The 57671-nt window shown below is 60.8% G+C and carries 54 protein-coding genes and 1 pseudogene (1 of these 55 running past the window's edge); 33 read left to right on the top strand and 22 right to left on the bottom strand.

Annotation, left to right across the window (positions count from 1 at the left end; all coding sequences use genetic code 11):
* From gcvP to gcvT, 3 genes are all read right to left on the bottom strand, one after another.
* Positions 1-631, bottom strand: the 5' portion of a protein-coding gene (gene gcvP, locus BV911_RS06085; protein WP_086052707.1) for an aminomethyl-transferring glycine dehydrogenase. 2216 nt of this gene lie to the left of the window's left edge; the window shows 631 of its 2847 coding nt (coding positions 1-631); the start codon lies at positions 629-631; its stop codon lies beyond the left edge, outside the window.
* A gap of 86 nt (positions 632-717) precedes the next feature.
* Positions 718-1077, bottom strand: a complete 360-nt coding sequence (gene gcvH / locus BV911_RS06080; protein WP_086052706.1) for a glycine cleavage system protein GcvH — start codon at positions 1075-1077, stop codon at positions 718-720.
* An 18-nt stretch (positions 1078-1095) separates the two neighbouring features.
* Positions 1096-2226 (bottom strand): glycine cleavage system aminomethyltransferase GcvT, encoded by a 1131-nt coding sequence (gene gcvT, locus BV911_RS06075; RefSeq protein ID WP_086052705.1) that lies wholly within the window; start codon positions 2224-2226, stop codon positions 1096-1098.
* A 403-nt stretch (positions 2227-2629) separates the two neighbouring features.
* Between gcvT and metH the strand changes: the two are divergent.
* Positions 2630-6351: pseudogene (gene metH / locus BV911_RS06065) on the top strand (methionine synthase).
* 64 nt (positions 6352-6415) lie between these two features.
* Positions 6416-7600, top strand: a complete 1185-nt coding sequence (metK, locus tag BV911_RS06060) for a methionine adenosyltransferase (protein ID WP_086052702.1) — start codon at positions 6416-6418, stop codon at positions 7598-7600.
* A 60-nt stretch (positions 7601-7660) separates the two neighbouring features.
* On the opposite strand, the gene BV911_RS06055 is transcribed toward metK, so the two are convergent.
* Positions 7661-8707 carry a glycosyltransferase gene (locus tag BV911_RS06055; RefSeq protein ID WP_168183995.1) on the bottom strand — a complete coding sequence of 349 codons (1047 nt, stop codon included), beginning with the start codon at positions 8705-8707 and terminating at the stop codon, positions 7661-7663.
* Between the two features lie 159 nt (positions 8708-8866).
* Here BV911_RS06055 and ahcY point away from each other — a divergent pair, with 159 nt between their 5' ends.
* Entirely contained in the window at positions 8867-10258 is a 1392-nt protein-coding gene (gene ahcY, locus BV911_RS06050; RefSeq protein WP_086052780.1) for an adenosylhomocysteinase, read from the top strand.
* 47 nt (positions 10259-10305) lie between these two features.
* Here the strand turns inward: ahcY and lysM are convergent, their stop codons facing one another.
* Entirely contained in the window at positions 10306-10728 is a 423-nt protein-coding gene (lysM, locus tag BV911_RS06045; protein ID WP_086052700.1) for a peptidoglycan-binding protein LysM, read from the bottom strand.
* A gap of 137 nt (positions 10729-10865) precedes the next feature.
* On the opposite strand from lysM, the gene BV911_RS06040 reads away from it, so the two are divergent.
* The gene (locus BV911_RS06040) at positions 10866-11834 is read left to right on the top strand and encodes an adenosine kinase (protein ID WP_086052699.1); all 969 of its coding nucleotides are present in this window, start codon (positions 10866-10868) and stop codon (positions 11832-11834) included.
* A gap of 43 nt (positions 11835-11877) precedes the next feature.
* Here the strand turns inward: BV911_RS06040 and plsY are convergent, their stop codons facing one another.
* From plsY to BV911_RS06020, 4 genes are read right to left on the bottom strand one after another with little or no spacing between them, the layout of a single operon-like run.
* A complete protein-coding gene (plsY, locus tag BV911_RS06035) occupies positions 11878-12489 on the bottom strand; it encodes a glycerol-3-phosphate 1-O-acyltransferase PlsY (protein WP_086052698.1) in 612 nt (203 codons plus the stop codon).
* Positions 12486-13775 carry a dihydroorotase gene (pyrC, locus tag BV911_RS06030; RefSeq protein ID WP_086052697.1) on the bottom strand — a complete coding sequence of 430 codons (1290 nt, stop codon included), beginning with the start codon at positions 13773-13775 and terminating at the stop codon, positions 12486-12488. Before pyrC ends, plsY begins: the two co-directional genes overlap by 4 nt.
* Positions 13772-14320, bottom strand: coding sequence for a hypothetical protein (locus BV911_RS06025; RefSeq protein ID WP_086052696.1), 549 nt, complete (start codon positions 14318-14320; stop codon positions 13772-13774). The genes pyrC and BV911_RS06025 overlap by 4 nt, the downstream gene beginning before the upstream one ends.
* The gene (locus BV911_RS06020; RefSeq protein ID WP_086052695.1) at positions 14317-15267 is read right to left on the bottom strand and encodes an aspartate carbamoyltransferase catalytic subunit; all 951 of its coding nucleotides are present in this window, start codon (positions 15265-15267) and stop codon (positions 14317-14319) included. The genes BV911_RS06025 and BV911_RS06020 overlap by 4 nt, the downstream gene beginning before the upstream one ends.
* Before the next feature lie 104 nt (positions 15268-15371).
* On the opposite strand from BV911_RS06020, the gene BV911_RS06015 reads away from it, so the two are divergent.
* Both BV911_RS06015 and moaB read left to right on the top strand, forming a co-directional pair.
* Positions 15372-16145 carry a uracil-DNA glycosylase family protein gene (locus BV911_RS06015; RefSeq protein ID WP_086052694.1) on the top strand — a complete coding sequence of 258 codons (774 nt, stop codon included), beginning with the start codon at positions 15372-15374 and terminating at the stop codon, positions 16143-16145.
* Between the two features lie 15 nt (positions 16146-16160).
* Positions 16161-16703: a molybdenum cofactor biosynthesis protein B gene (moaB, locus tag BV911_RS06010; protein ID WP_086052693.1), complete on the top strand. Its 543-nt coding sequence runs from the start codon at positions 16161-16163 to the stop codon at positions 16701-16703.
* Positions 16704-16769: 66 nt separating this feature from the next.
* On the opposite strand, the gene BV911_RS06005 is transcribed toward moaB, so the two are convergent.
* Entirely contained in the window at positions 16770-17594 is an 825-nt protein-coding gene (locus BV911_RS06005; RefSeq protein WP_086052692.1) for a protein-disulfide reductase DsbD domain-containing protein, read from the bottom strand.
* Positions 17595-17718: 124 nt separating this feature from the next.
* Here BV911_RS06005 and BV911_RS06000 point away from each other — a divergent pair, with 124 nt between their 5' ends.
* A complete protein-coding gene (locus BV911_RS06000) occupies positions 17719-18291 on the top strand; it encodes a YqgE/AlgH family protein (protein ID WP_086052779.1) in 573 nt (190 codons plus the stop codon).
* A 92-nt stretch (positions 18292-18383) separates the two neighbouring features.
* Here the strand turns inward: BV911_RS06000 and BV911_RS05995 are convergent, their stop codons facing one another.
* A complete protein-coding gene (locus BV911_RS05995) occupies positions 18384-19349 on the bottom strand; it encodes an L-threonylcarbamoyladenylate synthase (RefSeq protein ID WP_086052691.1) in 966 nt (321 codons plus the stop codon).
* A 114-nt stretch (positions 19350-19463) separates the two neighbouring features.
* On the opposite strand from BV911_RS05995, the gene BV911_RS05990 reads away from it, so the two are divergent.
* From BV911_RS05990 to BV911_RS05975, 4 genes are all read left to right on the top strand, one after another.
* Positions 19464-21176 (top strand): acyl-CoA dehydrogenase, encoded by a 1713-nt coding sequence (locus BV911_RS05990; protein WP_086052690.1) that lies wholly within the window; start codon positions 19464-19466, stop codon positions 21174-21176.
* On the top strand, positions 21173-22216 hold the full coding sequence (locus BV911_RS05985; protein WP_086052689.1) for an MBL fold metallo-hydrolase: 1044 nt from the start codon (positions 21173-21175) through the stop codon (positions 22214-22216). Before BV911_RS05990 ends, BV911_RS05985 begins: the two co-directional genes overlap by 4 nt.
* 84 nt (positions 22217-22300) lie before the next feature.
* Positions 22301-22435 carry an aa3-type cytochrome c oxidase subunit IV gene (locus BV911_RS05980; RefSeq protein ID WP_086052688.1) on the top strand — a complete coding sequence of 45 codons (135 nt, stop codon included), beginning with the start codon at positions 22301-22303 and terminating at the stop codon, positions 22433-22435.
* A gap of 21 nt (positions 22436-22456) precedes the next feature.
* Positions 22457-23077, top strand: a complete 621-nt coding sequence (locus BV911_RS05975) for a hypothetical protein (RefSeq protein WP_139840042.1) — start codon at positions 22457-22459, stop codon at positions 23075-23077.
* A gap of 96 nt (positions 23078-23173) precedes the next feature.
* On the opposite strand, the gene BV911_RS05970 is transcribed toward BV911_RS05975, so the two are convergent.
* Together BV911_RS05970 and greA are read right to left on the bottom strand one after the other, a co-directional pair.
* Positions 23174-24121: a hypothetical protein gene (locus tag BV911_RS05970; protein WP_086052686.1), complete on the bottom strand. Its 948-nt coding sequence runs from the start codon at positions 24119-24121 to the stop codon at positions 23174-23176.
* Between the two features lie 30 nt (positions 24122-24151).
* Positions 24152-24622 (bottom strand): transcription elongation factor GreA, encoded by a 471-nt coding sequence (greA, locus tag BV911_RS05965; protein WP_086052685.1) that lies wholly within the window; start codon positions 24620-24622, stop codon positions 24152-24154.
* A 287-nt stretch (positions 24623-24909) separates the two neighbouring features.
* On the opposite strand from greA, the gene BV911_RS05960 reads away from it, so the two are divergent.
* From BV911_RS05960 to BV911_RS05950, 3 genes are all read left to right on the top strand, one after another.
* The gene (locus BV911_RS05960; RefSeq protein WP_086052684.1) at positions 24910-26559 is read left to right on the top strand and encodes an electron transfer flavoprotein-ubiquinone oxidoreductase; all 1650 of its coding nucleotides are present in this window, start codon (positions 24910-24912) and stop codon (positions 26557-26559) included.
* Between the two features lie 110 nt (positions 26560-26669).
* A complete protein-coding gene (locus BV911_RS19965; protein ID WP_086052683.1) occupies positions 26670-28361 on the top strand; it encodes a tetratricopeptide repeat protein in 1692 nt (563 codons plus the stop codon).
* Complete coding sequence (locus tag BV911_RS05950; RefSeq protein ID WP_139840046.1) at positions 28339-29190, top strand: 4-(cytidine 5'-diphospho)-2-C-methyl-D-erythritol kinase; 852 nt, start codon at positions 28339-28341, stop codon at positions 29188-29190. The genes BV911_RS19965 and BV911_RS05950 overlap by 23 nt, the downstream gene beginning before the upstream one ends.
* Positions 29191-29197: 7 nt before the next feature.
* Here the strand turns inward: BV911_RS05950 and BV911_RS05945 are convergent, their stop codons facing one another.
* On the bottom strand, positions 29198-30199 hold the full coding sequence (locus BV911_RS05945; protein ID WP_086052681.1) for a polyprenyl synthetase family protein: 1002 nt from the start codon (positions 30197-30199) through the stop codon (positions 29198-29200).
* A 56-nt stretch (positions 30200-30255) separates the two neighbouring features.
* On the opposite strand from BV911_RS05945, the gene BV911_RS05940 reads away from it, so the two are divergent.
* From BV911_RS05940 to BV911_RS05930, 3 genes are all read left to right on the top strand, one after another.
* Positions 30256-30471 (top strand): DUF2007 domain-containing protein, encoded by a 216-nt coding sequence (locus tag BV911_RS05940; RefSeq protein WP_086052778.1) that lies wholly within the window; start codon positions 30256-30258, stop codon positions 30469-30471.
* A complete protein-coding gene (locus tag BV911_RS05935) occupies positions 30468-31235 on the top strand; it encodes a tRNA1(Val) (adenine(37)-N6)-methyltransferase (protein ID WP_086052680.1) in 768 nt (255 codons plus the stop codon). Before BV911_RS05940 ends, BV911_RS05935 begins: the two co-directional genes overlap by 4 nt.
* A 120-nt stretch (positions 31236-31355) precedes the next feature.
* Positions 31356-31541: a YdcH family protein gene (locus BV911_RS05930; protein WP_086052679.1), complete on the top strand. Its 186-nt coding sequence runs from the start codon at positions 31356-31358 to the stop codon at positions 31539-31541.
* Between the two features lie 145 nt (positions 31542-31686).
* Here BV911_RS05930 and phbB read toward each other — a convergent pair whose 3' ends face one another.
* From phbB to BV911_RS05915, 3 genes are all read right to left on the bottom strand, one after another.
* Complete coding sequence (phbB, locus tag BV911_RS05925; protein ID WP_086052678.1) at positions 31687-32412, bottom strand: acetoacetyl-CoA reductase; 726 nt, start codon at positions 32410-32412, stop codon at positions 31687-31689.
* Positions 32413-32515: 103 nt separating this feature from the next.
* Positions 32516-33691 (bottom strand): acetyl-CoA C-acetyltransferase, encoded by a 1176-nt coding sequence (locus BV911_RS05920; protein WP_086052677.1) that lies wholly within the window; start codon positions 33689-33691, stop codon positions 32516-32518.
* A 123-nt stretch (positions 33692-33814) separates the two neighbouring features.
* The gene (locus BV911_RS05915; RefSeq protein ID WP_240512161.1) at positions 33815-34660 is read right to left on the bottom strand and encodes an EAL domain-containing protein; all 846 of its coding nucleotides are present in this window, start codon (positions 34658-34660) and stop codon (positions 33815-33817) included.
* A gap of 152 nt (positions 34661-34812) precedes the next feature.
* On the opposite strand from BV911_RS05915, the gene BV911_RS05910 reads away from it, so the two are divergent.
* On the top strand, positions 34813-35388 hold the full coding sequence (locus tag BV911_RS05910) for a DNA-3-methyladenine glycosylase I (protein ID WP_086052676.1): 576 nt from the start codon (positions 34813-34815) through the stop codon (positions 35386-35388).
* Between the two features lie 14 nt (positions 35389-35402).
* Here BV911_RS05910 and BV911_RS05905 read toward each other — a convergent pair whose 3' ends face one another.
* Positions 35403-35960, bottom strand: a complete 558-nt coding sequence (locus BV911_RS05905; RefSeq protein WP_086052675.1) for a TlpA disulfide reductase family protein — start codon at positions 35958-35960, stop codon at positions 35403-35405.
* A gap of 185 nt (positions 35961-36145) precedes the next feature.
* Between BV911_RS05905 and argH the strand changes: the two genes are divergently transcribed.
* From argH to truA, 5 genes are all read left to right on the top strand, one after another.
* A complete protein-coding gene (argH, locus tag BV911_RS05900) occupies positions 36146-37534 on the top strand; it encodes an argininosuccinate lyase (protein ID WP_086052674.1) in 1389 nt (462 codons plus the stop codon).
* Between the two features lie 157 nt (positions 37535-37691).
* Positions 37692-37988, top strand: a complete 297-nt coding sequence (locus BV911_RS05895; protein WP_139840041.1) for a hypothetical protein — start codon at positions 37692-37694, stop codon at positions 37986-37988.
* A complete protein-coding gene (locus BV911_RS19135; protein ID WP_139840040.1) occupies positions 37985-38137 on the top strand; it encodes an argininosuccinate lyase in 153 nt (50 codons plus the stop codon). Before BV911_RS05895 ends, BV911_RS19135 begins: the two co-directional genes overlap by 4 nt.
* A 156-nt stretch (positions 38138-38293) precedes the next feature.
* Positions 38294-39586 (top strand): diaminopimelate decarboxylase, encoded by a 1293-nt coding sequence (gene lysA / locus BV911_RS05890; protein WP_086052672.1) that lies wholly within the window; start codon positions 38294-38296, stop codon positions 39584-39586.
* A gap of 88 nt (positions 39587-39674) precedes the next feature.
* Positions 39675-40451 carry a tRNA pseudouridine(38-40) synthase TruA gene (truA, locus tag BV911_RS05885; RefSeq protein ID WP_086052671.1) on the top strand — a complete coding sequence of 259 codons (777 nt, stop codon included), beginning with the start codon at positions 39675-39677 and terminating at the stop codon, positions 40449-40451.
* Positions 40452-40468: 17 nt separating this feature from the next.
* Here the strand turns inward: truA and dacB are convergent, their stop codons facing one another.
* Positions 40469-41986 (bottom strand): D-alanyl-D-alanine carboxypeptidase/D-alanyl-D-alanine-endopeptidase, encoded by a 1518-nt coding sequence (gene dacB / locus BV911_RS05880; RefSeq protein ID WP_139840039.1) that lies wholly within the window; start codon positions 41984-41986, stop codon positions 40469-40471.
* Positions 41987-42131: 145 nt separating this feature from the next.
* Positions 42132-42728, bottom strand: coding sequence for an N-acetyltransferase (locus tag BV911_RS05875; protein ID WP_086052669.1), 597 nt, complete (start codon positions 42726-42728; stop codon positions 42132-42134).
* A 204-nt stretch (positions 42729-42932) separates the two neighbouring features.
* On the opposite strand from BV911_RS05875, the gene BV911_RS05870 reads away from it, so the two are divergent.
* Positions 42933-44222 (top strand): zinc-ribbon domain-containing protein, encoded by a 1290-nt coding sequence (locus BV911_RS05870; RefSeq protein WP_086052668.1) that lies wholly within the window; start codon positions 42933-42935, stop codon positions 44220-44222.
* Between the two features lie 79 nt (positions 44223-44301).
* Here the strand turns inward: BV911_RS05870 and BV911_RS05865 are convergent, their stop codons facing one another.
* Entirely contained in the window at positions 44302-46812 is a 2511-nt protein-coding gene (locus BV911_RS05865; RefSeq protein WP_086052667.1) for a TIGR02302 family protein, read from the bottom strand.
* A gap of 281 nt (positions 46813-47093) precedes the next feature.
* Between BV911_RS05865 and BV911_RS05860 the strand changes: the two genes are divergently transcribed.
* The 9 genes from BV911_RS05860 to recO all read left to right on the top strand — a co-directional run bounded on the left by BV911_RS05860 (position 47094) and on the right by recO (position 56871).
* The gene (locus tag BV911_RS05860; protein WP_086052666.1) at positions 47094-48509 is read left to right on the top strand and encodes a YcjX family protein; all 1416 of its coding nucleotides are present in this window, start codon (positions 47094-47096) and stop codon (positions 48507-48509) included.
* Positions 48510-48540: 31 nt separating this feature from the next.
* On the top strand, positions 48541-49554 hold the full coding sequence (locus tag BV911_RS05855; protein ID WP_086052665.1) for a YcjF family protein: 1014 nt from the start codon (positions 48541-48543) through the stop codon (positions 49552-49554).
* Positions 49555-49844: 290 nt separating this feature from the next.
* Positions 49845-52817 (top strand): isoleucine--tRNA ligase, encoded by a 2973-nt coding sequence (gene ileS, locus BV911_RS05850; protein WP_086052664.1) that lies wholly within the window; start codon positions 49845-49847, stop codon positions 52815-52817.
* A 3-nt stretch (positions 52818-52820) separates the two neighbouring features.
* Positions 52821-53285 (top strand): holo-ACP synthase, encoded by a 465-nt coding sequence (acpS, locus tag BV911_RS05845; RefSeq protein WP_086052663.1) that lies wholly within the window; start codon positions 52821-52823, stop codon positions 53283-53285.
* Positions 53286-53304: 19 nt separating this feature from the next.
* Positions 53305-54093, top strand: coding sequence for a signal peptidase I (lepB, locus tag BV911_RS05840; protein ID WP_086052662.1), 789 nt, complete (start codon positions 53305-53307; stop codon positions 54091-54093).
* A 3-nt stretch (positions 54094-54096) separates the two neighbouring features.
* A complete protein-coding gene (gene rnc / locus BV911_RS05835) occupies positions 54097-54786 on the top strand; it encodes a ribonuclease III (RefSeq protein WP_086052661.1) in 690 nt (229 codons plus the stop codon).
* On the top strand, positions 54783-55733 hold the full coding sequence (gene era / locus BV911_RS05830; protein ID WP_086052660.1) for a GTPase Era: 951 nt from the start codon (positions 54783-54785) through the stop codon (positions 55731-55733). The genes rnc and era overlap by 4 nt, the downstream gene beginning before the upstream one ends.
* Complete coding sequence (locus BV911_RS05825) at positions 55730-56062, top strand: DUF1491 family protein (protein WP_086052659.1); 333 nt, start codon at positions 55730-55732, stop codon at positions 56060-56062. The genes era and BV911_RS05825 overlap by 4 nt, the downstream gene beginning before the upstream one ends.
* A gap of 65 nt (positions 56063-56127) precedes the next feature.
* The gene (recO, locus tag BV911_RS05820) at positions 56128-56871 is read left to right on the top strand and encodes a DNA repair protein RecO (protein WP_086052658.1); all 744 of its coding nucleotides are present in this window, start codon (positions 56128-56130) and stop codon (positions 56869-56871) included.
* Here recO and BV911_RS05815 read toward each other — a convergent pair.
* Positions 56844-57446 (bottom strand): META domain-containing protein, encoded by a 603-nt coding sequence (locus tag BV911_RS05815; protein WP_086052657.1) that lies wholly within the window; start codon positions 57444-57446, stop codon positions 56844-56846. The two genes, recO and BV911_RS05815, sit on opposite strands and share 28 nt — an antisense overlap.
* Positions 57447-57671 lie beyond the last annotated feature (225 nt).

Raw genomic sequence — 57671 nt, 5'->3', positions numbered from 1 at the left:
AGACGTCTTCGGGCACAAGGGTCTCGGGCGCGCCGATGATGATCTCAATGCCCAGCGGTGCGGCCCGGGTCTGCATCACTGCGATATTCTGGGGGTGACAGTTTTCGTCGACGAAAAACGCCGTGGCTTTGGATTTTGCCACCCGTTGCGCCATGGTCATCGCTTCGGCACAGGCGGTCGCCTCGTCCAGAAGGGACGCATTGGCGATGTCCAGTCCGGTCAAATCCGAGATCATGGTCTGATAGTTCAGCAGCGCCTCAAGACGGCCTTGGCTGATCTCCGGCTGATAGGGGGTGTAGGCGGTGTACCATGCCGGGTTTTCAAAGATATTGCGCTGAATCGCGGGCGGGGTGATCGTATCGTGATAACCCTGCCCGATGAGCGAGGTCAGTACCTTATTCTTGGACGCGACCCCGTGCATGTGCCGCAACAATTCGCTTTCGGATTTGGGTTTCCCGAACTCCAGCGGCTCGGTCTGGCGGATCGAGGCCGGTACGGTCTGGTCGATCAACTCGTCCAGAGACGCGACCCCCAGAACCTCCAGCATGGCCGTCATTTCCGCCGGAGAGGGGCCGATATGGCGGCGATTGGCGAAATCATAGGGCTGGTAGTCGGTGGGAACGAAGGGCATCGCTGGCAAGCTCCTGAGGCGGTAACGTCACGGGACGGACGCAGCCCGGAACGGGCCGGACTGCGCAGTTTGGACAAGGCGAAGACTTAGTCGACGAATTTTTTATAAGCGGCTTCGTCCATCATATCGTCCATTTGCGACGGGTCCGATGGCTTGATTTTAAAGAACCACGCGTCGCCTTGGGCGTCTTCGTTCACCAAGCCGGGATTTTCGACCAACGCTTCGTTGACTTCGACGATTTCGCCGTCAATCGGAGCCAAGATGTCTGAGGCGGCTTTGACCGACTCGATCACCACCACTTCGTCATCCTTGACCACTTCGGTGCCGACCGAGGGCAATTCGACAAACACCAGATCGCCCAGTTGGGTGGCGGCATGTTCGGTGATGCCGACAACGATCACGTCGTCTTCTTCGCGCAGCCATTCATGTTCTTCGGTAAATTTCATCTGTGTGGTCTCCGGGACTTAGCGTTTGTAGGTGGCGGGACGAAACGGCATTTTCGTGACAGTCGCAGGCAAGCGTTTGCCGCGCACGTCGCCGAAAATCAAGGTGCCGGGGCTGATGTGGTCCGTCGCGACATAGGCCATCGACATGGGCCCCTCGATTGACGGACCAAAGGCGCCGGACGTGACGGTTCCAATCGGGGTGTCGGAGTCGGGGCTGGCGTACAAAACGGTGCCGGGGCGCATCGGGGCGCGGCCTTCGGGGCGCAGGCCGATGCGGGTGCGGGCCGGGCTGCTTGCCAGTTCTGGCAGAATGCGGTCCGCGCCGGGGAAGCCGCCTTCTCGCGCGCCACCACTGCGGCGGACTTTCTGGACGGCCCAGCCGAGATCGGCCTCGGCCGGGGTGGTGGCGGTGTCCAGATCCGAACCATAGAGGCACAGACCGGCCTCTAGGCGCAGGGAATCCCGGGCACCCAGCCCGATGGCTTCGACTGCGTCCTCCGCAAGAAGCGCGCTGGCAAAGGCCTCGGCCTGATCGTCGGCCACCGAAATCTCATAGCCGTCTTCGCCGGTATAGCCGGATCGCGACACCCAAAGCGGGCCAAACGGGCTGTCGATCACCGCGACATCCATGAACCGCATGGTCGCGACGTCCGGTACGATCCGGGCCAGAACCGCCTCGGCGTCGGGGCCCTGAAGCGCCAGCAGTGCCCGGTCGGTCACGGGTGTGATCGTGCAACTGTCTGGCAGATGCGCTTGCAGATGGGCAAGGTCAGCCGCTTTACACGCGGCGTTCACCACCAAAAACAAATGGTCGCCGCGATTGGCGATCATCAGATCATCCTCAATGCCGCCTTCCGGGTTGGTGAACAGGCCATAGCGCTGACGTCCGGCGGAAAGACCGGCGATATCCGCTGGCACGAGCGTCTCTAATGATAAGGCGGCGTCCCGGAGGTCGCCGGATTTTGGGTGAATCAAAATCTGCCCCATATGGCTGACATCGAACAACCCGGCACGGGCGCGGCAATGCAGGTGTTCCTTCATGACCCCCAAAGGATACTGAACCGGCATGTCATATCCGGCAAACGGCACCATGCGGGCCCCCAGCTTCAGATGGAGGCCGTGAAGGGGTGTTTTAAGCAGATCGGGCATCGGTCCTCCGTGAATGCTGACCGGTGTGATAGTGCATTCGCCCGCGCAAGTGGCAAGGCCTTTGCCGTCTTTTCCTGTTCACTCTGGCCAGGAACAGCGCCGGTCTGCCCCGAAATCCGACGAAATCCCGGGCTGGTGGCGCGACAGAATGTCCGCATAGTGGGGCCGAAGCGCATCGCCATTGGCCCGGGAACCGTTGCCGCGCCGCATAACGCCGGTTCTGCACGGCATTTGCACAGTAAATATTGTGTTTCTGCGCCATAGCCAGTAACGCTTTGATGCCTCAAAGCTGGCTTTTCTCGAATTCCCCGATATACCCGGCTGATAACAGGCTTGCCCGCCAAAGTCGTCTCTTGGACATGAAGAGCGGACCGGCGGATCAGGCTGCAGACCAAGGACGACCATGACCGCATCAACTGATCTGGAAACCCACGCCGCCCGTCGTATTCTGGTCTTGGATGGGGCCATGGGGACGATGATCCAGCAACACAAACCCGATGAGGCGACCTATCGCGGCACGCGGTTCGTCAGCCACAATTCGGATGTGGGCGGCAACAACGAATTGCTGAGCCTCAGCCAGCCCGACATGATCCGCGACATTCATGCGGCGTTTCTGGACGCGGGCGCAGATATCCTGTCGACCAACACCTTCGGTGCAAATGCCATCAGCCAAGCTGATTATGGCATGCAGGATCTGGCCTATGAGATGAATGTCGCCTCGGCCGGGATCGCCCGCGAGGCGGCAGATGCCGTGGCCACGCCCGAACGCCCGATCTGGATCGCAGGCGGGATCGGCCCCACCAACCAGACCGCCAGCCTGTCACCAGATGTTAACGATCCCGGCAAGCGTGGCGTCACCTTTGATCAACTGGCCGATGCTTACGGCGAAGCGGCGCGCGGGTTGATCGATGGCGGCGTTGATATCCTGCTGGTCGAGACCATTTTCGATACCTTGAATGCCAAAGCGGCCATCTATGCCATAGAAAGCCTGCGCGATCAGGGCGTGGCGGTGCCGCCGATCATTATCTCAGGCACCATCACGGATCTGTCGGGGCGCACCCTGACCGGCCAGACGCCCGAGGCATTCTGGGCCTCCATGTCCCATGCCAAGCCGTTTGCCGTCGGCCTGAACTGTGCGCTGGGTGCTGCAGAAATGCGCCAGCATATCCGCACCCTGTCGGGCGTGGCTGACACCCGGATCTCTGCCTATCCGAATGCTGGCCTGCCCAATGACATGGGCGGTTATGACGAAACTCCACGTGAAACATCGGATCATCTGGCGGAATGGGCGGCGTCCGGGTTGGTTAACATTGTCGGCGGTTGCTGCGGCACCACGCCAGACCACATTCGCGCCATTGCCAAGGCGGTGGCGGACAAGGCTCCGCGTAAGGTGCCAGGCACGGTCGAGAAGATGCGCTTGTCGGGTCTTGAAATGTTCGAGGTCGCAGGGCCATCGACTGACAACCAAGACGAGAGCGCAGCATGAGCAGTATCGCAAATTTCATCAACATTGGCGAACGCACCAATGTGACCGGCTCGGCCCGGTTCAAGAAACTGATCATGGCGGGCGATTTCCCCGCCGCGCTCGAGGTCGCCCGGCAACAGGTCGAAAACGGCGCACAAATCCTTGACGTGAACATGGATGAAGGGCTTTTGGACAGTAAGGAGGCGATGGTCACCTTCCTGAATCTGATCGCGTCCGAGCCGGATATCAGCCGCGTGCCTGTGATGATCGACAGCTCGAAGTTCGAAGTGATCGAGGCCGGCCTGAAATGCGTGCAGGGCCGCAGTGTCGTGAATTCGATCTCGCTGAAAGAGGGCGAGGCACCGTTTCTAGAACAGGCCCGGGCGGTTCGCCGCTATGGCGCGGCGGTTGTGGTCATGGCGTTCGACGAGGGCGGGCAGGCCGAAACCGCGCAGCACAAGTTCGAGATCTGCAAACGGTCCTATGATCTGCTGACCCAGAAGGCCGGGATCGATCCGTGGGACATCATCTTTGACCCCAACATTTTCGCTGTCGCCACCGGCATCGAAGAACATAACGATTACGCGAATGCCTTTTTCGACGCCTGCCGCCTGATCAAGGCCGAGATGCCGCTCAGCCATATCTCCGGCGGCTTGTCGAACGTATCCTTCAGCTTCCGCGGCAACGATCCGGTGCGCGAGGCGATGCACTCGGCCTTCCTGTATCACGGAATCCGGGCCGGGTTGGACATGGCCATCGTCAATGCCGGTCAGATCACGGTCTACGACGACATCCCGGAAGAATTGCGTGAACGGGTCGAGGATGTGCTACTGAACCGCCGCCCCGACTCCACCGACCGGTTGCTGGAGATTGCGGATAAATACCGTGGGTCCGGCGAGGCGCAGAAAAAGGCCGACCCGAAATGGCGGGAAGCCCCGGTCAATGACCGGATCCGTCACGCGCTGGTGCATGGCATCACCGATTTCGTGGTGGCCGATACCGAAGAATGCCGTCAGGCCGCTAATAAGCCGCTTGATGTGATCGAAGGCCCGTTGATGGATGGGATGAGCGTCGTCGGCGATCTGTTCGGTGAAGGTAAGATGTTCCTACCGCAGGTGGTTAAATCCGCCCGGGTGATGAAAGCCGCCGTTGGCCACCTTATTCCGTTTATGGAAGAGGAAAAGAAACGCTCCGGCGATACCTCGGCCAAGGGCAAAATCCTGATGGCGACGGTCAAGGGCGACGTGCATGACATCGGCAAGAACATCGTCGGGGTTGTCTTACAGTGCAACAATTACGACGTGGTCGATCTGGGCGTCATGGTGCCCGCCGAGGATATCCTGAAGCGGGCGCGCGAAGAAAAGGCCGACATCATCGGCCTTTCCGGTCTCATCACCCCATCGCTGGACCGGATGGTTGATGTTGCGTCTGAAATGCGGCGTCAGGGCTTTTCGTTGCCGTTGTTGATTGGTGGGGCGACCACCTCGAAGAAACACACGGCACTGCGGATTGCGCCGGAATATGATCATGGCGTGGTCCATGTAGATGATGCGTCGAAGGCTGTGGGCGTGGTCTCAAAGCTGTTGTCGAAAACTCTGTCGCCTGACTTTCTTGAGGGCATCTTGACCGAGCAGGTCAAGCTGCGCGAGACGCGGGCTGCGGCGGGTGACCGGGCGACAACGCCTTTGGTCGATGCCCGTGCCAACGCCTTTGACGGCGGCTGGGACAGCTATCAACCGCCCGCTCCGAATGCGCCGGGCCAGACCGTGATTGATGACATGACGGTGAAGGACCTGATCCCCTTCATCGATTGGTCGCCGTTTTTCTGGACTTGGGAAATGCGCGCAACCTATCCCGGTATCCTGACCCATCCACAAATGGGCGAGGCGGCGCGGGATCTGCACAAAAACGCACTTGCGATGTTGGACAAGATCGCGAATGAAAATTGGTTTTCGCCGCGCGGCGTGGTCACCCATTGGCCCGCCAACAGTGACGGCGACGATGTGATCGTCTGGACCGATGAAACCCGCACGGTTGAATTGGCCCGCTTCCCGATGCTGCGACAGCAGGGCGGCAAGTCGGGGAACCGAGCTTCGATGTGTCTTGCGGATTTCGTAGCGCCCATCGGCACACCCGATTGGCTGGGCGGTTTTGCGGTGAATGTTGGCCCTGAAGTTCATGATCTTGCCGATGGGTTCAAGGCTGATGGCAATGATTACGACTCCATCATGGTGCAGGCTTTGGGCGATCGCTTGGCCGAGGCATTTGCCGAGGCGTTGCACCAGCGGGTGCGCCGCAACCTTTGGGGCTATGCCGTCGATGAGGCGCTGACCAATGACGATCTGATCTCTGAGAAATATGTTGGTATCCGCCCGGCGCCGGGGTATCCTGCCAGCCCGGATCATACTGAAAAGCGCACGCTTTTCGCCTTGCTCGATGCTGGGAAAACAGCCGGTCTTGAGTTGACGGAAAGCTGCGCCATGTGGCCGTCTTCGGCGGTGTCGGGATTGTACTTCGCCCATCCTGGGGCGGCCTATTTTGGCATTGGCCGAATCGGGGCCGATCAGGTCGCTGATTATGCCGTGCGTAAGGGCATGGACATTGCCGAGGTCGAGCAGTGGCTTGCCCCCAATCTCGGCTACACACCTGCCCGCAAGTAATCTGAACAACCGACCGCAGCGTCGTGATTTGCCCGGGACCGATGGGCTGAAGGAGACGGATAAGATGAGCAAGAAATCCTGGCTATTTACAAGTGAATCGGTTTCCGAGGGTCATCCGGACAAGGTCTGCGACAGGATCTCGGATTCAATTCTGGACGCTTTTCTGGCCGAAGAACCCGAGGCGCGGGTGGCGTGTGAAACCCTTGCCACCACCGACCATGTCACCATCGCTGGCGAGGTGCGCGGACCCAATTCCGTGATGCAACAGGTCGAAGAGATCGCCCGCGCCGCCATTCGTGACATCGGTTACGAGCAAAAGGGCTTTTCGTGGCGCAATTGTGCCGTGAACAATCTGCTGCACGAACAATCTGCGGACATCGCGCAGGGGGTTGATCAGGGCAACAAGGGCGAAGAGGGCGCGGGCGATCAGGGCATCATGTTCGGTTACGCCTGTAACGAGACCCCTGAATTGATGCCGGCGCCGATCCTGTTGGCCCACCGTATCCTGCGTCTGATGGCCGAAGACCGGAAGTCCGGGGTTCAGCCCGGCTTTGGGCCTGATGCGAAAAGCCAAGTTACCTTGCGCTACGAGGATGGTGCGCCGGTTGGCGTGGATACCGTGGTGGTGTCAACGCAGCATGGTGAAGAGTTCAGCACCGAAGAGGTGCGCGAGATGGTCCGCCCCTATGTGGCGCGGGTGCTGCCAGAAGGCTGGAGCGTTCCCGAGGCGCGTCTGATCGTCAATCCGACCGGCCGATTCGTGATTGGCGGACCGGATGGCGACGCGGGCCTGACGGGGCGCAAGATCATTGTCGATACCTATGGTGGCGCAGCACTTCATGGGGGCGGGGCGTTTTCCGGCAAAGATCCGACTAAGGTCGATCGCTCGGCGGCCTATGCCGCGCGCTATCTGGCGAAGAACGTGGTGGCGGCCGGTCTGGCCGACAAGTGCCAGATTCAGCTGGCCTATGCGATTGGGGTGCCAGAACCGGTAGCGATCTACGTGGATACGATGGGCACCGGGCGCGCTGACGAAGCAAAACTGTCCGAGACCTTGCGGGCGATGGTGCGTTTGACGCCGCGCGGCATCCGCGAGCATCTGCAACTTCTGCGCCCGATCTACACCCGCACGTCGGCTTATGGGCATTTTGGCCGGACCCCCGACGACGATGGCGGCTTCTCGTGGGAGAAGACCGATCTTGCCGACGATCTTGCCAATGCCTTTGGTCTTGAGCGGATGGTGGGCTGATCTTGGCGAAAAGGCACCTTCGGGTGCCTTTTTCTTTATCGGTGAAGGGATGTCCGGTGATTAGCCGATCACGGATTCGGCGATTTTCTGATCCATCCAGTCGAATTTCACGTCGATATGCTTGTCTTGATAGCTTTTTAGCTTTTTTGCCGCGCGGCCAAGGTAAAGCTTGATGCGGATATCCTCCAGCAGTTTGATCTTGTGCTTGGGGTTCTCGCGTCGCCACGCTGCCGTGCGCGGCAGAGTCTTGGACTCGATCTGTGGAAACTCGCGGGCCAGAAAGCCTAGGTATTCTTCTGCGTAGCTGATGATAAAAGGATTGTCGTGCCGGTTCCACGGTTTCGGGGGACCGGCAAAATGCAGCAGAAAAGGGTTGTAGCGGCTGACTTCGCGCTCGTGCAGCCACGCCCGGGCGCGCCAGTTGTAAAGTGGGCTAAGCGGCAGGATATCATCGGCAAAGGCCAGATTCATCGCGCCCTGATCCTGATCTCGGTGGATGGGCAGGTACTCGACGTTTTTCTGGGCGGCGATGACGAACCGTTCCAACCCGTTCATGGCGATGAATTCCTCGGGCTGGCAGACATAGACCCCGGCGTTGTAATATTCGCCGTTTTTGCCGCCCAGATCGCGCGCCTTGGCCCGGTCGGGACGTGTCGTCTCGTCTTCGTTCAACGCGCCGAGATTCAGGAATTCCGTGCAGGCGGACAGGGGGACCTTGACCGTGATCCCGTCGAACAACCGCTGCACGCCGGGACGTGCCAGATACGTGTCGGTGTCCATGTAGAACAGCGTCTGGTATTCGGCGACGAACGCGTTGGGCAGCACCCAGCGGAAATAGGTCGCGTTGGTGATCCAGTCCTTGACCATCGGCACATCGGGCAGGGCGGTGAAATCAATCTGACAGAACCGCACGGGCCCAGATTTGTGCCGTTCGGGCACATTCGAGATGTCCGGCATACAGATCATGATATCGAATTTGCCGTCAGGCTCGACCCGGCGGATGCGGTCGGCGGCGAATATTGCGAACGGAAGATGACCGTCGTCGCAGGCAAAGACAACTGCGTTGGGATGCTCTGGTCCGCGTGTCTGGCTCAGGATCTGCGTCATGGTGCCCCTCATCAAGGTTTGGCGGCACCTTTGGCAGTCTGCCCTGCCTGAGTCAACGCGCTGGGACCGGTCCGGCACCTATACCGGTGGTTCGGCTTGTCGGCTTAGGGGAAGGGTGCTAGCTGATTGGGCCAATCCACATTGCTGTCGGAGACTGAAGTGAACGATTATATTGTCAAGGATATTGCCCTTGCCGCCTATGGCCGCAAGGAACTCGACATAGCGGAAACGGAAATGCCCGGCCTGATGGCGGTGCGCGAAGAGTTTGGTTCTGCGAAACCGCTGAGCGGCGCGCGCATCGCGGGATCGCTTCACATGACCATCCAGACGGCGGTGTTGATCGAGACCCTGACCGCACTTGGTGCGGATGTGCGGTGGGCCTCTTGCAACATCTTCTCAACCCAAGATCACGCCGCTGCCGCCATCGCGGCCGGGGGCACGCCGGTATTCGCGATCAAGGGCGAGACTTTGGAAGAGTACTGGGATTACGCCGACCGCATTTTCGATTTCCCCGAAGGCGGCGCAAACATGATCTTGGATGATGGCGGCGATGCGACGCTTTATATCCTGATCGGTGCGCGGGTTGAGGAAGGCGAAGAGAACCTGATCGCGGTGCCCACATCCGAGGAAGAAGTGGCCCTATTCGCGCAAATTCGCAAGCGCATGGCGAAAAGCCCGGGCTGGTTCGTCAAGCAACGCGATATGATCCAAGGTGTGACCGAAGAAACCACCACGGGTGTACATCGCCTCTATCAGATGATGGAAAAAGGCCACCTGCCGTTCCCGGCGATCAACGTCAATGACAGCGTGACCAAGTCGAAATTCGACAACAAGTACGGCTGCAAAGAATCCTTGGTCGACGGTATTCGCCGGGCCACGGACACGATGATGGCCGGCAAGGTCGCTGTCGTTTGCGGGTATGGCGACGTTGGCAAAGGCTCGTCTGCATCGCTGCGCGGGGCCGGTGCCCGGGTCAAGGTGACCGAAGTGGATCCGATCTGCGCGCTTCAAGCGGCGATGGACGGGTTTGAGGTGGTGACGCTGGAAGATGTCGTGGCGACCGCGGACATCTTCATCACCACCACCGGCAACAAGGATGTCATCCGCATCGAGCATATGCGCGAGATGAAGGACATGGCCATCGTCGGCAATATCGGCCATTTCGACAATGAAATTCAGGTGGCGGCCCTGAAGAACCACAAGTGGACCAACATCAAAGAGCAGGTGGACATGATCGAGATGCCGTCCGGCAGCCGACTGATCCTGCTGTCCGAAGGGCGTCTGCTGAACCTTGGCAATGCCACCGGCCACCCGTCCTTCGTGATGAGCGCATCGTTCACCAACCAAGTGTTGGCCCAGATCGAAATTTGGACGAAGGGCGACCAGTATAAGAACGAAGTCTACGTTCTGCCGAAGCATCTGGATGAAAAGGTCGCCCGTCTGCATCTGGCCAAGGTCGGGGCAAAGCTGAGCGTGCTGTCGGATGAGCAGGCCGCCTATATCGGCGTGTCGGCGGATGGCCCGTTCAAGCCGGAACACTACCGGTACTGAATAAAAAAGGGCGCGCCACACCGGCGCGCCCTTTTTTTCTGCTGCGATCAATCTTGCGGGATGCGCAACACTTGATCGGGATAGATTTTATCAGGGTTCGACAGCATCGGCTTATTGGCGTCAAAGATTTTCATATAGGCATTGGCGTTGCCCAAGGTTTTCTTGGCGATGCCAGATAAAGTGTCCCCAGAGACAACGGTATAGAACGTCGGCTCATCGCCCGGCGTTTCATCTTCGACGCTGGCGATGCCTTCGATATTGCCCATTGCAACGATGGCTTTTTCCTTGGTGGCTTGATCCTTCGGCGTGCCGTTGATTTTGACCTTGTCGCCATCAATCGTCACATCTAGCCCCTCGTCGAGACCCAGTTCTTTAAGCTCAGTTTTCAGGTCATCAGCCGACGGTGCCTCGGCCGCGGCCGCAGACCCAAGTTTCTTCCCTTTGCCTTTGAAAAAGCTGAATAGTCCCATAGAAATGACCTCCATTGTCCGGATGCGGCAGAGGGCCGCGTGATCCGCACTTTAGTGTTATCACCCATCACTTGTGTGACAAGCATCCCTCAACGATATACACGGCCAATCGTTCCTCGCGTTTCCGGAGATAGCTCATGACCTCGTCCAAACCTCAGATCGCCGGGATCGGCAATCCTCTCGTCGATGTACTTGCCTCGATCGATATGGAAGGGCCGTCGCGCCACGGCTTGACGGTGGGAGAGATGCATCTGGTCGACAGTGCGTCGGCAACCGCCCTTTACGCCGAAATCGGACCGGGTGTGCAGCAATCAGGTGGCTCTGTGGCCAATACCATTGCCCATATCGGCGATCTTGGACATGGCGGCAGCTTCCTTGGTATGGTGGCCGATGACGAACTGGGGGATCTGTTCCGCGCGGAAATGGCCCGCGTCGGCGTTTCTTGCCCGGTGGTGTCGCGCACCGATGGGGTTGGCACCGGCCGCTGCGTGGTCATGGTGACCCCGGATGGGGAACGCACCATGAGCACCTTCCTTGGCGCATGTGAATGCTTGGCGCCGTCGGATCTGCCCGACACCTTGCCGGCGGGTACGGCGATCCTCCTGGTTGAGGGCTATCATTGGGACGCGCCGCACGGTCCTGCCAACATTATCCGTGCCGCAGAATTGGCGCATGCGACAGGCGCGAAAGTGGCGATGACGCCGTCCGATGCCGCCTGTGTCGACCGCCAACGCGGGAACATGTTGGCCTTCGTCGAGGCGCATTGCGATATTTTGATCGGCAACGAGTCCGAGCTTTGTGCCCTCGCCGGCGCAGCGGACGCCGCGGCGGCGCTGGACTGGGCGATGACTCATGTGGATGTGGTGGCTTTAACCCGGAGCGAGCTGGGGGCGATGGTGTGCGATGGCGGGCCTGTGGTCGCGGTTCCGGCTGTTCCGGTGGACAAGGTCGTGGATAGCACCGGGGCAGGGGACGCCTTTGCTGCCGGGTTCCTCAGCGGGCTTGCGTTAGGGCAAACCGGCGAAGAGGCCGCCGGGAAAGGCGCCGCCCTTGCCGCACGGGTCATCTGCCACTTCGGGGCGCGTCAGGCCACAGTGGAGGCCTGATCCGGGATCAAGGACCCTGTGGCCCATCGCAAGTTGCGGGGCCTCAGGATTTTTTGCCGATCTTGGGTTCGGTTCCGGCCCGAAGCCGGGTGATATTCGCGCTGTGGCGATACAGCACGAGACCGGCTAGGCAGATAGTGAGCAGGATCAGGTCCGGGCGACCGAACAGCCAACACCAGACCGGAGCCGACACCGCCGCCACCAGCGCCGAGAGCGATGAATACCGGCTGATGGCGGCGGTCACCGCCCATGTGGCGCAGGCCGCCACGCCAACCGGCCAGAACAGGGCCAGCAAGGTGCCAAGGAACGTGGCCACGCCCTTGCCGCCATGGAACCCCAGATAAACCGGAAAACAATGGCCAAGAAACGCCGCCAACCCGGCCAGTTGGGCCGCGTCTTCGCCCAAAGCCGCACGGGCAAGCAGGACGGCGATGGCCCCTTTGCCTGCGTCGAGGATCAGCGTCAGAAAAGCCGCCAGCTTGTTGCCCGTGCGCAGCACATTCGTCGCGCCGATATTGCCCGACCCGATCTGGCGCAGATCGCCCAGACCAAAGAGCCGGGCCATCACCATGCCGAACGGAACCGAACCCAGCAGATAGGCCAGCACAGCGCACAGACCCAGCAACAGCGGTGATGAGGTCAAGGCGGGGATCATTGGCCGAACACCCGGGTGCCGCCGACCCAAGTGCCGCGCACCCGGCCTTGCATGCGTTGACCATCAAAGGGTGTGTTCTTGGATTTGGACTGCAATGTGAACCGGTCCAGAATAAAGGGGGCGTGCGGGTCGAACAGCACCAGATCGGCGGGCGCACCAATGCTCAGGCGACCGCCCTCAAGTCCCAGACGTTTCGAGGGGTTGAGTGAGAGCACCCGAAACAAGCCCGGCAGGGTCATCTGGCCCGAATGATACAGGCGCATCGCGGCGGGCAACAAGGTTTCCAGCCCGACGGCACCGCTGGCGGCCTCTTGAAACGGCAAGCGTTTGCTTTCTTCATCTTGCGGCGTGTGCATGGAACAGACCACGTCGATTAGGCCTTCCGCGACGGCCTCGACCATGGCTTGCCGGTCGTCTTCGGATCGTAAGGGGGGCTTTACCTTAAAGAAGGTCCGGTAGTCGCCGACATCCAACTCGTTCAGGGTCAGATGGTGGATCGATACGCCTGCGGTCACATCCAGCCCCTGATTCTTGGCACGGCGAAGCGCAGGAAGGGCGGTGGCGGTGGATAATTGGTCAGCGTGATAGCGGGCCCGGGTCATTTCGACCAAGGCCAGATCCCGTTCCAAGCCAAGCCGCTCGGCCATTGGCGACACGGCAGGCAATCCGCGCAGCGTGGCGAATTTTCCTGAGGTCACGGCGGCGCCCCGGCTGAGGCCGGGATCTTGCGGATGGGCGATGACAAGCGCGTTCAGGCTGCGGGCATAGGTCAGGCAGCGCGACAGCACCCGGTTGTCGGTTAGGACGTGATCGCCATCGGTGAACGCCACCGCGCCGGAATCGATCAGAAAGCTGATCTCAACCATCTCGCGCCCTTCCCGATTGCGGGTCAGAGCGGCCATAGGGGCAATGCGCACTTGGCTCATCTCGGCCGCGCGCCGGGTCACGAAATCCAGAACCTCGGGGCTGTCGACGGCGGTCAATGTGTCGGGGCGCGTGACCATGGTGGTCACGCCACCTGCGGCCGCGGCGTTTCCGGCGGTCTTGAAACTTTCCTTGTGCCGTTCTCCGGGTTCTCCGACTTTAACGCCCATATCCACAAGGCCCGGCGCCAGACAAAGCCCGTTGCAATCCATCCGGGCGGTGTCCGGGAACTGATCGGGGGGGAACGCGGTGCTCTGGTCCTCGATCGCGGTGATCCGGCCGTGGGTGACGATCAGGTGGCCGACGCGGTCCGTTCCGGCGTCAGGGTCAATCAATCGGGCATTTTCAAAGAGAAAGCTCATGCCTGCTCCCGCTGGACCTGACGGATCAGGTCATTGACGTGGTGACTGTCGTGCAGCCGTTCGAATCCAATTTTAATGCGCGCACTGCTGCGCCTCGTCTTCTTGAAATCGGTCGCGAACCACAGATTTCCCGGCTCGGTGCCGTCGAATTCGATCACGGTGGCGGATGTGATCGGGTAGGCATCCAAAGACTTGCCGCGTGGCGTCTGGACGGCGATAAACGCCCGCTGATTGGTCAGCGTGTACCACGTGTGGCGGCGGCGATAGGCGTCGGTCAGCACATAGCCGCCCGCAGAATGCAGCGTAATGACCACAAAGAACATGCCGAACAACGCAAAGATCAAGCCGATCGGGCCGTCATCTAAGGCGCTGCGGGTGGCGAGGTACGAGAAGCAGATGACAAAGGCGGTGGCCGCAAGCCCCGGCAGCACCTTGCCGACCCGAAGCATGTGCAGGTCAATGGACCCGTCGGGCTGGCCTTGCCACAGCACCCGTTCCCCGGGGTTCAGAATGCCGTCCCAGCCAGAGGTCTGTGGGTTGGTCACGCGGCGGCCTCGCGCCGCCGATTGCGCAGGTTCTGGGCCAGCAAATCCATGGCTGCCATCCGCACGGCGACCCCCATTTCAACCTGTTCTTGGATGACGCTGCGGTTGATGTCATCGGCCAAGGTGCCGTCGATTTCGACACCGCGATTCATCGGGCCGGGATGCATGACAATGGCGTCCGGCTTAGCATGGCTCAACTTTTCCGCGTCCAGCCCGTAGCGGTGATAATATTCCCGCTGCGATGGGATGAACCCGCCATCCATCCGTTCTTTCTGCAAGCGCAGCATCATGACCACGTCGCAGCCGGCAAGGCCCGCGCGCATGTCGTCATAAACTTCGACGCCGAACTCTTCGATCTGAGCCGGCATCAGGGTCGGTGGCCCGATCAGGCGAATGCGGTTTTCCATTTTGCCAAGCAACAGGATGTTCGACCGTGCAACCCGGCTGTGGGCGATGTCGCCGCAGATTGCGATGTTCAGCCGGTGCAGCCGCCCCTTCGCCCGCCGGATGGTCAGGGCATCCAGCAAGGCTTGGGTGGGGTGTTCGTGCAATCCATCTCCGGCGTTCAAGACCGCGCAATTCACCTTTTCGGCCAGCAGGTTAACCGCGCCGGAATGGGGATGCCGCACGACCAGAAGGTCGGGATGCATGGCATTGAGGGTCAGCGCGGTGTCGATCAGGGTCTCGCCCTTTTTGATCGAACTGGCCTGCATCGCCATGTTCATCACATCGGCGCCCAGACGGTGGCCGGCGATTTCAAAGCTGGCTTGGGTCCGGGTGGAGTTCTCGAAGAACATGTTGATCACGGTCAGACCGGCCAGCACATCGGAATGCTTCTTGGCCTGCCGACTTAGCTCGACATAGCTGTCGGCCAGATCGAGAACGGTGGTGATTTCGTCTGGGTGCAGAGGTTCTATGCCCAGCAGATGCTTCGCCCGGAATGTCATACTGCCCCCGTTTGCCGGTAATGCGCGGTTTATAGGCTCAGGATCGACGGGGGGCAAGACGGCCGGGCATTTACCTTGCGCTGACGGAGGCCTAGATTGGCGCCATGACTGAATGGATCGATCCCCTTGCGCTGAAGGCGCTACTGGACTGGCAGGCCGAGCTTGGCGCGGACGAAGCCATTGGCGACGTGCCGGTGGATCGCTATGCCGCGCCGGTGACGGTTTCTGCGGTCAAGTCTCCGGCGATCACGGCACCCGAACCGATGTTGCCAGACCCTATTGTCGATGCGCAGGCGGCTGCGGCGGCGGCCGGGGACCTTGATGGCTTGCGGGCGGCGCTTGCCGCTTTTCCTCATTGCGAACTGCGCCATGGTGCGCGCAATCTGGTCTTCGCAGATGGCCAGCCCGGCGCCCGAGTCATGATCCTAGGCGAAGCGCCCGGCCGGGACGAAGATGCGCAGGGACTTCCTTTTGTCGGACCTGTGGGCCAATTGCTGGACCGGATGCTGTTGGCCATCGGTTTGGCGCGTCAGGCCGACACTTTGGCTGATGCGGTGTATATCTCAAACGTGATGCCGTGGCGTCCGCCGCAGAACCGCCCCCCCACCTCTGATGAAATCGCGATGCTGCGGCCCTTTGTTGAGCGCCATATTGCGCTGGCAAAGCCCGAATTTCTGATCTTGATGGGCAATGGCGCTTGTCAGGCGGTGCTAGAGCGCGGTGGCATCACCCGGTTGCGCGGCAGTTGGGTATCGGCGGCAGGTGTGCCGTGCTTGCCGATGCTGCATCCGGCCTATCTGTTGCGACACCCGGCCGCCAAGCGCGACGCTTGGGCGGATTTACTGTCCCTGAAGGCGCGCCTTGGACAGCAGCACTGACGAATCGGAGACACCATGACCACACCATCCCCTGAGCGCGCGTTTTTGCCGATCAACATTGCGGTTCTGACTGTGTCTGACAGCCGCTCGCTGGCGGAAGACAGGTCCGGGGATATTCTGGTCGAGCGGATTGCCCTAGCGGGTCATAGGGTCGCCGTGCGGTCGATCGTCCAAGACGAGCGGGCGCAGATCGTGGCCCAGCTTCGCACATGGATTCAGGATGCAGGGGTAGATGTGGTGATCTCGACCGGCGGGACCGGGCTGACCGGGCGCGATGTCACGGTCGAGGCGCACCGAGATGTCTATGAAAAGGAAATTGACGCATTCGGCACGGTTTTTACCATGGTCTCCATGGCCAAGATCGGCACGTCGGCGGTGCAAAGTCGTGCCACAGGCGGTGTAGCGGGCGGCACCTATCTGTTTGCACTGCCCGGCAGTCCCGGGGCCTGCAAGGATGCGTGGGATGAGATCCTTGTGCATCAGCTGGATTACCGTCACCGACCGTGTAATTTCATCGAAATTTTGCCCAGACTGTCGGAACATCAGCGCCGCAAGTGACCCATTCGAAGGGCGGCATTGGTGGCAGGCAACAGCTTGTGTGCCCCTTGGGGTGCAGGTCGGACTTTATCCGGCCTGACAGCCCAGAAGGTCCACCGCGCCATCGCGACCAATGACGGTAATCCGCAACTTGGATCGATCAAAGGTGAAGGGCCGGGCCTCGGGCGGGACCAGATCGGCCGCCGCGGTCAAGATGCCATTCCGGCGCTGGGTTGCCGGTTGGGACACCCAAAGATCGGCCCGACCGGGTTCCAGAACGACCATTTCATCGCCGCCCTGACGTGCCACCGGAATCGAAGTGGTCAGGCGAAGCCCGTCCGCAATCGGAGAGACCGCGCAGGTCACCGGGCCTGCTCCGGCCTCAACGGCGGTCTTTGGCCGTGCGGCCAGCGCCTGCCGAATGGGTTGGCTTCCCGTGCCATCCCTGCTGCCGGGCGTGGTGGTTAGGCCGGACATATCCAAGGTCATGGGGATACAAATATCCTTGCACACCCCCAATTCCATTTCACCGGCCAGCACGATGGGGGCGGCTGGGTCGCGGGCGAACAGTTCCAGCGGCAATACCAACTCGTCATGATACCCGATGCTGCGCAGGCCGTTCTGCTCAAACACTTGTGGGCGGGGCCAGAGATAGCGGACGCCTTGCAGGTTCTGTGCCGCGCTCCAATCAAAAATCGGCGGCACGCCCGACTCGCCGGGGCTGCGCCAATAGGTTTTCCATCCCGGCGCGAGGCGGATGCGCAAACCGACGATATGGGTGCCCTCGGTCGTGGTCCAGCCGTCGAGAAGATCAAGGTCGACGACATCGTCCAACGATTGGGCCGACGCCGCGGAAGGTGCCAGTAGCGCGGCAAAGGCAAGCGCGCGGCAAAATTGGGTCAAATTGAACATGACGTGCTTATCCACCGGCTTTGGGCCTCTGGAAAGTCACAATCCAGCGAGAAATGCGCCAGAAGGGGGTCTCCAAGCCATTCTGACCCTTGCGCCCCGGCCCCGGCAGTGGATTGATTGGGGCATGAACAAAGTCGACACCATAGACCTGACCGGCAAGTTGCTGATTGCCATGCCAGGGATGACCGATCCACGCTTTGAAAAAAGCGTGATCTTTATATGTGCTTATTCTGAGGATGGGGCGATGGGCCTTGTGGTGAATAAGCCCGCGCGCGACATCAGATTTTCTGATCTGCTGGATCAGTTGTCGATCGAAATGCAAGATCCGTCGCAGTCGCCGCCGATCCACTTTGGTGGTCCGGTGGAGCACGGCCGCGGCTTCGTACTGCATTCGTCCGACTACACCGCCAGCGAGGCGACGCTGCAGGTGGACCGGCGCTTTGGCATGACCGCGACGTTGGATGTCTTGGAAGATATCTCTCGGGGCGATGGCCCGACAGAGTGTCTGCTGGCGCTTGGCTATGCGGGATGGGGCCCCGGGCAGCTTGACGATGAGATCAGCAGCAACGCTTGGTTGATCAGCGACGCGACCGCGGATCTTGTGTTCTCGACCGACAGCGACAGCAAATGGGGCGGTGCGCTGGGTCTTTTGGGCATTGATCCTATTTCGCTATCATCGACCTCTGGTCGCGCGTAATTCGTGCGCATCAGGTTTTTTTGCGGAATTCGCACGCATGGGCCATACGCGCAAATCGCGAGGATGAGCTCCGCGCGTCCCTGCTGCTTTGTTTAGCGGGGTGCTGCGGCCCTGCGAAGACGGTCGTTAATCGCCCGGCCTAAGCCAATTTCTGGAATAGGCGATACCGCGATGGCGACGGCGTTCAGCCTGTCCAGACGATGCAGCGCCGCGAACAGGTTTGCAGCGGCTTCCGTCAGATCGCCGTCCGGCGAAAGGTTTTCTGTGGCGTCCGGCACTGGGCCAAACCCCAACAAAAGCTCGCCCGGTTTACATGTGCCCGCATTCAGACGAACCGGCGCGCTTGGCGCGTAATGAGACAGCAGTTGGCCGGGGGCGATGGGGCGGTCATCGGCGGTGTCTGTTGTGCTGGGCAGGGGGGCAGCAAGGGTACAGCCAAGCTCAGCTTCGATGGCCTCGGCTGACAGGCCGCCCGGACGCAACAGTCGGGCTGGGCCGGTCAGGTCGAGAATGGTGGATTCAACGCCGACCGCACAGGCGTCACCTGCGAGCACCGCTTCGATCCGGCCATCAAGTCCCGATAGGACATGTGCCGCCGTGGTCGGGCTAATCCGGCCGGATGGGTTGGCTGACGGGGCGGCGATCGGGCCATCAAAACGGGCCAGCAAGTCGCGGGCAATGGGCGCAGCCGGGACGCGCAAGGCGACGCTGGTCAGACCGGCGGTCACAAGCCGGGACAGACCCGATCCCGGTGCAAGCGGCAGGACCATGGTCAGGGCGCCGGGCCAAAACGCATGCGCCAGACGCGCGGCCTCAGGCGAGAACGTGGCCAGCCGCGTCGCCGCTTGCCAATCGTGGATATGAGCGATCAACGGGTTGAAATGAGGCCGGTTCTTGGCCTCGAAAATCCCGGCGACGGCACGGTCATTGCGGGCATCTGCTCCAAGACCATACACAGTTTCGGTGGGAAAGGCGACACGCCCGCCTGCTTTCAGGATCGCAACGGCGCGATCCAGACCGGCGGAATCCGCCATCAAATGTTCGGTGGTCAAAGCCATATTGGTGACGCCGCGTTCTTGTTGTCGGGTCGGACAGGCCCGTTAAGGTGGTGCCAGCCCGTTCGTGGTGGTACTGCACCCGTGCTGAACTGCCAAGCCGCAGGAAAGAATTCAATGGCGTATATTTCACCGGTCCAAGACCTGACTTTTATCCTCTCGCATGTGGTGAACATATCTGCGCTGTCGGAAACGGCCATATTTGCAGAGGTGACCCCGGATGTGACCGAGGCGATCCTGACTGAGGCTGGCAAGCTGTGTGATCAGCAGATTGCGCCATTGCAACGGCCGGGCGATCTGTCTCCAGCACAGTTGCGGGACGGGGTCGTGCGGACCGCGCCGGGTTTTTCTGACGGCTATCGCGCCATTGCCGAGGGCGGCTGGGTCGGGCTGGCGGCCCCGGTCGCGTATGGCGGCATGGGCTTGCCGATGGCGCTGAACACCGCCGTCAATGACATGATGGCCGGAGCCTGTCTGTCCCTGCAACTGTGTCCGCTGTTGAGCCAAGGCCAGATCGAGGCCCTGTCGCACCATGCCAGTGACGATCTGAAATCACTTTATCTGCCCAAGCTGATTTCTGGCGCCTGGACCGGGACCATGAACTTGACCGAGGCGCAGGCCGGGTCGGACGTGGGGGCGGTTCAGACCAAAGCCGTGCCGAATGCGGATGGCACCTATGCAGTGACTGGACAGAAGATCTTCATCACGTGGGGAGATCACGATCTGGCAGAGAACATCTGCCATCTGGTGTTGGCGCGACTGCCGGATGCCGCACCCGGCACCAAGGGGATCAGCCTGTTTTTGGTTCCGAAGTGGCTGCCCGACGCCGAAGGCCGTCCCGGGGCGGCGAACGGGGTGACCACGGTCAGTTTGGAACACAAGCTGGGCTTGCATGGCTCGCCAACGGCGGTGTTGCAGTATGAGGCGGCAACCGGCTGGATCGTCGGCGCGCCGGGGGGCGGTATGGCGGCGATGTTCACGATGATGAACAATGCCCGCCTTGGTGTTGGGGCTCAGGGCATTGGCGTCGCCGAAGCCGCCTATCAGCAAGCGGCGGCTTATGCGGTCGAGCGGCGGCAGGGGCGGACCCCCTTTGGTGACGGTCCCATTGCCGATCATGCCGATGTCCGACGAATGTTGGTCGCGATGAAGGCCGACATCTTTGCCGCCCGTGCGATTGCGCTGGCCTGTGCTGTCGCGCTCGATTTGGCTGCGGCGACGGGGGCGGATGACCAGTCGGCCCGGGCCGCGTTCCTGACGCCGATTGCCAAGGCTTTTGGTACCGATGTCGGACTCGCCGTTTCGCAAGAGGGCGTGCAGGTCCATGGCGGTATGGGGGTGATCGAAGAAACCGGCGCCGCCCAGTTTTACCGAGATGTGCGGGTGACGACGATCTATGAGGGGACCAACGGAATTCAAGCGATGGATCTGGTCGGCCGCAAGTTGAAAGATGGCGGCGAGGCAGCCTTTCGGCTGTTGGAAGAGGTTCAGGCCACCGCCGAGCAGGCACGCACCAGCCTGCCATCGCTGGCCGGTGCGGTCTGGGACGCCAGCGAATCCCTGCGTGAGACCACGGAATGGATGGTGGCGCAAACCGACCCGTCCGACCGCTTTGCCGGGGCCGTGCCCTATTTGCGGGCCTTTGCCCGGGTGCTTGGGGCCCATTTCCATCTGATTGCCGCGAAAGCCGCAGACGGAACGGGGCCGCGTGCCGCCCTTGCGGCGGCCTATGTCCAACGCCTGTTGCCTGAGCATGCCAGTCTGTTGATCGAGGCGCGGGCCGGGTCGGCAGGACTTTACGCCCTCGACCTTGACGACCTTTTGGCATGACCGGCACCCTGCGCAATTTGTCCGGCAGCGCCTTAGTCGATCCGCCGGCAAATGGCACCGCGCAAGAGGTGGCGCCGGGGGTTCTTTGGGCGCGGCTGCCGTTGCCGATGGCACTGGACCATGTGAATGTCTTCGCTTTTGCTGATCCGGACGGCTGGACGCTGATTGACAGCGGCATCAATACCCGGCGCTGCCGTGAAAGTTGGCAGACGCTTCTTGAGGGGCCGCTGTCGGGCATGCCGGTGCGGCGGATCGTGCTGACCCACCATCATCCGGACCATGTCGGGCTGGCCGGGTGGTTTCAGACCGACCATGGCGCAGAATTGATCGCCACGCGCACGGCATGGTTAACGGCCCGGATGCTGACGCTCGACCGTCAGGATCAGTTGACCCCCGCTGCCGAGGCTTTCTATCGCGCGGCCGGAATGGATGCCGACATGCTGGCCCTCAAACAGGTCGAACGCCCGTTCAATTTTTGTGATGTGGTTGCGCCGATGCCGCCGGTGTTTACCCGGATGTCGGAAGGCAGTCAGCTAACGTTTGGCGGGCGGCGCTGGCATGTTCGCATCGGCCATGGTCATGCCCCGGCCCATGCCACCCTCTGGAGTCTCGACGATGAATTGGTGATCGGCGGCGATCAGTTGTTGCCGTCGATTTCGCCCAATATTGGCGTCTACGCCACCGAACCGGACGCCAATCCACTGGCTGAATGGCTAGAGGCTTGCGCCCGGCTGGCCAATTTTGCGCGACCGGATCAATTGGTGTTGCCCGGTCACAAACTGCCGTTCACCGGTCTGCCGCATCGCCTGAAACAGATGATTGACAATCATCACAGTGCTTTGGCGCGGCTCTCGGCCTATCTGGCCGAGCCACGGGTCGCGGCCGCCTGCTTTTTGCCGCTGTTTCGCCGCAACATCGGCCCGAAGGAATATGGTCTGGCCTTGGCCGAAACCGTGGCGCACCTGAACTATCTGTTGCAGGCCGGACGGGTGAGCCGAATTCGGCGCAATGACGGGGCATGGCTTTGGCAGTCAATTTGACGCTTGCGGTACGATCTTGCAGGGCGTGACAGCCCCGGTGCTTTCGGCTAGGTCGTAGAGAACAATCGCTAAGGAGTGGCAATCATGTCCGACTATGAACACGGTAAGATGGATATCGACGTCCAAGAAAAGACCTTCGCGGGTTTCACCAAGATGGTCACTTACGGCACCATCGCCGTGATCCTTACACTGATTTTTCTCGCTTTGGCCAACGGCTGAACGTAACGAGCGGGTCGCGCAGTGACGATACAAGGTTTGCAGCGCGCCACCCGGCTCGTTCTCATGCTGTTTGGGTTCGCCGTTTTGGCCGCCTGTGCCAAGCCCGGCGTTCAGGCGCCGGATGCTGATGTGGCGCGGTTTCGTTATCCCGGGGTGCAGCCAAGCACCTTGTCGCTGGTCACGAATATCCGCAACAAGACCGGCAAGGGCGCACATTCGGCGCTGATCGTGAACGCCTCTGAGCAAGTGGTCTTCAACCCGGCGGGTACGTGGTGGCACCCACAAGCCCCGGAACAGGGCGACCTGCACTATGGGTTCAGCCCGGGGATGAAGCAGTGGTTCATTGATTATCATGCCCGAGAAACCTTCCGGGTGCAAATCCAGACCATTGAGGTTTCTCCGGAAGTGGCCGAACAGGCGCTGGAACTCGTGAAAGCCTACGGTTCGGTCCCACCTTCACAGTGCACAATTGCAATCAGCCGAATCTTGCACCAGTTGCCCGGGTTCGAAAGTATCTCGGTGACGCTTTTCCCCAGCAGTGCAGCCGATGCGTTTGGCAAGCTTCCCGGCGTGGTGACAGAGGTTTACCGCGATGACAGCCCGGATAACCGGTCAGATCTAGGGACGTTCGCTGACGGCTGATCATGTGGCGCGTTGCTAAGGTGCCGCCGAGACGGACCTGTTTCGGACCCGCACACAAGCAGTTCATGTCGATGGTTCCGCTGATCTTTCGGCTAATTAGCCGCGATCAAAAATGCCCGCTGAACGTCCCAAAAGCATGAAGGCCCGAGCCGACCGGGTGTCAGTGAGGTCGATCCAATCCTGATCGCTGAGGCTGGTTTCGGCATCGGCCAACAACTGGTCGAACCGCCGCAGGAAGTGGTGTGTGGCATCGCGAAACACGGTGTTTTCGCTTAGGCGGGTGCTGCAAATCGCCAAGCTGTTTTCATCGCGAATTCCGCCCAGTTCGGCCAGTTCTGGGCCGCGCTCGCCCAAAGCAAAACGGCGCCACTGCTCGGGGCGGGCGCGATCAGGCACGAGATCATCCATATAGAGCCCGTCCTGTGACAGCAGGGTGAGAATGTCCTGTGCGGCGCGAACAACCTGTCCCGCACGATGGTCGCGCAGCGCCCGACGTAAGGCTTGAAACCCTTCGGTATCATCGGGCGTTTCCGGGAAATGCAGCGCCCGGATCAGGTCGTCCACCGACAATCTGGGCTGGGCCGTCATCGGTTGGGGGTCCAGCGGCAGGCTTGCCTGTGGCTCGGCCCGCAACGGGTCTGTCGCGGACGCGTCATGTTGCGAACCGACAGCAAGGGGGGCGGCGGGCGCGGACCGGGACAGATCCGGAGCCGCATCTCGGCGTTCCCGGACGGCCTGTTCGGCCCGCCGCTGAATTGTCCGCAGGTGATCAATATCGTTGCGCAGGCTACTGGCCTCGTTCCGCAGCCGTCCCGCTTGCTGGGCCAAGCCAGTCGCCACCGCGATTAACACAAGGGGAAGGCCGATGCCCAATCCGCGCATCAGCCACGTCAGGAACGCTGGGCCATCGTCAACAATGGGGCGCCAGAACAGCGTCACGTAGACGCCGACCCAGCACAAACCTGCAAGAAGACCGAACAGCAAAATGCCGGTCCCCCCCTTAAGGGCGCGATCATGATCGTCAGACAGTTTCAAGATCGACATGGACCTCCGTGAAGCGACTTTGGTACGTCCTCAAACGTAACTGATCGCCAGAATTTCATAGGAGCGTTCACCGCCCGGGGTACGAACCACCACGCTGTCGCCTTCGTCTTTGCCAATCAAAGCGCGGGCCAGCGGTGATCTGATGTTCAGTTTGCCGTGTTCGATATCCGCTTCCGGTTCGCCCACGATCTGATAGATTTTTTCCTCGTCGGTATCTTCGTCCACCAATTTGACAGTCGCGCCAAACTTGATCGTGCCAGTCATCCTTGAGATGTCGATGATATCGGCCCGACCGAGGACGGATTCCAACTCTTTGATCCGGCCTTCGATGAAGCTCTGTTTTTCGCGGGCAGCGTGGTATTCGGCATTCTCGGAAAGATCGCCGTGCTCACGCGCTTCGGCGATCGCCTTGATTACCAAAGGCCGCTCAATCGACTTCAGTTTTTTCAGTTCGCCATCAAGCGCGGAGTGTCCCGCGCGGGTCATCGGTATTTTTTCCATGGGTCTCTTTGTCCTGCCTGCGTCCCGTCCATCGGTACTGTCCCCTGACGCAACTGCCGTTAAACCTGAACAAAACGGGCGGGCGAATGCAAGGGGGCACTTAGGGCAGGGGTAAAATCACATGTCCAAAGGCGTCATCGCCTGTCCGGCGCGACTTTGCACCTGCGACACTGTTGCCTAGCGTCTGAATTGACCCCTGACAACATGGTCAGATAGTCATGGCACGAATGGGCGGATGGGTCTTTTGCGGACAGATTTGCAGCCAAAAATATCGAAAGGACCAGCAGATGAGCGACATCCAGCGCGAGGAAATGGAATACGACGTGGTGGTTGTCGGCGCGGGTCCGGCGGGCCTGTCCGCGGCGATCCGTTTGAAGCAACTGGACAGCGATCTGTCGGTCGTCGTGCTGGAAAAAGGGTCCGAAGTCGGCGCGCATATCCTATCCGGGGCTGTGCTGGACCCCTGCGGTCTGGACGCGTTGATCCCCGATTGGAAAGAGCGGGGTGCGCCGGTGACCGTGCCGGTGAAGGAAGATAATTTTTACCTGCTCGGGGACGCGGGCAAGATCCGCATCCCAACATGGCCAATGCCCAGCCTGATGCACAATCATGGCAATTACATCGTGTCGATGGGCAATGTCTGCCGTTGGATGGCCGAACAGGCCGAAGAGTTGGGCGTTGAAGTGTTCCCCGGCATGGCCTGCTCTGAACTGGTTTATGGCGACGAGGGCGCTGTGGTCGGCGTGGTCGCGGGCGAATTCGGCAAGCAGTCGGATGGCAGCCCCGGACCGGCGTACGAGCCCGGCATGGTGCTGAAAGGTAAGTACGTCTTTTTATCTGAAGGCGCGCGCGGCTCTCTCAGCAAGCAGGTGATCGAAAAATATGACCTGAGCGCCGGAAAAGAGCCGCAGAAATACGGCCTTGGCATGAAAGAGATCTGGGAGGTCGATCCAGAAAAGCATCGCGAAGGCACTGTCACCCACACAATGGGATGGCCGTTGGGCAAGAACGCGGGTGGCGGATCATTTATCTATCATCTTGATAACAATCAGGTGTTGGTCGGATTTGTGGTGCATCTGAACTATGAAAACCCGTACCTGTATCCCTATATGGAATTTCAGAGGTTTAAGCACCATCCGATGGTGGCTGAGCTGCTGAAGGGCGGCAAGCGTGTCGCCTACGGGGCGCGTGCGATCAGCGAAGGCGGCTGGCAGTCCATTCCGAAACTGGTGTTTCCGGGCGGTGCGCTGCTGGGATGCGGCGCCGGGTTGGTCAATGTTCCGCGGATCAAGGGCAACCATAACGCGATGCTGTCCGGCAAAGCCGCGGCCGAAGCCGCATACGCTGCCTTGCAAGAGGGGCGGTCGGGGGACGAGTTGACCGCGTATGAGGACGATTTGCGCAGTGGCCCGATTGCGGCCGACCTGAAACCCGTGCGCAACGTCAAGCCGCTGTGGTCGAAATATGGTCTGACCGCCTCGCTGGTGCTGGGCGGAATGGACATGTGGACCAACAGTTTTGGCTTTTCGCTGCTCGGGACATTGTCGCACGGCAAGACCGATGCCGCAGCGACCTGCGATGCGCGCGATTTCACCCCGATCACCTATCCCAAGCCGGATGGCACCCTGAGCTTTGACCGGCTGACCAATGTCAGCTTTGCTGCCACCAACCATGAGGAAAGCCAGCCGTCGCACCTGACGCTGAAAGATCCACTGGTGCCGCTGGCGGTGGATTGCGCGACCTATGCCGGGATCTCGGCCCGATACTGTCCGGCGGGCGTATATGAATTCGTCGAAGATGCCCAAGGGACGCCGCGATTCGTGATTAATTTCCAGAACTGCGTCCACTGTAAGACCTGTGACATCAAGGATCCGGCCCAGAATATTGTCTGGACCACGCCTCAGGGCGGCGATGGGCCGAATTACCCGAACATGTGATCTCTTGTTGGGTGTTCGGCTGGGCGGTTCGGGCGATTGCCCGCTCCGCCCGCATTGCCTTTGGTGAGGGAGGGCACTAGCTTCTCGGCAGTCCTATCAGGAGAATTGACTTGCGCTTGATCCGAACGTTCGTGGCTATGGCCTTTTGCAGCCAGCTTGCCGTTCCTGCCCACGCCTTCGGAATTTCGGGGGCCTATCTTGCAGCGCGTCAAGCCAGTTTTGTCAGCGATTATTCTGCGGCGGTGGATTATTTCGTACAGGCATTGGCAATGGATCCCTCAAATCCGGTGCTGATGGAAAATGCCATCTCATCCTATGTGAATCTGGGTCAGATTGACCGGTCGTTTCCGATTGCCAAACGGATGCTCGACGGCGATTTCCGCAGTCAGGTCGCAGAAATGGTGGTGTTGGCTGAACAGATCGACACGGGTGATTATTCCGGCATCCTGACCGAGTTTGAAGAGGGCAGAACCGTCGGGCCATTGGTGGACGGTTTGGCCAAAGCTTGGGCCCTGATGGGGGATGGGCAAGTCAGTGAAGCGTTGATCGCCTTTGATGCCGTTTCGGAAGAGACCGGCTTGCAGTCTTACGGGCTGTTTCACAAGGCGCTGGCGTTGGCCTCGGTCGGGGATTTCGAAGGCGCGGATGAGATTTTGTCTGGCCGCGCGGCAGGCCCGTTGCAGGTGTCGCGCCGCGGCGTGATCGCCCATGTCGAGATCTTGAGCCAATTAGACCGATCTGATGCTGCGCTGGACTTAATCGACCAGACCTTCGGGGCAACCCCGGTTCCGGTACTGGAAGAAATGAAGGCGCAGCTGGAGTCCGGTGAACCGCTGGCCTTCGATGTCGCCACGACCCCTCGGCAGGGGATGAGTGAAGTGTTTTTCAGCGTGGCAGGCGCGCTCGCAGGTGAATCGGCGCCCGGGTACGCCCTGCTATATGCACGGGTGGCGCAATTTCTGAATCCTGAGAATATCGATGCTGTTTTGCTAAGCGCATCGCTGTTGGAGGATCTGGAGCAGTACGACCTTGCTACGCGGGCCTATGAAAGCGTTCCACACGACCATCCGTCCTTCATCTCGGCGGAAATCGGGCGCGCCGACGCATTGCAGGCAGCAGGAAACACCGAAGGCTCTATTAAGGTGATGCAAGACCTTGCCGCTGCGCATCCTGATCTGCTGATCGTACAGGTGACCTTGGCCGATTCTTTGCGCCGTGACGATCGTTTTGAAGAGGCGGTTCCGGTCTATGATAGCGCGCTTGACCTAATTGAAACGCCCCGGCCGCAGCACTGGGTGGTGCTGTTTTCGCGTGGGATCAGTCTGGAACGGGTGGGCCGATGGGCCGAGGCCGAGGCCGACTTTCGTGCCGCCTTGGACCTGAGCCCCGATCAGCCGCAGGTCTTGAATTATCTGGGCTATTCGATGGTCGAGAAGCAGGAAAATTTGGACGAAGCGCTGCACATGATTGAGGTTGCGGTCGAAGCGCGCCCTGATGATGCGTATATCACTGACTCGTTGGGCTGGGTTCTGTATCGCCTTGGCCGGTACGATGAAGCGGTTGTGCAGATGGAGCGGGCAGCAGAATTGATGCCGGTCGACCCGATCCTGAACGATCACTTGGGCGATGTGTATTGGGCCGTGGGCCGCCAAATGGAAGCGAAATTCCAGTGGCGCCGCGCTCTGTCGTTCGGACCGGAGGAGGTCGACGCAGAGCGTATTCGCCGCAAGCTGGAAGTTGGTTTGGACGTCGTGCTTGAAGAAGAAGGTGCCGATCCGATTGCCGTGTCCAACGAAGGCTGACGAATTCGCCCCGGCGAAGATCAATCTGACATTACACGTCACCGGGCGACGCCGGGACGGGTATCACGACCTCGACAGTCTGGTGGTGTTTGCCGGCACCGGTGATCGCCTGCGTGCAACGTTGTCTCAGGACATGACGTTAGACATCACCGGGCCACGCGCAACCGGCGTGCCTGCCGATCCATCGAACTTGGTGTGGAGGGCGGCAGCGTTGTTCGATCCTCCGGTCAACGCCCGGCTGGTTTTGGACAAGCATCTGCCCTCGGCTGCGGGGATCGGGGGCGGTTCTGCGGACGCGGCGGCGACCTTAAGGCTGTTGGCGCGGCTGGCGGGGCGGGCCTTGCCGCCTGCCGACCGGGTGCTGTCTTTGGGTGCGGATGTGCCGGTCTGCCTGTCCGGTGTAGCGACACGGATGCGCGGCATCGGAGATCGACTTGATCCTGTGCCGCCTCTTCCCCCGTTGTTCATGGTTCTGGTCAATCCGGGTGTCGCGTTGTCGACCCCGGCAGTATTCAAAGCAATGGCGGCACAAACTGGCCCGGCCATGGTGGACCCGTTGCCGGTGTGGTCGACGCCGAAGGCGTTTCTGGATTGGCTTTCGGTTCAGCGGAACGATCTTCAAGCGGCGGCCCAGTCCCTGACGCCGGATATCGGGCGGGTGTTGGACGGACTTGAAGCGACTGTAGGTTGCCGGTTGGCGCGTATGTCTGGGTCTGGGGCCACGTGTTTTGGGCTGTATGACCACAAGGATCCGGCTGAAATGGCTGCGGCATCGATCCGTAGGGCGCATCCCGACTGGTGGTGTGTGGCGGCCCCGATGCTCGGCTAACCGCGCGTCAGTTCAGGCGTGCCACCACATAGTCGGAGAGGTCCAGCAGCATCTCGCGCAGCTCGGTCTCGGGCAGGGTCATCAATGCATCTTTGGCGCGGGCTGACCACAAGATTGCCTCGTCCCGCGTGCTGTCCATCGTGCCGTGGCGGGCAAGAATATCCAGCGCGTGTTCCAGATCGCCGTCTTGCTGATTGCCCTTTTCAATGACCCGTTTCCAAAACGCGCGCTCTGCGTCGTCGGCCAGCGCGACGGCGCGGATAACGGGCAAGGTCAGCTTTCGTTCCCGGAAATCATCGCCGATATTCTTCCCGATCGCGTCTGTTGTCCCGCCATAATCCAGCAGGTCATCGACGATCTGAAAGGCAATTCCCAAGGCGTCGCCAAAGGCGTGCAGGGCGTTGATCTGGTCTTCAGGCGCACCGGCAATAACGCCGCCGACTTCGGTGGCAGCCGCGAAAAGGGCTGCGGTCTTGCCGCGGATCACCTGTAGATAGATGGCTTCAGTGGTGCGCAGATCCTGCGCTGCGGTCAATTGCAGGACTTCGCCCTCGGCAATCGTGGCCGAGGCGTTGGCCAAGATGTCCAGAACCCGGAGTGAGCCGGTTTCGACCATCAACTGGAAAGAGCGCGCAAACAGATAGTCGCCAACCAAAACCGACGACTTGTTGTCCCATAGCAGGTTGGCCGTCGGACGGCCCCGGCGCTTGTTGCTTTCGTCGACCACGTCATCGTGCAGCAGAGTGGCGGTATGAATAAACTCTACCGTCGCGGCCAGATTGATGTGATGCAATCCGTTATAGCCACACATCCGGGCCGCAGCCAAGGTCAGCATCGGGCGCAGGCGTTTGCCGCCCGCTTCGACCAAATGTGCTGTGATTTCGGGAATGCGTGGGGCATGTTCCGATGCCATACGGTCGCGGATCAGGGCATTGACCCCGTCCATGTCGGAGGCCAGTGCTTGAGCAAGGCGCTCGTGTGGTTTGACAGAAGCGGTGTCCAGGCTCATCACGGTTCCGTATGCTGTCTCGACAAGTTGGACAACTTGCCATTAACTCTCTGATTATGAGAGAGCTTATTAGAACAAACGACCCGACACTCGTGGCATTTGTCACCGCCCTCTTACAAGGGGAAGGTATAGACTGCTTTCCGGTGGACGTCCATATGAGCGTGCTCGAAGGATCGATTGGAATCCTGCCGCGCCGCGTCTTGGTCCGCAGTACAGATCTGTTTCGCGCCAGAGCAATCCTGATCGATAACGAAATTGATCTGGGCGCATGATCGGAGGGACGGTGTCGATCAGCCACGACAGTTTTTTGGGCGGACGCCTGACCGTTGCGCAGCCCGCAAATGGCTATCGCGCAGGCATAGATGCCGTGCTTCTTGCCGCTTCTGTGCCTGCGACCGCCGGGGATCGGGTCTTGGAACTGGGCTGCGGGGTGGGGGTGGCCAGCTTGTGTTTGATGACACGGGTTGCAGGGCTGCACGTGATGGGCTTAGAGATCCAACCAGACTATGCCGAACTGGCGCGGCTGAATGCCAAGACCACCGGGCAACCCTTGGCGGTTTTCACCGGTGATCTGTCCAACCCGCCCGCAGAAGTGCGCGCGCAGAGCTTTGAGCACGTGATTGCCAATCCTCCGTATTTCAAGAGAGACGCCGGAACCCGGGCGCACGATTCGGGCCGCGAGCGCGCCTTGGGCGAAGACACCCCGATGTCCGCGTGGATCGACACCGCGATTCGAAGGTTAATTCCGGGCGGCACATTGAGTCTTGTTCAGCGCACGGAACGGTTGCCTGAAATTCTGGCAGCGTTCGGCACCCGTTTGGGCGCGGTGCAAGTTTTGCCATTGAGCCCGCGATCCGGCCAGCCTGCGACCCTCTTTTTGCTGCGGGCGCGCAAGGGGCGCCGGACTGCGCTCCAGCTTCTCAGCCCATTGATATTGCACTTGGGCGCGCGTCATGGGAGCGATCAGGAAAGTTATACACCAGCCGTCGCCGCTGCGTTGCGGAATGGGGCCGGTTTGGACGGCTTTGACCGGTGATGAATCAACAGGAATTTGCCGAGATAGACATCTTTGTAACCGAAGCGTCTCTTTTCCGTGACAGATGCTCGGAAGTGTGGTCGTCTGTTCCTGTTCGCCATAACATTCAGGAGTACAATGATGTCCATGACCTCTCATCTTCAGGAACTTCGCAAGAAGCACCAGACACTTTCTGATCGTGTGGAGGAAGCCCAACGAAGTCCTGCGTCCGACGGACTGGAAGTGAAAGCACTTAAAAAACAAAAGCTTCAGATCAAGCAGCAGATTGAGCGCTTGTCTGAGGCCGAGATCAGAACCCTCCACTGATCACAGCAATCGGTCGCCAGTGACCGTTCGGACTAGGGAAAGGCATGTCAGCTGCGGCTGACATGCTTTTTTGTTGGAAGATGGTCGCGCCGCAAAGAAAAAGCCGACCATTTGGCCGGCTTTTTCACCTGTCTTGGATGTAGATTTATACGAAGAACTGTCCGCCATTGGCAGAAATGGTCGATCCGGTGATGAAGCCGGCATCGTCTGAGGCCAGAAACACCACGCAGCGGGCAATTTCTTCGGGTTCGCCAAGGCGACCAACCGGGATTTGTGGGATGATCTTGGTCTTCAATACGGTCTCGTCAATGGCGCGAACCATCTCGGTGCCGATGTAGCCGGGGCAGATCGCATTCACGGTGATCCCTTTGAAGGCACCTTCCTGCGCAAGGGCCTTGGTAAACCCGAGGTCTCCGGATTTGGCCGCCGAGTAGTTCACCTGACCCATCTGACCCTTTTGACCGTTGATCGACGAAATATTGATGATCCGTCCGAAGCTGCGGTCGCGCATCCCGTTCCAGATCGGGTGGGTCATATTGAACAGACCGGTCAGATTGGTGTCGATGACCTCTTTCCATTTCTGTGGGGTCATCTTGTGGAACATGGCATCCCGGGTGATGCCGGCGTTGTTCACAAGGACTTCGATCGGGCCAAGATCTGCCTCGACTTCTGCGATGCCCGCGGCACATGCGTCGTAATCGGCCACGGACCACTTGTAGGTTTTTATTCCGGTTTCTGCGGTGAAGGCAGCAGCGGCCTCGTCATTCCCGCCATAGGTGGCGGCGACCGAATAGCCTGCGGCGGCAAGCGCCTTTGAGATTGCTGCGCCGATTCCGCGCGAACCTCCGGTTACCAAAGCGACTCGTCCCATGTTCCCTCCTCCGTTTATTAAAATTTATTTCTCACTGTGGTCTGGCTCGTCGTGCGATTGGACACGAGTGGCGATCGAATGGCCGCCACTCGCATTGTTGCGATCAGTCGCGCTCAACGCAGAGGGCGACGCCCATTCCGCCGCCGATGCACAGGGTCGCGAGACCCTTTTTGGCGTTGCGACGCTTCATTTCGAACAGGAGGGTGTTCAATACCCGGCATCCGGATGCACCGATCGGATGGCCGATGGCAATCGCGCCGCCGTTGACGTTGACGATTGCCGGATCCCAGCCCATTTCCTGATTCACGGCACAGGCTTGTGCGGCGAAGGCTTCGTTGGCTTCGATCAGATCCAGATCCGACACTTTCCAGCCAGCTTTCTCAAGCGCCTTACGCGACGCATAGATCGGGCCTGCACCCATATAGGCCGGGTCGAGACCTGCTGTGGCGTAGGAAGCGATCCGCGCCAGCGGCTCAATTCCGCGCTTTGCAGCGTCATCGACACTCATCAGCAGCGTTGCGGCGGCGCCATCGTTGAGGCCGGATGCGTTGCCCGCTGTGACGGTGCCATCGCGCATGAATGCGGGGCGCAGTTTGGTCATGCCTTCCAGGGTCGCGCCGTGACGAATGTATTCGTCTTTGTCGACCACAGTTTCGCCCTTGCGGGTCTTGATCGTGAAGGGAACAATTTCGTCGGAGAACTTGCCGTCGTTCTGCGCCGCTTCGGCCTTGTTTTGGCTGGCGACGGCGAACGCGTCCTGCATCTCGCGGCTGATTTGCCATTTCTCGGCGACGTTTTCAGCGGTCTGTCCCATATGGTAGCCGTTGAACGCATCCCAAAGGCCATCGCGGATCATGGTGTCGATATAGGTCATATCACCCATTTTCTGACCCTGACGCAATGAAGCGGCATGCGGGCTGAGGGACATATTTTCCTGTCCGCCCGCTGCGACGATGGAGGCATCGCCCAACATGATGTGTTGTGCGCCCAAGGCGACGGCCCGAAGCCCGGAGCCGCACACTTGGTTCAGTCCCCAAGCGGCGCTTTCTTGTGGCAGGCCAGCATTGATATGGGCCTGACGCGCTGGGTTTTGCCCCTGAGCGGCGGTAAGCACCTGACCAAGAATGGTTTCGGATACTTCGGATTTGTCGATCCCCGCACGCGCGACCACCGCCTCGAGCACCGCTGCGCCAAGATCATGGGCCGGTGTTCCCGCAAATGACCCCAAAAAACTTCCAACTGCGGTACGACCCGCGGAAGCAATTACCACATTCGTCATACTGACCCCTCCAATAATTCGCTGACCCCCAAACAGGAATGACCCTGTTGGACAGGCATGTCGAAATTAATGGATAGGCGTTGAAATGGCGGGGGGCAACAGTGAGTTGCCTCTCAACGAATGTCAGGCAATGCGTTTCTGTCGCAATCTTTTCCATGCGGGCCGAATGCTGGGCGCAGCAAAGTGATAGCCCTGCAAGGCATCAATGCCGGATGCGATCAAAAAGCGCATATCCTGTTCGCTTTCTACGGCCTCTGCGACCGTCATCATCCCGAAATGTCGGGCCACAGAAATCAGGGCTTGGATCAGCACTTGATTGTCCCGGTCGTCATGGACGCGTTGGGAAAACTGACCGTCTATCTTCATGATGTCGAAGCTAAATTCTTTAAAATGCCGGAGCGAGGTATAGCCTGCACCGAAATCGTCCAGCGCAAAGCAAATCCCTCGGCGCTGCAAGCTCGTCATAAAATTTCGCACGCGATCTGGGTCTGACATGGCCGATCGTTCAGTGATCTCAAGGATCAGCCGTTCCGCGATATAGGGCGAAACGGCCAACCCACGCTGGAGAATTTCAAGCCACCGTGGGTCATTGATGGTTCGGGCAGACACATTGATCGAAAGCCGCAACCCGGGGACTTTTGCCAGTTCTGCCAGGCCGAAATCCAGTGCTGCGCAATCGATTTGCCGGCCAAGATCATTGGATTCGATCTCATCCATAAAGACCCGCGCGGGAATCACGTTGCCGGTTGCGTCTAGCAGCCTGATTAGCCCTTCGTAAAAGGCCGGACGGTCGGGCCGTCGCGCCTGCATGACCGGCTGATACGCAAGGGTGACGGCACCGCGACGCAGGGCATCGGCCACAAGTGCGCGAACGGGTCGTTCTGGGTTCCGCAGAGGATTGTCCGGAAGTTGGACCGTCATGGCGGTGGCCGGCACGGCGTCTTCTGATGCATTCATCGCTTCTGTCATTGTCCCGTCCTCCGCATCCGTCGCTCTATATCAGCGCCAGGCCGTCCTAATTTCAGATTAATTGTTCACAAAAAGTTCTCGCTCTGGGATAAGGTCGGGTGGGTGCTAGATCGAGTTGGCGGACGCCACGACAGACAGGAAGAGGCCCCATTATGGCGGAACGGTGCAACTGGTGTGGAACGGATCCGATCTATGTCGATTACCACGACACGGAATGGGGCGTTCCCGAATATGACAGCCGGGCGCTTTGGGAAAAGCTGGTTCTTGATGGCTTTCAGGCGGGCCTGTCATGGATCACCATATTGCGGAAGAGACAGGCGTTTCGAACCGCGTTCCAAGGGTTCGATCCCTATGTTTTGGCGCAGTGGGGCGCCGAAGATGTGGCCGCCGCCCTTGAGAATCCGGGAATTGTGCGCCACCGCGGTAAGATCGAGGCGGTGATCTCGAACGCCCGTGCTTGGATCGCGATTGAAGAGGCGACGGGGTTTGACAACTTCGTCTGGCGGTATGTCGATGGTCAGCCCTTGCAGACCAACCGTGGCTCGATGGCTGAGGTGCCCGCCCAGACACCGCTCTCTCAGCGGGTGTCGAAGGACTTAAAAGCGGCTGGTTTCAAATTTTGTGGCCCAACGATCACCTATGCTTGGATGCAGGCCTGTGGCGTAATTAATGATCACGTCGTGACCTGCCCAAGGCATGCTGAGGTGGCGCGAATCGGGCAAGGCTGACCGGTTGGTCCTGATTAACTGTCGGCTGCGCTGAGCGCAGACAAGATCGCGAGGGCGCTGTCGGTGTCCCAATCGGCTTCGCCGCGCAGTCGCGCGATTTCCCGGCCCTCTTTGTCGATCAGAACGGTGATCGGCAGCGCAAGAACCGCCATATCCCGGGCCAGCGTCTGTTTCGGGTCGATATAGGTCGGTAGGTTGCTCACGCCTTCTTCCTGAAAGAACCGGTTGATCCCGGCGGGGCTGTTGCGACCGGTAGCGATGGTGACGACCTGAAGCGTGTCGCCGCCCAGCTCCGCCTGAAGCCGGTCCAGCGATGGCATTTCTTTCTTGCAGGGCGCGCACCACGTTGCCCAGAAATTCAGCACCACCAATTTGCCAGCAAAATCGGAAAGGTAGTGGGTGCTGCCGTCGAGATCCGAGAATGCGATGTCTGACACGGGCTGGGGGTCCGCCGCAAAAACCAGCTTTTTCATGCCGCCGTCTCGTAATGCCTCGATCGCGGCAATGTCAGGGCCGGCCACGGCTGCGACAGGCGTGAGAGCAAGCAGACAGGCGAGGGCAAGGCGGCGCATGGGCAATGTCCATTCTATAAGGCGGCTCCGGGCCGGAGCAGAAGATCTTCGTGGCCCTTGCATGGGACGTCCAGAGGCAAGGGGTCAACCCGAAGCAACGTCTGCTGGCGCGGATGTGATCGAATTGCGGATGGGCGGATGGGCGTATAAAAGCCGCGTTGAACATAGGATCAGGGATTTGGCGAATGACCGACGGGGCAAGCAATGCGATGTGGGGGGGGCGGTTCGCGACCGGTCCCGATGCGATCATGGAGGCGATCAACGCGTCCATCGACTTCGACAAGCGCCTCGCAGCGCAGGACATTCGCGGTTCTAAAGCGCATTCTGCGATGCTGGCCGAGGCGGGCATTCTGACGGCGGCGGATCGGGATGCAATTCATGGCGGTCTTGATTTGATCGCGGCCGAGATCGCAGACGGCACCTTCGTTTATTCTGCGGCCTTGGAAGATATTCACATGAATATCGAAGCGCGACTGCGCGCTTTGATCGGGGATGCGGCAGGGCGGTTGCACACCGCACGTTCGCGCAATGATCAGGTCGCGACTGATTTGCGGCTTTGGGTGCGGGATCAATGTGATGCTGCCGTAAGCGGGCTTGAGGCGGTGATGCAGGCGCTATTGGAGCAGGCCGAGGCCGGTGCCGATTGGGTCATGCCGGGCTTTACGCATTTGCAGACCGCCCAGCCGGTGACGTGGGGCCACCATATGATGGCCTATGTCGAAATGTTCGGGCGTGATCGCAGCCGTTTTGTCGACGCTCGCAAGCGGATGAACGAGAACCCGCTTGGGGCGGCGGCGCTGGCCGGGACATCCTTTCCGATTGACCGACATGCGACGGCAGCGGCCTTGGGCTTTGACGGTCCGATGCGCAACAGTCTGGATGCGGTCAGTGACCGGGATTTCGCCATGGAGTTTCTGGCGGCGGCCTCGATCTGTGCGGTGCATTTGAGCCGCTTGGCAGAAGAACTGGTGATCTGGTCCTCGGCCCAGTTCCGGTTCGTGACCATGAGCGATCGGTTCTCGACCGGGTCCAGCATCATGCCGCAAAAGAAAAACCCTGATGCGGCTGAACTGATCCGGGCCAAAATTGGCCGCATCGCCGGGGCGAATGTCGCGCTGTTGATGGTTATGAAGGGTTTGCCTTTGGCCTATGGCAAGGACATGCAGGAAGACAAAGAGCAGGTGTTCGACGCCGCCGACACCCTGATGCTTAGCCTTGCTGCCATGAATGGGATGCTGCGCGATTTGACGGCCAACCGGGCCCCGCTTGAAGCCGCAGCATCGTCGGGCTTTTCGACAGCCACCGATCTGGCCGACTGGCTGGTGCGCACTTTGGGATTGCCGTTCCGCGATGCCCACCATGTAACCGGAGCGCTGGTCGCGATGGCCGAAGCACAGGGTGTTGATCTGCCTGAACTGTCCTTAGACGCGATGCAAACGGTTCACCCGGGCATTACCAGCGCGGTCTTCGATGTTCTGGGGGTGCACAATTCCGTGGCCAGCCGCACAAGTTTTGGCGGAACAGCGCCGGATCAAGTTCGCAGCCAGATTGCGTGGTGGAAGAGCCAGTTGTGATTGCTCAGTAAGACAAGGCCGGTCCGGGCTGCCCTGCATGCCACATGCCGTGCGGTGCCGGTCAGGCTTTTGCTTTCTCTTGCGGAAAAAAGCTGCCAGACTCTGTGCTGCGGCGATGGTTCGCGGTATGATTGAGACAGGAGAGGTCCAGATGCGGATGATGACGCGTTTACTTGCTGTTTTTGCGGTTCTGATGCTGGCCAATTGTCAGCCGGTAAAACCTACGGCGGGCGCGTCGGTCGGCTCAACCGGGCCGGATGCACGGGTTGGCGCGAAATCGGGGCGTGTTGGCGTCAGTGCCGGCACCGATGGTGTTAACGCGGGCGTCAATGTGGTGCAGACCGAAAATGTCAGCGTTGGCGTCGGCACCGGTGGCGTCGGCGCATCTGCTAAGGTCGGCAACGGTCCCGTTCGGGTCGGTTGGGGGCTGGGCGGCTGGAGAATCGGCATTTGATCCGCCTCATGTTCGTGGCGGGGGTTCTGGCGATCCTCGCGGGATGTGGCGTCGACGGCGCTCCTGAGCGTCCCGAACCCAAGTCTGCACCAGCCTCTGGGGTGTCCGTCATCGGTAGCGGCTATGTCGGGGCGGCAAAGCAGCTCTAGCCCAGTGGCCTGTCTGTTTTGCAGGCGATTGCGCGCGATCTGACCGGATTTGATCGTTCAGACCCGGGCGCGACCCGATTGGTCCCGGCCCGTGAATTGCATTCGCGCCCGGCTCTGCTATGTCCCGCTCGGTAATTTGAACCACGCGGAGCCGAAATGGACCATTTTCTATATCGCAACGGTGCGCTTCACGCGGAAGACGTGCCGCTTGCCGAGATCGCGGCGACCGTCGGTACGCCCGTCTATGTCTATTCGGCGGCAACTCTTGTCCGGCATTTCCGGCTGTTCGATGAGGCGCTGGAGGGACTCGATCACCTTGTGTGTTACGCGATGAAGTCGAACTCCAATCAGGCGGTTTTGACCCTTTTGGCCGGTCTGGGCGCGGGCATGGATGTGGTGTCGGGCGGCGAATACCAGCGCGCCAAGGCGGCCGGGGTGCCGGGGGACAAGATTGTTTTCTCGGGGGTTGGCAAGACCGTTGATGAGATGCGTATGGCGCTGACCGGTGGTGTCCGCCAATTCAACGTCGAAAGTGAGCCTGAAATGCGCGTGCTCAGCGACGTGGCGGTCGAGTTGGGGCTGCGCGCGCCGATCACTATTCGGGTCAATCCCGATGTGGATGCAATGACCCACGCCAAGATCGCCACTGGGAAATCCGAGAATAAGTTCGGTATTCCCATTGCCCGTGCCCGCGAGGTCTATGCCGAGGCCGCTGCCCTTCCGGGCATCGAGGTTGTCGGCATCGACGTGCATATCGGCAGCCAACTGACCGATCTTGCCCCGTTCGAGGCGGCCTATCTGAAGGTGGCTGAGCTGACGCGCGCCTTGCGGGCCGATGGGCACACGATCCGGCGTTTGGATCTGGGCGGCGGCCTTGGCATCCCTTATGCACACAGCAATCAGGCACCGCCGTTGCCGAAGGATTATGGTGCATTGATCAAGCGCACGGTTGGTGATCTCGGCTGCGAAATTGAGATTGAGCCGGGCCGTCTGGTGTCGGGCAATGCCGGGGTCATGGTGTCGAAGGTCGTCTATGTGAAGTCGGGCGAAGGTCGCGATTTCCTGATCTTGGACGGGGCGATGAATGATCTGGTTCGCCCGGCGATGTATGACGCGCACCACGACATTGTTCCAGTGATTGAGCCCGCTCTGGGGCTGGAACCGGCCCCGATCGATATTGTCGGACCCGTCTGTGAAAGTGGCGATACGTTTGCCAAGCAACGGCTGATGCCGCCGTTGAGCCCGGGTGATCTGGTGGCGTTCCGGTCTGCAGGCGCTTATGGTGCCGTGATGGCGTCGGAGTACAATACCCGGCCGCTGGTGCCCGAAGTTCTGGTGCATGGTGACCAATGGTCGGTGATCCGGCCTCGGCCAAGTGTCGCCGACATTATCGCCCGAGACCATGTGCCGGATTGGGTGCGTGATGGCAGCACCGAGTGCGACAGCTGAACTGACGGCTGTCGGTCCCTTGCGCGGTCGGATGACGTGCCGCGCGAGAAAGGGGCCAGCGCTTACACGTCCCGATTAAGGTCTTTCTATGCCGCGCTATGCCTTGAAAATTGAATATGACGGCGCTCCGTTTTCGGGCTGGCAACGGCAGAACGGGTTGCCATCGGTTCAGCAGACAGTGGAAGACGCACTGCGCCGGTTGGAGCCAAGCTGTGAGGGGGTCGCAGCGGCGGGGCGCACGGATGCAGGGGTGCACGCCACCGGGCAGGTTGCCCATTGCGATCTGACGCGGGACTGGAAGCCGTTTCGATTAAGCGAGGCTTTGAATTTCCATCTTAAGCCTGCGCCGATCGCGATCGTGGATGTGGCGCGGGTGGATCCGGATTGGCACGCGCGCTTTTCCGCAGTCGAGCGGCGCTATCTGTTTCGGATTCTGTGCCGCCGACCGCCAGTTACGCATGATCGGGGTCTGGTCTGGCAGGTTAAATCTCGGCTTGATCCGCAGTTGATGCAAGCCGGGGCAGATCGGCTGATCGGGCATCACGACTTCACGACCTTCCGCTCAACCATTTGTCAGGCCAAAAGCCCGATGAAAACCATGGATGAGATCCGCATCGAAGAGGTTCTGCGCCCTGACGGTCAGGAAATTCGGTTGCACGTCCGCTCCCGCAGTTTTTTGCACAATCAGGTGCGCAGTATCACTGGAACGCTTGAACGGGTCGGCGCCGGGGCGTGGACGCCAGACGATGTGACCGCGGCGCTTCAGGCACGCAAGCGGGAGGCCTGCGGGCCGGTCTGTCCGCCCTACGGTCTTTACCTCGCGGGGGTGCGCTATGCTGAGGATCCGTTTGCTGAGGACGGATAACAGCCGTGGCCATGGCCTTAGGCGTTGGCCGCCCATAGCCGTACCAAGTCGTATTGCAGACTGCGCGACCGGCGTGTCCAAGGCTTAGAACCGGGCGGGTTCTCTTCATCGCCTTCGGGAATGGTAGCGCGACGGTCCAGATCGGCCGTGAAGATCGCAAAGACCAGAGGCGGGCCGTTTGTCGGGGTGATGTGCCCGGACAGGGCCGAAACGAAATTCAAGGTCCCGGTCTTGGCAAACAGCTTTAGCGGTTCGGGCTTGCCGTTCTTTTGCTGAAGCGGGATCACGTGCAGGGCATGGCTGAGTGCCCCCTCCGGCCCGGTCCGGTACATCAGAGCTGTCATATCCCGGGCGGTGACGCGCGATTCATCGCCAAGCCCGGAATGATCGACCAGAAGCGACCGGTCGGACAGGCCCATATTGGCCCGGGCCCAGACGGTCATGGTCTGTGCCGAATCCGCCAGATCAGAGGGCAAGATCCCCAAGCGCCGCGCCTTGGTGGCGCTGAGTCCCAAGACCTCGGCGCTGAGATTGGTGGAATAGCGCAGCATCCCTTCGGCAATCTCGGCCAAGGGTGGGCTGACTTGGGTTGCCAGAACCGTGCCTCCTGGCAGGGCCGTCACCCGTTCGGGACCCGGCAAGTCCAACCCGCCAGAGCGGGCAAGCGTCCGAAACACATCTGCAGTATAGATGCCGCTATGGCGCACCGGCAGCCACCGCGCCCCGTCTCCGCCCAAGGCGCGCCGTGATACCGTCCAGCGCTCCCGGCCATTTTCCGGGTCTTCCGTATAGTCGAATACGGGCAAAGAGCGGTCAGCAATCGCCATGTCCACCGTTGACACGGGGGGCAGATAGGACCCGTCTCGGGCGTCCATCACGATCACATAATCGTCGCCCTTGCGCTTCCAGTCGAAATGAACGCGATTGTAATTCAAATTGAGGCCCGAAACGGATGGGTTGTACCCCAGATGGTCTGGCTGGCCGGGGTCGATCCGGTCAATGTCAGGAAGGGCGCCATCCCAAAACAGGAACCGGCCGGATACGCTACGCAGGCCGTTTTCTTTCAACTGTGCCGTCAGGGACGCCAGACCCGCGGTACTCAGACCCGGCGCGCCGCCACCGGCCAGAATGAGGTCTCCCTCAAGTTGCCCATTGCGCACGGGTCCAGTGGCGAAGACCCGGGTGTTGAAACGATAGCCGGTGCCAAGGCTGTCAAAAGCGTAGGCCGTGGTGATCGCTTTGGTGACACTGGCGGGTGGCAGCGGCAAGTCTGGGTTGTGAGTGGCCAGCACCGCGCCGGTGCGGGCGTCGGCCACGACGAAGCCTAGATCGCCGCTCATTCCGTATTTCGCGATCAGCGCATCGGACAGGGCCGTGAGGTCCTTGGGGGCAGGCGCTGCCGAGGACACGGACGGAACGGCCCGCGACCCAGGGCGCAGGCCAGGCCGGGGTGAGGATGTGACATTGCCCAGCACCGGTGCTGCCGTGATGCCGCCAATGCCTGCCAGAAATGCGCGTCTTGACCAGTGATTCATGGCGGCATCAAAGCCACGGCAATTGGGCGGATGCAAGATCCCGAATGCAGGTTTTCATCTTCAGGCGCGGGCTATCTCACCGGGAACCGGCGCTTTTTTTTAGGGCCAAGGTCGTTTTGTTCGTTCCGCGCAACCGACAGGGGGTTCAGGCAGTGCGCAGAAGCGGCACTTGTGGGGCAGCCGTTTCCGGCAATAGCCCGAGTAATCTGGGATCGTCTGCGATTTCGACCTGCTGGCGACGTGCTGCAAACCCAGCTTTTTGATAGAATCCCATCGCGCCCGGATGATCAAGGCTACAGGTATGCACGTGGAATCGCGCGATATCCTGCGACCACGCCCGGGCCGTGGCTGCGGCCATCAAGTAGCGACCGGCGCCGGTGCCGATCAGTTCATCGGTAATGCCCAGAAACACCAGTTCGCAGCTTTCGGGTTGGCGAAAGTCCAGTTCCATCAATCCCAGATCCTGATCGCCCCGCGACAGAGCATACACTTCGACCAGCGGATCGGTCAAAACGGCTTCCAGTGCATCGTCGGACATGGCGAGGCGGGAAAACCACAGCCAGTTTTCTCCAATTTGTCGGTATAGTGCCTTGTACCACGCGATCGCGGGGCAGCTGATCTGGCGTAGGGCCAAGCCATTGGGCGCGGCCAGTGGCGTGGCGCGCGGCGGCTGCACCATCTCCAAATGGGTGACGATTGCGGCGATTTTTCCTGCGGGGATGTCCATGACTTCGGTTTGCATGATTACTTCCTTTGCATTCGCCGACCCGACGTGCCGTGCCGTTCGGCCAACCTATTGTTCGATCGACTTGGCTTCAACCGTTGTGACGGTCCTCTGTGGCGTTCAGGCGTCGATCCGGGTTACACGGGTGCCTTGCCCTGACGGTGCGGACTGGTAGGATCGCCTGACATCTGGGGGCACGCACAAAGGACCCAAGCGACGAGCATGCGGATCATCTGTCCGAACTGTACGGCGGCCTATGACATTCCGGCCAACGCTGTCCCCACACAGGGACGCGAAGTGCAGTGCTCGTCCTGTACGCATTCTTGGTATCAGTTGCCGCCTATGGGCAATAAAGGGGCACCCGACCCGGGGCCGTCTGCCGCGCAACATCCGGTTTCTGGCGCTGCGCAAAATCGGTCCGAACCGGCGAACACGGCAATACCTGATCCCGGGCAGACCCCAGACCCCAGTGATTTGGTTGACGAGGCGGACGGCGGCGCGACAGAAGACGCAGACGCAGACGCAGACGCAGACGCAGACGCAGACGCAGACGCAGACGCAGACGCAGACGCAGACGCAGACGCCGATGATGGCGGCGGGTTTATTTTCTCCGACAAGCCGCGGCGAAAGATGGATCCCGAAGTTCTGGAAGTGCTGCGGGCCGAGGCCATTTTTGAAGCGCGCGCCCGTCAGAAGGCGACCGCGACGATTTTTGAAACCCAGCCCGATCTGGGGTTGCCGCCGCCGGTGCGACCGAAACCCGGACCTAAATCTGAATCTATTCGGGATCGATTGGCGCGCCTGCAAGCGGCAGAACGCAATCCCCGCGCCCGCACATGGGAGGCGGGCGAGGAAACGATGGAGGACCCATCCTCTGCCCCCCGTCAGCCCGAGCCACGAACCGTGTCGCCCCCGGCCACATCTGCTGAACTGCCTCATGGGCCAAAGAAATCATCATCAAAAGATGATGGTCGTACCGATAGGGCAGGCGCTACGCCTGAAACGACTTCGCCGGAAGCCCCTGCCGCTGATGCAACGCAGCCCCGGTCTGAGGCGGCGGCTGCCGGCATCTACGGCCCACGGATGTCTGCCGCGCCACGCCGGTCTTCAGATGAGCCACCGGTTGATGCCGACCCCCATGTGCGCGGATTGCGGCGGTCGCGGTCGGGGGGGGGCGACGCGGGGGCAGACCGGGTGGGTCCAACCAGTGAACCGTCCTCGCGACGCGAACTGCAACCGACGACCAAAGCCGGCCTGCCAGTGCGGCTGAGTTCGCACGAGGTGGCGCTGATCGTTGAACAACAGCATCGACGTGGGTTTAGATGGGGCTTTGCCATGACCTGCGGTGCGGCCTGTGCAGCAGTGGCGTTATACGTATCGGCGCCGGCGATCCGCGATGCGGTGCCAGCAACAGGGCCAGTGGTCGAGACAATCATGAGCAAAGGGCAGGGTGTCCAATCGGCGTTGGCCGACATGGTCCGGCAGGTGATCGGCGGAATGCCCCCGGGTTAAGCCCGCATTGGGGATAAATCGCGCGTTTTAGGGCGGCCCCAAGGGGATCCTTGCCGCGCCCTGTTTCGGACTGGCGGGATCAGAACCGATCCAGCAGACGACGCAGATAATCCAATTCGATATCGGGACGCTCTTGTTCGCCCGAACGACGGCGGATTTCATCAAGCAGGTCGCGGGCCCGCTCATAGGCGTCAGGATCTTGAAGAATGGAATCCTGGGTGCCGAATTGCCCCTCGCTTCCGGTGGATCGTCCCAGCGGATCGCGGCTTCCGCTGGGGGACGTGCCCGTCCCGGCTTGCCCGCCTTGACCCGGGCTTTGCCCTTGCTGGCGGGCCAGTTCTTCGCCCAGTTCTTTCATTCCCTCCCGGATGCCGTCCATGGCCTCGGACTGACTGTCCATGGCACCGGCAAGGTCATTGCGACGCAAGGCCTCTTCCGCGCGATCCATCGCACGCCCAGCTTCGTCAAGCGCGTCGCGGGCAGCTTGTCCACCCTGACCGCCGGGAAGGGCGTTTCGCTGCTGATCCAAGCTGTCGCCAAGCGTGCGCTGCCGCTCTGCCAATGATTGGCCAAGCGATGGGGATGGGGAGCCGGGTTGATCCTGACCTTGGTTCTCTCCGTCGGTCTGCCCCTCGCCCTCGCCTTGGCCGGGTTCCAGACCTTGTAGCCCTTGAAAACTGTCATCCGAGAGGGATTGTTGGTCGCGCAACGTTTCGGCCAGACCCTGCATTGATTGCTGGCCAGACCCGCCTTGCCCCCCCTGCTGCCCTTGGGTGACCTGCATATTCTGCATCATCTGCGCCAGCATATCGAGAAGGGCTTGTGCTTCGGCCATCCGGCCTTCTTCCATCAGGCGCTGAATCTGGTCTAGTAACTCTTGCAGTTGCTGTCCGGTGATTTCCTGTGTGTTTTGGTTATCGGCCTGCTGCTGCTCTTGCCCTTCTCCTTGTTCGGCAAGTTGGCGCATGTAGTCCTGCATGGCGTCGCGCAATTCCTGCATCAACTGAGCGATCTCGGTATCGCTGGCCCCGTTTTTCATCGCCTCTGACAAACGGTCTTGGGCGCGACGCAGGCGTTCCATGGCATCAGCCAAATCGCCGTCCTCAATGCGCAAGGCCAATTCCCACATGGCTTCGGCGGCTTCGTCGCGGGCCTGAACGCTCAGCCCGGCTGCGGTCTCGGATTCCAGCCGCCGGATCAGGAAGCGTAGGCGCAAGTAATTGGTTTCCGACCGAAACAGGTCTTCAGGATGATAAGAAACCGCTCGCAAGACTTGCGTCACCCGGGGGGCGTTGCTGATGGACCACAACAGGTCGCGGCGCATTTCGATCACGGCAGCGGCAAGGGGATCAAAAAACCGGCGTCCAGGCAGTCTTTCTAAAGCGATCGCCCCTGACGACCCTTCCCGAGAGGCGGCATCGCTGGCTGTTAGCGTCACGGTGACCGGCAACCCTGCCCAGGGATGTTTCGAGAAATCTTCCACCAGGGTTTCTTGGAAATCCGTGCGCTCACCCGAAAATGGCATCGGCAGGTCGACCTGAATGGCTTCGCGCGGGTCGGGATCAACCGTCAGGCCGAACTGTCGCGTGACCTGATCCAGATCGAGGGCGATCCTCGCCTGACCGGCCATCACCCCGTAATCGTCCGCTGCCTGAAAGGGCAAGGTCATTTCGCCGGTGGCATTGGCCTCTGCCTCGCCAGCGGGGCTTATGGTGGGCGGCGCGTCCTCTTGCACGGTAATGTCCCAAGCCGCCCCGCCGGGGCCGCGAATTTCAAGCCGCCCATCCTGACGGATTTCAAAGGTTTGGCTGGTTTCCGAGGCGCTTTCGATGTCCCCGGTTCTGGCCGAAACCGTTTCAGCCACAGTGAGGGCCCCCGTTGGGCCATAAAGGCGCAGGCTGATCCGGCTACCTTGCGGTAACTCGATCCGGCCGCGCGGCAGGTCGTTCAGGTATAAGTCCGGGCGCCCGGTATAATCTGGGGGTTCAACCCAGCCTTCCCAACTGGGCCCATTGGCTACGGCCTGCGACGTTGGGCCCAGACCGATCCCACCCAAGGTTTCCACCCGGGCAAGGGAGCCGAACAAGAGAGCAGTCATGAAAATGGTCAGGGCGACGTAGCGCAAACCGTACCGATCGAACCGCGACAGACGCAAATTCGGTGCGGGCGCGCGGACGTCGCGCAGTTTCTGCCGCATCCTGTTTTGATGGGCCTGCCAAACTTGTTCGGATCCGGTGTCGCCAACGCCGATCGCCTGTGTATCGGCCAATGCTGCGATTGGTCGCCCCGCGAGGGTGGAATCAAGCCGGGCTTCGGCCTCGGCTTGGGTGGGCCATTGGAACCGGCGCAGACCTGACCATGTGAACCACACCAGACCGGCAAAAGTGAACACAAGCGCCGTCCATAGCAATTCTAGATTCAGGTGGTCATGCAGTCCAAAAAAAACAGCACCAAGGCAGAGCAGGCACAGCGACCAGAGCTTCCAGAAATTTTGCGTCACCCGCTCGGCAACCAACCCCAACCGGGTCAGGCGCAGCGGCCACTGAAGGGCGCGGGGGGTGCCGCGCGGGCGGCGGATTGGGTCTGGCATCAGGCCTCCGGCGCAGTGACCACCGAGATCACGCTTGCAAATGATATATCGGAACCGGCGAAGGTCAAAGGACCGGGCGTTCACTTATTACACACAGTTGGTCTTTGAACGACGCTTCGGCAAGGTTCCGTCGGCTCGGCAGACAATTTGCGCGCCAGATCGCGCACGACAAAAGTAGGGGGTGTCGTAGCGGGGAACGTGCCGCACCGCCTGTACTCAGGACTGGCAACCGGGGGCCAGAGCCCATATGTCGTTTCTTGCACAGAGGCGAGAGGCGGCAGGTGGTGATCGGAGCAATTGCGGATAGCGTGTCGCGCACTGTCGAGGGGCTGACGGCAGCGGTCAACGAATCTTTGTTCGAGCCGTCTTTGCGGATTGGGGTGACCGGGCTAAGCAGATCGGGGAAGACGGTCTTTCTGACCTCGCTGGTGGCGAACCTGATCGACAGGGGGCGGATGCCGCAACTCACCGCCGCAGCCGAGGGCCGGATCCTGTCGGTTTTTTTGCAGCCGCAGCCAGACGATACCTTGCCGCGATTCGACTACGAAACGCATTTGCACGCGCTCAGCGGGCCGTCGCCGCATTGGCCAGAAAGCACCCGGTCGGTGTCGCAATTGCGACTGTCGATGCGGTTGCGACCGACGGGTCTTCTGAGCGGTTTGCAGGGGCCGCGCACTTTGCATCTGGATATTGTCGATTATCCGGGTGAGTGGCTTCTTGATCTGGCGCTGCTGGAGAAAAGCTATGACGACTGGTCCGCGACCAGCTTGAAACGTCTTGCGGATCGTCCGGAAGCTGCTGAATTTCGCGCTGCGTTGGCAAGCGCCGATCCGGCGGCGCCGCTGGACGAAGTCGTCGCGCAGGATTTGGCACGAGCATTTACCGGCTACTTACAGACCGCGCGACAAGCGGGATATTCCGACTGCACACCGGGGCGGTTTATTTTGCCCGGCGATCTGGCGGGTTCTCCGGTGTTGACCTTCGCGCCGTTGCCGACCGCCTCCGCGACTGTTCGCGGCAGCCTTCGGGCCGAATTTCAGCGCCGCTATGATGCCTATAAGTCGAAGGTCGTCCGCCCGTTCTTCCGCGACCACTTTGCAAAGCTGGACCGGCAAATCGTGCTGGTCGATATTCTGGGTGCGATCCATGACGGGCCGCGTGCGGTCGAAGATCTGCGGCAGACCATGGCCGATATCCTGACGGCCTTTCGTCCCGGGGCGAATTCTTGGTTGGCGGGTTTGCTGGGCGGGCGGCGGGTTGAGAAGATCCTGTTTGTCGCAACCAAGGCCGATCACTTGCATCATTCTCAGCATCCACGCTTGACCGCGATCATGGAGGCGATGGTCAAAGAGGCCCGCGCCCGAGCCGATTATGCCGGAGCCGGAACGGGCGCTATGTCCATCGCCTCGCTGCGGGCGACCGTTGAAGAAACGCGCGAGCATAATGGCCGCACCCTTGATTTGGTTCGGGGCCGCACGCTTGCTGATGGCAAACAGGCGGCATTCTATCCGGGCGAATTGCCCGAGGATCCAAGTCGGTTGCTGGGGGTGGCGCGGGACGGCGGCGAACGCTGGCTGGACGAGCAATACGAATTTATGCGCTTCGCGCCGTCGCCGATGAATTTGAAGCCGGGCGAGGGCCCGCCGCATATCCGGCTCGACCGGGCTGCGCAGTTTCTCATTGGGGATCGGTTATGAGTGGTTGCGGCCAAGGACGGAGAGTCACCCGATGAATGACGCCAAAACAGGCCCGGTGCGGATTGATCTGGATCTCGATGCACCAACCGATGACATGTCCCCATCCAGTGCGCCGCCGGTTCCCGAGGCCGACCAGCAACCGACCGATGCGGCGGCGATGCAGCGGTTGGCGACGATGGCGGCACGCCCGTCAAGCCGCCTCGCACGCTGGTTCTGGGGCCTGCTGATTTCGGTGATTGGCTTCTTCATCAGTTTGGCAGCATGGAATGCGATTGTCGGGCTCTTGACCAGCAATGCCATTCTGGGGGCGGTCGCAACCGTACTGCTGGGGGCGTTCGTCGTGGTGTGCGCCGCAATTGCGCTGCGCGAGGTGTCTGCCTTTGCGCGCCTGTCCCGGCTGGACCGGATACAGATGGCCGCTGCGACGGCCCTAGCGGATCATGATCTCGCTCATGCGCGCCGGATTGCTACTAGCCTGACCACGTTTTACGCAACGCGGCCTGAATTGCGATGGGCCTGCGATGCGATGCCTGCGCGGTTGGCTGAAACCTTTGACGCGGATGCGGCTTTAGGCTTGGCCGAGATGAATTTGATCGCACCTCTGGATCGGCTTGCGATTCAAGAAGTCGAAGCTGCGGCCCGCCGGGTGGCAACGGTGACGGCGCTGGTGCCATTGGCGCTGGCGGACGTGGTGGCGGCGATGACCTCTAATCTGGCGATGATCCGGCGGATTGCGGAAGTGTATGGCGGGCGGTCTGGGACGCTGGGCACGTGGCGGTTGTTGCGGGCGGTATTGACGCATCTGGTGGCCACTGGGGCCGTGGCGATTGGGGATGACCTGATCGGTTCGGTCGCGGGGGGGTCGGTGCTGAGCAAGCTGTCGCGCCGCTTTGGCGAGGGTGTGGTCAACGGTGCGCTGACTGCGCGGGTCGGCGTTGCCGCCATCGAGGTCTGCCGTCCGCTGCCCTTCCGCGCTCGGCCGCGTCCGTCGGTCACCGGTATTGTGAAGCGGGCGCTGACCGGGTTGTTTGGCGACCGGGTTTGAGGGCGCACCCGATAGGGGGGCTTTCGATCAAGGATCACCTTAGCCTTTCTGCCCGAGGGGGGGGCACAGAGTGCTTTGACTATTGGCTCGGCGTTGCAGACCCAGATGACGGGGTGTCTTTACGCCCCGACGGCGCAGGCCTATAAGCTGCGACCATGACCCAGGCTTTCGCGATCCGCTTTCGAATTAGCTGCCCGGCGCTCTGAGTCAGAGCCGCCGGGACAAGGCGCATGATCTGCCGCGCTGCCCCATTTCCTTTTTGCGCTTTCCTATTCCAAGGCTGATGAACCATGTCGTCCGAGACGCCTGACTATAAAGATACCCTGAACCTGCCCAAAACCGATTTCCCGATGCGTGCGGGTCTGCCCAAGCGTGAACCTTCGTGGTTGGAGCGTTGGGAAAAAATCGGGGTGTATGACCGCTTGCGCGAGAAGGCCAAGTCTGGCCCGCACCGCGCGCCCTTTACGCTGCATGATGGTCCGCCCTATGCCAACGGCAACCTGCATATCGGCCACGCGCTGAACAAGGTTCTGAAGGACATGGTGGTCCGCAGCCAGCAGATGATGGGCCGCGACGCGCGCTATATCCCCGGCTGGGATTGCCACGGCCTGCCGATCGAATGGAAGATCGAAGAGAAATACCGCCAGAAAGGCCAGAACAAGGACGATATTCCGGTGGTGGATTTCCGGCAGGAATGCCGCCGCTTTGCCGAAGGCTGGATCGACGTGCAGCGCGAGGAATTCAAGCGGCTGGGTGTGACCGGCAACTGGAATGACCCGTATCTGACGATGAATTTCCATGCCGAGCGGGTGATCGCCGAGGAATTCATGAAGTTCCTGATGACCGGGACGCTGTATCAGGGCTCCAAGCCCGTGATGTGGTCGCCGGTTGAGCGGACCGCGCTGGCCGAGGCTGAGATCGAGTATCACGAGCACAAGTCGCACACCATCTGGGTGCCGTTCAAAGTGCGCCGTGGTGGCAATGCCGAGATGCCGCTGGACGATGCCGGGTATGATGCCGGGGCCGATCAGGCGTTGCTGGCCGATGAATTGCATCAGGCCCGGGTCGTGATCTGGACCACGACGCCGTGGACGATCCCGTCCAACAAGGCGGTCGCGTTCAATCCGCTGATCTCGTACGGCCTTTACCGGGTGAACGAAACGCAAGAGGAAAGCTGGACCACGGCTGGTGACCTCTATGTCTTTGCCGATACCTTGGCCGAGGATGCGCTGACCAAATCGCGGGTGACGGCGTTTGACCGGGTCCGCAGCGTGTCGACCGAAGAATTGGCTGGCCTGACCTTGGCCCACCCCCTTGCCGGGATCGATGGTGCCGACGGCTATTGGGATTACGACGTGCCGATGATCGATGGCGATCACGTCACCGAGGATGCCGGTACGGGCTTCGTGCACACCGCGCCCAGCCACGGGTCCGATGACTTTGACGCCTTCGTCAAGCGCGGCTGGATGGACCGGATGACCCACAATATCGGGCCAGATTCTGATTTCTTGCCGCATGTGCCGTTGTTTGCCGGACTGACCGTGTTCGATGCCAAAGGCAAAGAGGGCAAGGCCAATACCGCTGTCATTGCCAAGCTGGTCGAGGCCGGTGGCTTGATCGCACGGGGGCAGGTCAAGCACAGCTATCCGCATAGCTGGCGGTCCAAGGCTCCGGTGATCTTCCGCAACACGCCGCAATGGTTTGCTGCCATCGACCGGCCTGTTGGCGATGGGCAGGACGAGTACGGCACAACGATCCGCGAACGCGCCCTGACCAGCATCGACAAGCTGGTGACATGGACGCCGACCACGGGGCGCAACCGTCTCTATTCGATGATCGAAAGCCGCCCCGATTGGGTGCTGTCGCGCCAGCGTGCGTGGGGCGTGCCGCTGACCTGCTTTACCAAGAAGGGCGCGCTGCCGACGGATCCTGACTTCCTGCTGCGCGATGAGGCGGTGAATGCGCGGGTGACGGCGGCGTTTGAGGCTGAGGGTGCCGATGCGTGGTATCAGCCCGGCGCCAAGGCGCGGTTTTTGGGCAATGACTATGACGCGGACACCTATGAGCAGGTGTTCGACATTCTGGACGTGTGGTTCGATTCGGGCTCAACCCATGCCTTCGTGTTGCGTGACCGCGAAGATGGCTCGGATGACGGCATTGCCGATCTGTATCTTGAGGGCACGGATCAGCATCGCGGCTGGTTCCATTCCTCGATGTTGCAGGCCTGCGGCACGATGGGGCGCGCGCCCTATCGCGGAGTGCTGACGCATGGCTTCACGCTGGATGCCAAGGGCAACAAGATGTCCAAATCCGTGGGCAATACCGTCGCCCCTGAGAAGGTGATCCAGCAATACGGCGCGGATATCCTGCGGCTTTGGGTGGCGCAGTCGGACTACACCGCGGACTTGCGGATCGGTGACGAGATCCTGAAAGGGGCGGCTGACAGCTATCGCCGGTTGCGCAACACCCTGCGGTTCCTGCTGGGGTCGCTGGCGGATTATTCGGACGACCTGCGGGTGGCGCGCGATGACATGCCCGAGCTGGAACAGACCATGCTGCATATGGTCGAGACGCTGGATCGGCAGGTCAAGGCGGGCTATGCGGCCTATGACTTCCAGGGCGTGTTCCAGAAGGTGTTCCACTTCGCCACCATCGATCTGAGCGCGTTCTATTTCGACGTGCGCAAGGATGCGCTGTATTGCGACGCGGATGACAGTCTGGACCGGCGTGCAGCGCTGACGGTGCTGGACATCCTGTTCCACCGCCTGACCACATGGCTGGCCCCGATCCTTGTGTTTACCTGTGAAGAGGTCTGGCTGGAACGCTTCCCCGGTGACGACAGCTCGGTGCACCTGCAAGACATGCCGGACACGCCGGAAAGCTGGCACGACCCGGTGCTGATCGAAAAGGCCCAAAAACTGCGGGCGGTTCGGCGCGTGGTCACAGGCGCGCTGGAACTGGAGCGTCAGGCCAAGACCATCGGCGCCTCGCTTGAGGCCGCTCCGGTGGTCTATGTCACGCCGCAACTGGCGGCGTTGATTGATCGCGACCGGTTCGCGACGCTCTGCATCGTGTCGGATCTGACCATCTCGACGGACCCGGTACCTGAGGGCGCGTTCACTTTGCCGGACGTGGCCGGGGTGGGCGTGGTGTTCCAAAAGGCGGAGGGGCAGAAATGCCAACGCTGCTGGAACATCCTGCCCGATGTCGGCACCCACAGCCACCCGGATGTCTGCGGGCGCTGTGACGCAGCGCTGGATTAAGCGGTGATCCTGGGGATCGGCACCGATCTGGCCAATATTGATCGGATCAAAGGCACGCTGGAGCGGTTTGGCGACCGCTTCCGCAACCGGGTGTTCACCGAGGTCGAGCAGGCCAAGGCCGAACGCCGGGCCGACGTTGCCGGGACCTATGCCAAACGCTGGGCCGCGAAAGAAGCCTGTTCCAAGGCGCTTGGCACCGGTCTGGCCATGGGCATCGCGTGGAAGGACATGTCGGTGCGCAATCTGGCCTCGGGTCAGCCGATCATGGAGGTCACAGGTTGGGCCGCTGACCGGCTGGCGGCGATGACCCCGCCGGGACACGAGGCGATTATCCATGTGACCCTGACCGACGACCACCCATGGGCGCAGGCCTTTGTGGTCATCGAAGCCCGGCCGCTTCAGGCGGGCGGATCCCGGCCCGCGCTTGACTCCGGCCCCCCTCACGCCCATGAAGCCCCAGAAACCTAAACCGGCAGGACCGAACATTATGGCAAGCAAGGCCGAGGCCGAAGGCGGCATCATCGAGACGATCAAAACCATCGTCTATGCCCTTTTGATCGCAGGGATTTTTCGGACACTGTTGTTTCAACCGTTCTGGATTCCATCGGGATCGATGAAAGAGACGCTGCTGATTGGCGACTTCTTGTTCGTCAACAAAATGGCCTATGGCTATTCGCGGTATTCCTGCCCGTTCTCGGCCTGCACGTTCATTCCCGACCGCATTCTGGCGTCCGAGCCCGAGCGCGGCGACATTGTCGTCTTCAAGCACCCGGTGAATGGCCAAGATTTTATCAAACGCTTGATCGGTCTGCCCGGGGACCGGGTTCAGATGATCGACAGTGTCATTCACATCAATGGCGTCCCAGTCGAGCGGGTGCCCGCTGGCGTGTTCTCTGAACCCTACGAGCCACAGGGCCCACTGGGCAGTTTTCCACGGTGTGAAAACAGCCCGGTCGGTGAGGGCGGCGAATGCCTGAAGAGCCGTTTTCGGGAAACACTGCCGAACGGCGTAACTTATGATACATTGGATATTCAGGTGAGCGCGGTTGATAACACACCGGTCTATGCCGTTCCTGAGGGCCATTTCTTTTTCATGGGTGACAACCGCGATAATTCGAATGACAGCCGGGTACCACAGGCCGCGCGCGGCGTTGGTTATGTGCCGTTTGAGAACCTGATCGGTCGCGCAGATCGGGTGATGTTCTCGTCTGCCGGGCGGTCGATCTTTTACTTCTGGACGTGGCGCAGCGACCGGTTCTTCAAGGGATTGAACTGAGCATTGGATTTGTCGACAGAACTGACGGCATTCACGGGCCGACTGGGACATAAGTTCCAGCGGCCTGAATTGCTGATCGAAGCGGTGACCCATCCGTCGATGTCATCGGCGACGCGATCGGACAATCAGAGACTGGAGTTTCTGGGCGACCGGGTGCTTGGTCTGGTCATGGCTGAGGCGCTGCTGAACGCGGATAAAGCCGCTGCCGAAGGGCTGCTTGCGCCTCGGTTTAATGCCATGGTCCGCAAGGAAACCTGTGCCGATGTGGCCCGAGGGATTGATCTGGGATCGGTGTTGAAGCTGGGCCGCTCTGAAATGCTGTCTGGTGGGCGCCGGAAAGAGGCGCTGCTGGGCGACGCCATGGAAGCAGTCATTGCAGCCGTCTATCTGGACAGCGATTTCGAAACCACGCGGTCGGTTATCCTGAAGCTTTGGGACTCGCGCATTTCCTCGGTCGACTCGGATGCCCGAGACCCGAAGACTGCGTTGCAAGAATGGGCACAGGGGCGCGGCCAACCGGCCCCTAAATATGAATTGATCGCCCGTGACGGGCCAGACCATGCGCCGGTCTTCACCATCCGCGCCGTGATCTCGACCGGCGAGGCGGAAACCGCCGTCGCCGGATCGAAACGGCAAGCCGAACAGGCTGCGGCAAAGGCGCTATTGACCCGGCTGGAGGCCGATCCATCATGACAGACGACACCGAAATTCCGGCAGAGGTGCGTCCAGATGGGCCCACCAGCGCAGGCTTTGTCGCCCTGATTGGCGAACCCAATGCCGGCAAATCCACCCTTTTGAACCGGATGGTCGGGGCCAAGGTCTCAATCGTGACGCATAAGGTTCAGACCACCCGGGCCCGCATCCGCGGCGTCTGCATGGAAGGGCCGGCGCAGATCGTGTTTGTGGACACGCCGGGCTTGTTCCGGCCGCGCCGCCGCTTGGACCGTGCCATGGTCGCCGCCGCGTGGAGCGGTGCCGCTGACGCCGATGTCGTCGTCCTGTTGGTGGAGGCCCATCGCGGCATCACCGAAGGCGTCGAGACCATCTTGGGCGCGCTGACAGAACGGGCCCAAGGTCAGACTGTGGCTTTGGCAATCAATAAGATCGACCGGGTCGAAGCGAAGGTGCTGCTCGGCCTGACCGAAGCCTTGAATGCGCGGTTCCCTTTTGTCGAGACCTTCATGATCTCGGCTGAAAAAGGTTTTGGCGTTGATACCCTGCGCCGCTGGCTGGCAACGCAATTGCCGGAAGGGCCGTGGCTGTACCCCGAAGACCAGATCGCCGACTTGCCGATGCGGATGATCGCGGCTGAGATGACCCGCGAAAAGTTGACCCTGCGGTTGCACCAAGAACTGCCCTATCAGCTGACGGTGGAAACCGAGAGCTGGGAAGAGCGCAAGGATGGGACCGCCCGCATTGATCAGGTGATCTATGTCATGCGTGATGGCCACAAAGGCATCGTGTTGGGCAATAAAGGCGAGACGATCAAGATCGTCAGTCAAGCGGCCCGGGCCGAACTGGAAGAGTTCTTGGGCCGCAAGGTGCATCTGTTCTTGCAGGTCAAGGTGCGTCCGAATTGGCAGGAAGAAACTGAACGCTATTCTGAGATAGGGCTGAACTTTAAGGACGGTTCCGAGTGATCAGACTGACGGCGGAGTTCTGGGTTCAGGCCTATCTTCGCCGTCTGCAACTGGCTGATATTCCGGCATATGTGATCGCACGCGGCGATGCGACGGCAGGCGCTGTTGTGGTCAAGCTGGCCACGCTCGATGGGCAGGCCCGCGCCCGGCAACGCAGTTATGATCTGATGACCGGTGACCGGGTTTGGATCCTGTTGGCCGAAGGTGCGGAAGCCGATGTGGACGCGGTTCTGGCGCGGGAACGCAGCCGCGACCGCGATCTGTGGATCATCGAGGTGGAAGATCGGGCCGGGCGCGACCTTCTGGATCAGCCCGGGCTGGAGAGCTGAGGGCCGCGATGGGCCGGGCCGACTGCTGGCTTTCCAAGCGGCTGCGGCGGCGCTAGATTTCCGCGATGGAATGGCGCGATCAGGGCACAGTATTGGCGGTTCGGCAGCATGGCGAGTCCTCGGCCATTCTGGAGGTCTTTACCGAAGCCCATGGCCGTCATGCCGGGGTGGTCCGGGGTGGGGCAGGGCGGCGCCTGTCGCCCTTCTTGCAGACCGGCGCACAGTTGGACGTGACCTGGCGCGGGCGTCTGGACGATCATCTGGGCAGCTTTACCATTGAGCCGTTGCGCAATCGCGGCGCTGGTCTGATGCAGGACCGGTTGGGGCTTGAGGGCATGAATGCGGTCTGCGGCTTGCTGGCGTTTTCTTTGCCGGAACGTGCTGTTTTTCCTGAACTCTATGGGCGGTCGATGGATCTTCTCGATCTGCTCAGCATCACCCCCGCTTGGCCGCTGGCCTATCTGCGATGGGAGATGCTGCTGCTGGAGGAGATGGGCTTTGGCCTTGATCTGAGCCGCTGTGCGGTGACGGGCGCGACCGAAGGACTGTGCTATGTTTCGCCCCGCACCGGGCGGGCAGTGACTGCCGTTGGTGCCGGGGCTTGGGCGGAGAGGTTGCTGCCGCTGGAGCCGTGCATGCTGGGGCAGGGCGACGCGCCGAACGCCGAGATCGCCCGGGCCTTGCGAACCACTGGGCACTTTCTGGAAGCGCACCTGCCGAGGCGTTATGCCGGGCAGCCGTTCCCCGCTGCACGGGGACGGCTGATCGATTTGCTGGCGCGTTATTTCGAGGGCAGGAACAGCATCTGAGCGCCGTCCGGGCCGGTCAGAATCAGCCGCTCGGGGGTGATCTCTGCGGCGGTCATTTTGCCCAAGGATTCGGCAAAAGCCTTTTCTTTATCGAGGTTTGGACAGGCCATGCGGGTCATGGCCAGCGGGGCAAGGGTGAAGGCCTCAGGTGTGCCGTCGATCTGGCCGTTATAGCTGTTGCACGGGGCTTTTCCGGCGATGGTTCCGGCGGCCGGGAAGGTCAGAGTCGCGGTGTCCTCGAAGGGCGCGCCGTTGATTTCCGACAGGGTCCACGTGGTGTCTGGGGCCGGGAAGGCGGCGGTGGTCTCGGACATTTCGGGGGCCTCGGCTGGGTCTGTTTCCGCTGCGGTTTCAGGGGCTTGGACGGCAGCTTCGGGGGCGACTTCTGCCTCGGTAGGGGCCGGGGCTGCGGCGTCTGCTTCAGGGTCAACTGGGGCTGGGTCCGGGGCCTGCACGGCAGGCTCGGGCGTGGTTGCGGTCTCGGCGGGGGCTGCGACCACGGCGGGCTCCGGCGCGGTCGGGCCGGGGGCAGATAGGGCAAGCCAGAACGGAAGGGTCAGGAAAAATGCGGTCATAATGCGGTCCTTGCACGGGCGCGGTGGAGCGGGTTGTGGCCAGTTTAACAGATCCGCTGGGCTTGGCCAGCGTGGCCGGATTTCGGATGTCGGAATACCGGTGTTTGTCAAACTAGTTGTCCGCCGATTTCATGCGGCGTCTCTGATTTCAGGGGCGCTGAATTCGTTTTCTGGATTCAGCCAGACAGGTCCGGCCGGTTGCCAGTTTCGGGTTTTTCCTGACCA

This window comes from Pseudoruegeria sp. SK021 (assembly GCF_002119405.1).
Lineage (GTDB): Bacteria > Pseudomonadota > Alphaproteobacteria > Rhodobacterales > Rhodobacteraceae > Meridianimarinicoccus.
Note: the sequence above shows the minus strand (reverse complement) of the source record. Positions and strands in the feature narration are given on the sequence as shown.

Bases quoted from the DNA above. Each gene is read 5' to 3' on its own strand.
- gcvH (WP_086052706.1), bottom strand. From the start codon at position 1,077: ATGAAATTTACCGAAGAACATGAATGGCTGCGCGAAGAAGACGACGTG.
- gcvT (WP_086052705.1), bottom strand. From the start codon at position 2,226: ATGCCCGATCTGCTTAAAACACCCCTTCACGGCCTCCATCTGAAGCTG.
- metK (WP_086052702.1), top strand. From the start codon at position 6,416: ATGAGCAAGAAATCCTGGCTATTTACAAGTGAATCGGTTTCCGAGGGT.
- BV911_RS06055 (WP_168183995.1), bottom strand. From the start codon at position 8,707: ATGACGCAGATCCTGAGCCAGACACGCGGACCAGAGCATCCCAACGCA.
- lysM (WP_086052700.1), bottom strand. From the start codon at position 10,728: ATGGGACTATTCAGCTTTTTCAAAGGCAAAGGGAAGAAACTTGGGTCT.
- BV911_RS06040 (WP_086052699.1), top strand. From the start codon at position 10,866: ATGACCTCGTCCAAACCTCAGATCGCCGGGATCGGCAATCCTCTCGTC.
- plsY (WP_086052698.1), bottom strand. From the start codon at position 12,489: ATGATCCCCGCCTTGACCTCATCACCGCTGTTGCTGGGTCTGTGCGCT.
- pyrC (WP_086052697.1), bottom strand. From the start codon at position 13,775: ATGAGCTTTCTCTTTGAAAATGCCCGATTGATTGACCCTGACGCCGGA.
- BV911_RS06020 (WP_086052695.1), bottom strand. From the start codon at position 15,267: ATGACATTCCGGGCGAAGCATCTGCTGGGCATAGAACCTCTGCACCCA.
- BV911_RS06015 (WP_086052694.1), top strand. From the start codon at position 15,372: ATGACTGAATGGATCGATCCCCTTGCGCTGAAGGCGCTACTGGACTGG.
- moaB (WP_086052693.1), top strand. From the start codon at position 16,161: ATGACCACACCATCCCCTGAGCGCGCGTTTTTGCCGATCAACATTGCG.
- BV911_RS06005 (WP_086052692.1), bottom strand. From the start codon at position 17,594: ATGTTCAATTTGACCCAATTTTGCCGCGCGCTTGCCTTTGCCGCGCTA.
- BV911_RS06000 (WP_086052779.1), top strand. From the start codon at position 17,719: ATGAACAAAGTCGACACCATAGACCTGACCGGCAAGTTGCTGATTGCC.
- BV911_RS05995 (WP_086052691.1), bottom strand. From the start codon at position 19,349: ATGGCTTTGACCACCGAACATTTGATGGCGGATTCCGCCGGTCTGGAT.
- BV911_RS05990 (WP_086052690.1), top strand. From the start codon at position 19,464: ATGGCGTATATTTCACCGGTCCAAGACCTGACTTTTATCCTCTCGCAT.
- BV911_RS05985 (WP_086052689.1), top strand. From the start codon at position 21,173: ATGACCGGCACCCTGCGCAATTTGTCCGGCAGCGCCTTAGTCGATCCG.
- BV911_RS05980 (WP_086052688.1), top strand. From the start codon at position 22,301: ATGTCCGACTATGAACACGGTAAGATGGATATCGACGTCCAAGAAAAG.
- BV911_RS05970 (WP_086052686.1), bottom strand. From the start codon at position 24,121: ATGTCGATCTTGAAACTGTCTGACGATCATGATCGCGCCCTTAAGGGG.
- greA (WP_086052685.1), bottom strand. From the start codon at position 24,622: ATGGAAAAAATACCGATGACCCGCGCGGGACACTCCGCGCTTGATGGC.
- BV911_RS05960 (WP_086052684.1), top strand. From the start codon at position 24,910: ATGAGCGACATCCAGCGCGAGGAAATGGAATACGACGTGGTGGTTGTC.
- BV911_RS05945 (WP_086052681.1), bottom strand. From the start codon at position 30,199: ATGAGCCTGGACACCGCTTCTGTCAAACCACACGAGCGCCTTGCTCAA.
- BV911_RS05940 (WP_086052778.1), top strand. From the start codon at position 30,256: ATGAGAGAGCTTATTAGAACAAACGACCCGACACTCGTGGCATTTGTC.
- BV911_RS05935 (WP_086052680.1), top strand. From the start codon at position 30,468: ATGATCGGAGGGACGGTGTCGATCAGCCACGACAGTTTTTTGGGCGGA.
- BV911_RS05930 (WP_086052679.1), top strand. From the start codon at position 31,356: ATGTCCATGACCTCTCATCTTCAGGAACTTCGCAAGAAGCACCAGACA.
- phbB (WP_086052678.1), bottom strand. From the start codon at position 32,412: ATGGGACGAGTCGCTTTGGTAACCGGAGGTTCGCGCGGAATCGGCGCA.
- BV911_RS05920 (WP_086052677.1), bottom strand. From the start codon at position 33,691: ATGACGAATGTGGTAATTGCTTCCGCGGGTCGTACCGCAGTTGGAAGT.
- BV911_RS05915 (WP_240512161.1), bottom strand. From the start codon at position 34,660: ATGACAGAAGCGATGAATGCATCAGAAGACGCCGTGCCGGCCACCGCC.
- BV911_RS05910 (WP_086052676.1), top strand. From the start codon at position 34,813: ATGGCGGAACGGTGCAACTGGTGTGGAACGGATCCGATCTATGTCGAT.
- BV911_RS05905 (WP_086052675.1), bottom strand. From the start codon at position 35,960: ATGCGCCGCCTTGCCCTCGCCTGTCTGCTTGCTCTCACGCCTGTCGCA.
- argH (WP_086052674.1), top strand. From the start codon at position 36,146: ATGACCGACGGGGCAAGCAATGCGATGTGGGGGGGGCGGTTCGCGACC.
- BV911_RS05895 (WP_139840041.1), top strand. From the start codon at position 37,692: ATGATGACGCGTTTACTTGCTGTTTTTGCGGTTCTGATGCTGGCCAAT.
- lysA (WP_086052672.1), top strand. From the start codon at position 38,294: ATGGACCATTTTCTATATCGCAACGGTGCGCTTCACGCGGAAGACGTG.
- truA (WP_086052671.1), top strand. From the start codon at position 39,675: ATGCCGCGCTATGCCTTGAAAATTGAATATGACGGCGCTCCGTTTTCG.
- dacB (WP_139840039.1), bottom strand. From the start codon at position 41,986: ATGAATCACTGGTCAAGACGCGCATTTCTGGCAGGCATTGGCGGCATC.
- BV911_RS05875 (WP_086052669.1), bottom strand. From the start codon at position 42,728: ATGCAAACCGAAGTCATGGACATCCCCGCAGGAAAAATCGCCGCAATC.
- BV911_RS05870 (WP_086052668.1), top strand. From the start codon at position 42,933: ATGCGGATCATCTGTCCGAACTGTACGGCGGCCTATGACATTCCGGCC.
- BV911_RS05865 (WP_086052667.1), bottom strand. From the start codon at position 46,812: ATGCCAGACCCAATCCGCCGCCCGCGCGGCACCCCCCGCGCCCTTCAG.
- BV911_RS05855 (WP_086052665.1), top strand. From the start codon at position 48,541: ATGAATGACGCCAAAACAGGCCCGGTGCGGATTGATCTGGATCTCGAT.
- ileS (WP_086052664.1), top strand. From the start codon at position 49,845: ATGTCGTCCGAGACGCCTGACTATAAAGATACCCTGAACCTGCCCAAA.
- lepB (WP_086052662.1), top strand. From the start codon at position 53,305: ATGGCAAGCAAGGCCGAGGCCGAAGGCGGCATCATCGAGACGATCAAA.
- era (WP_086052660.1), top strand. From the start codon at position 54,783: ATGACAGACGACACCGAAATTCCGGCAGAGGTGCGTCCAGATGGGCCC.
- recO (WP_086052658.1), top strand. From the start codon at position 56,128: ATGGAATGGCGCGATCAGGGCACAGTATTGGCGGTTCGGCAGCATGGC.
- BV911_RS05815 (WP_086052657.1), bottom strand. From the start codon at position 57,446: ATGACCGCATTTTTCCTGACCCTTCCGTTCTGGCTTGCCCTATCTGCC.